Raw genomic sequence first — 46,728 nt, 5'->3', positions numbered from 1 at the left:
TAATCGCGTCGCCAAACTCTGAACATTTCAGCAGCTTAGCGCCTTCCATCAGACGTTCGAAATCGTAAGTTACGGTTTTCGCGTTGATCGCGCCTTCCATACCTTTAACGATCAGGTCTGCGGCTTCGAACCATTCCATATGACGCAGCATCATCTCTGCGGACAGGATGATAGAGCCTGGGTTCACTTTGTCCTGACCTGCGTATTTTGGTGCAGTACCGTGGGTCGCTTCGAACAGGGCGCACTCGTCACCGATGTTCGCGCCAGGGGCGATACCGATACCGCCAACCTGTGCTGCCAGAGCGTCAGAGATGTAGTCACCGTTTAGGTTCATACAGGCAATCACGTCGTATTCTGCAGGACGCAGCAGGATCTGCTGCAGGAACGCATCGGCGATCACATCTTTAATGATGATCTCTTTGCCGGTGTTCGGGTTTTTGATCTTCTGCCATGGGCCACCGTCGATCAGCTCACCGCCGAACTCTTCTTTCGCCAACTGGTAACCCCAGTCTTTGAACGCGCCTTCGGTGAACTTCATGATGTTGCCTTTGTGAACCAGGGTCACAGAGTCACGGTCGTTGGTGATTGCATATTCGATGGCTGCACGCACCAGACGCTTGGTCCCTTCTTCGGAGCACGGCTTAATGCCGATACCGCAATGCTCAGGGAAGCGAATTTTCTTCACGCCCATCTCTTCGCGCAGGAATTTAATCACTTTTTCTGCGTCAGCAGAGTCGGCTTTCCATTCGATACCCGCGTAGATGTCTTCTGAGTTTTCGCGGAAGATAACCATATCGGTCAGTTCAGGGTGCTTAACCGGGCTAGGGGTGCCCTGATAGTAACGAACCGGACGCAGACATACGTACAGGTCCAGCTCCTGACGCAGTGCCACGTTCAGGGAACGGATACCGCCGCCAACTGGCGTCGTCAGTGGGCCTTTAATAGCAACGCGGTAGTCGCGGATCAGGTCCAGCGTTTCTGCTGGCAGCCAGACGTCCTGGCCATAAACTTGAGTAGATTTCTCACCGGTGTAAATTTCCATCCAGGAAATTTTACGCTCGCCTTTGTAGGCTTTCTCAACAGCGGCATCAACCACTTTCAGCATTGCCGGGGTAACGTCTACACCGATACCGTCACCTTCGATGAACGGGATAATCGGATTGTGAGGAACGTTAATCTTGCCGTTTTGCAGGGTGATCTTTTTACCTTCCGCCGGAACAACTACTTTGCTTTCCATTAACCTCTCCTTCGAGCGCTTCTGGTTGTTACTGATCTTATGTTAATAAATTGTAATGAGCCCTTCGATAGTACCTGATTGTCCTGCGCCATGAAAGGTCTTCGTTATTAGGCTATAATGCGGCAATTGATAACGCCTGAAAATACCATGAAGAAAACTTCTTTTACAAAACACCGGGTTGAGCGATTCAGCTCGCGACAAGCCGCCAGAAGACCGCAGGAAACCCAGCCGAAGCGGGTTATTTTGTTCAATAAACCCTACGATGTTTTGCCGCAGTTTACCGATGAAGCCGGGCGCAGCACGCTGAAGGACTATATACCTGTTCAGGGCGTCTACGCCGCGGGCCGTCTGGACCGCGACAGCGAAGGCCTGCTGGTCTTAACCAACGACGGCGCCTTGCAGGCGAAGCTCACGCAGCCCGGGAAACGCACCGGTAAAATTTACTTCGTCCAGGTCGAAGGCGAGCCGGACGAAGAAACGCTGGAAAAATTACGCAGCGGCGTGACGCTGAACGACGGCCCCACCCTGCCCGCAGGTATTGAACGCGTGAATGAACCGGAGTGGCTGTGGCCGCGCAACCCGCCGATTCGCGAACGCAAATCCATTCCTACAAGCTGGCTCAAAATTACCCTTTATGAAGGCCGCAACCGCCAGGTTCGCCGCATGACCGCGCACGTCGGCTTCCCTACCCTGCGTCTGATTCGCTACGCCATGGGCAGCTACACGCTGGAAACGCTGGCAAACGGCGAATGGCGAGACGTCACCCCTTAAGGAGTCACTATGTTTAAACCTCATGTCACGGTTGCCTGCGTGGTCCACGCTAAGGGTAAATTCCTTGTTGTCGAAGAGAGCATTAACGGCAAAGCGCTGTGGAACCAGCCTGCCGGGCATCTTGAAGCCAATGAGACCCTGCTGCAGGCCGCGAAACGCGAGCTGTGGGAAGAGACCGGCATTCACGCTGAACCCCAGCACTTCATCCGTATGCACCAGTGGATCGCGCCCGATCACACTCCGTTCCTGCGCTTTTTATTTGCCGTTGAGCTTAGCGAAACGTGCGCCACAGAGCCGCAGGATGACGATATCGACCGCTGTCTGTGGGTCACTGCCGACGAGATCCTGAACGCGCCAAACCTGCGCTCGCCGCTGGTTGCGGAAAGCATTCGCTGCTGGCAGTCTGCTGGCCGCTTACCGCTGGATGTCATCGGCGCATTTAACTGGCCGTTTACAGAGGGTGCCAATGGTGGGGGGGCGTGATAGAATACGCCGCCTTGAAGTTCAATGTCGTGAGTATTCCATGTCAGATAATAGCCAGAAAAAAGTGATCGTCGGCATGTCCGGCGGTGTCGATTCCTCCGTTTCCGCCTACCTGTTACAGCAACAGGGCTATAAGGTGGAGGGCCTGTTCATGAAGAACTGGGAGGAAGATGATGGCGAGGAATACTGCACTGCCGCTGCGGATCTCGCCGACGCGCAGGCCGTATGCGATAAGCTCGGCATTGAACTGCACACCGTTAACTTTGCCGCAGAATACTGGGACAACGTTTTTGAACTGTTCCTCGAAGAGTACAAAGCGGGCCGCACGCCGAACCCGGATATTCTGTGCAACAAAGAGATCAAATTTAAGGCCTTCCTCGAATTCGCTGCAGAAGATCTGGGCGCAGACTACATCGCGACCGGTCACTACGTGCGTCGTGCAGACATGAATGGCAAAAGCCAGCTGCTGCGCGGTCTGGACGGCAATAAAGATCAAAGCTATTTCCTCTATACGCTGAGCCACGAGCAAATCGCCCAGAGCCTGTTCCCGGTCGGCGAGCTGGAAAAGCCGCAGGTGCGTAAAATCGCCGAAGAGCTGGACCTGATCACCGCGAAGAAAAAAGACTCTACCGGCATCTGCTTCATCGGCGAGCGCAAATTCCGCGATTTCCTGGGACGTTACCTGCCCGCACAGCCGGGTAAAATTGTCACCGTCGACGGTGAAGAGATTGGCCAGCATCAGGGGCTGATGTACCACACGCTCGGCCAGCGTAAAGGCCTGGGTATCGGCGGGACCAAAGAAGGTAGCGAAGATCCGTGGTATGTTGTCGACAAAGACGTCGAAAACAATATTCTGGTTGTTGCCCAGGGTCACGATCATCCGCGTCTGATGTCCGTTGGCCTTATCGCCCAGCAGCTGCACTGGGTCGATCGTGAGCCGCTGAAAGGCACGCTGCGCTGCACGGTGAAAACCCGCTACCGCCAGACCGATATTCCTTGCACCATTACCGCGCTTGATGACGATCGCATTGACGTGCGCTTCGACGAGCCGGTCGCCGCCGTCACCCCGGGTCAGTCTGCTGTCTTCTACAGCGGTGAGATCTGCCTGGGCGGCGGGATCATTGAACAGCGCCTGCCGCTGCCTGCTGTTTAATACGATTGCACACATAAAGGAGACCGTGTGGCGAAGAACTACTATGACATCACCCTGGCACTGGCGGGAATTTGCCAGTCAGCCCGTCTGGTGCAACAGCTGGCGCATCAGGGTCATTGCGATGCTGACGCCCTGCACGTTTCACTCAACAGCGTTATCGATCTCAACCCCGGCTCGACCCTGGGTGTGTTCGGCGGCAGTGAAACCAATCTTCGTCTCGGTCTTGAAACCCTGCTTGGCGTGCTTAACGCCAGCAGCCGTCAGGGATTAAACGCGGAGCTGACCCGCTACACGTTGAGCCTGATGGTGCTGGAGCGTAAGCTGAGCGCAGCAAAAGGCGCGCTCAATACCCTGGGCGATCGTATTGCCGGGTTACAGCGTCAGCTCGACCATTTTGATCTGCAGTCCGACACGCTGCTCAGCGCCATGGCCGGCATTTATGTTGACGTCATCAGCCCGCTGGGCCCGCGTATTCAGGTCACCGGATCCCCTGCCGTGCTGCAAAGTCCGCAGGTACAGGCAAAAGTGCGTGCGTCCCTGCTGGCTGGGATCCGCGCCGCTGTGCTGTGGCACCAGGTTGGCGGTGGCCGCCTGCAGTTAATGTTTTCTCGTAATCGCCTGACCACTCAGGCAAAACAAATTCTTGCTCATTGTTAACCTCCCGGAGTTGCGAATTATGGAATTATCCTCACTGACCGCCGTATCCCCTGTCGATGGACGCTACGGCGATAAAGTCAGCGCGCTGCGCGGGATCTTCAGCGAATATGGTTTGCTGAAGTTCCGTGTTCAGGTTGAAGTACGCTGGCTGCAAAAGCTGGCCGCCCAGGCAGCAATCAAGGAAGTTCCTGCTTTTGACGAAAAGGCAAACGATTACCTTGATAAAATCGTTGCTGAGTTTAGCGAACAAGACGCCGCGCGCATTAAAACCATTGAACGCACCACCAACCACGACGTGAAAGCGGTTGAGTACTTCCTGAAAGAGAAAGTGGAAAGCGTCCCTGCGCTGCACGCCGTGTCTGAGTTCATTCACTTCGCCTGTACCTCTGAAGACATCAACAACCTGTCTCATGCGCTGATGCTCTCCACCGCGCGCAAAGAGGTGGTGCTGCCTTACTGGCGTAAAATCATCGACGCGGTAAAAGCGCTGTCCGTGGAATACCGCGACATTCCGCTGCTCTCCCGTACTCACGGCCAGCCAGCCACGCCATCCACGATGGGTAAAGAGATGGCGAACGTCGCGTACCGTATGGAACGCCAGTACCGTCAGCTGGAGCAGGTTGAGATCCTCGGCAAAATCAACGGCGCGGTCGGTAACTATAACGCCCACATTGCCGCTTACCCGGAAGTGGACTGGCACCAGTTCAGCGAAGAGTTCGTGACCTCTCTGGGCATTCAGTGGAACCCGTACACTACCCAGATTGAGCCGCACGACTATATCGCCGAGCTGTTTGACTGCATTGCGCGCTTCAACACCATCCTGATCGACTTCGATCGTGACGTGTGGGGCTACATCGCCCTGAACCACTTCAAGCAGAAAACTATCGCGGGTGAAATCGGCTCTTCCACCATGCCGCACAAAGTGAACCCAATCGACTTCGAAAACTCCGAAGGCAACCTGGGCCTGGCGAATGCCGTGCTGCAGCATATGGCGAGCAAACTGCCGGTATCCCGCTGGCAGCGCGACCTGACCGACTCCACCGTACTGCGTAACCTGGGCGTGGGCATTGGCTACGCGCTGATCGCGTATCAATCCACCCTGAAAGGCGTAAGCAAACTGGAAGTAAACCGTGACCGTCTGCTGGACGAGCTGGATCACAACTGGGAAGTGCTGGCGGAGCCAATCCAGACCGTGATGCGTCGTTATGGCATCGAAAAACCGTACGAGAAGCTGAAAGAGCTGACCCGCGGCAAACGCGTTGACGCCGAAGGCATGAAGCAGTTTATCGACGGTCTGGCGCTGCCGGAAGAAGAGAAAACGCGCCTGAAGGCGATGACTCCGGCGAACTACATTGGCCGCGCCATCACCATGGTCGACGAGCTGAAGTAACGCCCCTCTCCCCCTTTTCGCCCGAAAAGGGGGATGCTTTTCCCCGGTTTACTCAATGTTTATCCCCACAACAACATAATCAGCGTTAAACTATTCATACCAATTATTTAGGGAGAAGAGATGATGCGCGTACTGGTTGTTGAGGATAACGCATTGCTACGTCATCACCTGAAGGTTCAGCTTCAGGAGATGGGACATCAGGTGGACGATGCTGAAGATGCAAAAGAAGCCGATTATTATCTCAATGAACACCTGCCGGATATCGCCATTGTCGATTTAGGGTTGCCTGACGAAGACGGTCTGTCGTTAATTCGCCGCTGGCGCAGCCACGATGTCTCCCTGCCGGTTCTGGTTCTGACCGCCCGTGAAGGCTGGCAGGATAAGGTCGAAGTGCTCAGCGCGGGGGCAGATGATTACGTCACCAAGCCGTTCCATATTGAAGAGGTGGCGGCGCGCATGCAGGCGCTGTTACGCCGCAATAGCGGGCTGGCTTCACAGGTTATTTCCATCCCGCCTTTCCAGGTCGATCTCTCCCGCCGGGAATTATCCATCAATGATGAAGTGATCAAGCTCACCGCCTTCGAATACACCATCATGGAGACGCTGATCCGTAACAACGGCAAGGTAGTGAGCAAAGACTCCTTAATGCTCCAGCTCTATCCTGATGCTGAACTGCGCGAGAGCCATACCATTGACGTGTTGATGGGACGTTTACGTAAGAAAATTCAGGCGCAATATCCGCAGGATGTGATTACTACCGTCCGTGGCCAGGGCTACCTGTTCGAATTACGCTAAATGAGACGGATCTTGCGCCATATTTTGCCCCTCTCGCTGCGGGTGCGCTTTTTACTGGCAACGGCAGCCGTCGTGCTGGTGCTGTCGCTCTCCTACGGCATGGTGGCCCTGGTGGGCTACAGCGTCAGCTTTGATAAAACCACCTTTCGCCTGCTGCGTGGCGAAAGCAACCTGTTTTATACCCTGGCGAAGTGGGAAAACAATAAAATCACCGTCGAAATGCCGGAAAACCTCAATCAGCAGAGTCCCACGCTGGCCCTGATTTATAACGAAAAGGGGAAGCTACTGTGGGCGCAGCGTGATATCCCGTGGCTGGTCAAAAGCATTCGTCCGGACTGGCTCAAAACCAACGGTTTTCATGAAATTGAAGCCGATCTCAACACCACCAGCTCGCTGATCCGTGAAGATCGCTCCCTGCAGCAAAAGCTGAACGAGATCCGCGCCGACAACGCCGAAACGGAGATGACGCACTCCGTCGCGATTAACCTCTACCCGGCGACGCTGAACATGCCGCAGCTGACCATCGTGGTGATCGACACCATTCCGGTCGAGCTGAAGCGTTCTTATATGGTCTGGAGCTGGTTCATCTACGTTCTGGCGGCGAATCTGCTGCTGGTGATCCCGCTGCTGTGGGTGGCGGCGTGGTGGAGCTTGCGCCCCATTGAATCACTGGCGAAAGAAGTTCGTGAACTGGAAGAACATCATCGCGAGAAGCTGAACCCGGAAACAACCCGTGAGCTCACCAGCCTGGTGCGTAACCTCAATCGCCTGCTGAAAAGTGAACGCGAACGCTACGATAAATACCGTACCACCCTTACCGACCTGACCCACAGCCTGAAAACCCCGCTGGCCGTGATGCAAAGTACCCTGCGTTCAATGCGCAGTTCGAAGCTGAGCGTCGACGATGCCGAGCCGGTGATGCTAGAACAGATCAGCCGTATTTCACAGCAAATTGGCTATTACCTGCATCGCGCCAGCATGCGTTCCGGCAGCGCGCTTCTGAGCCGCGAGCTGCATCCGGTAGCGCCGCTTCTGGATAACCTCACGTCCGCCCTCAACAAGGTGTATCAGCGTAAAGGGGTGAACATCAGCCTCGATATCTCGCCAGAGATAAGCTTTGTGGGTGAAAAAAATGACTTCATGGAAGTCATGGGTAACCTACTGGATAACGCCTGCAAATACTGTCTGGAGTTCGTGGAAGTGTCTGCACGTCAGACGGAAACCGAGCTGCATATCATCGTTGAGGATGATGGCCCGGGGATCCCGCGCAATAAACGTGACGTGGTGTTCGATCGCGGTCAGCGCGCCGATACGCTACGTCCAGGCCAGGGCGTAGGATTAGCCGTCGCGCGCGAGATTGTCGATCAGTACGACGGAAAAATCGAAACCAGCGAAAGCCTGCTGGGCGGCGCCAGAATGGAGGTCATTTTTGGTCGCCAGCAGCCCACATCGAACGATAGTTAACCCGTTATGTGAAAAATGCGAGGATCTCGCAGCCGGGGGGCTGAGCTTCCGTTATAATCCGAGTCAGTAAGAGCCTGCGGAATAAAAAAATTATGGATTATCACTTAACACTTAACTGGCCCGAGTTTATTGAACGTTACTGGCAGAAACGCCCGGTGGTTCTGAAGCGCGGGTTCAGCAATTTTGTCGACCCTATATCGCCTGACGAACTGGCCGGCCTGGCCATGGAAAACGAAGTCGACAGCCGTCTGGTCAGCCACCAGGACGGGAAATGGCAGGTTAGCCACGGTCCTTTCGAAAGCTACGATCACCTCGGTGAAAACAACTGGTCTCTGCTGGTGCAGGCGGTCAACCACTGGCACGAACCGACGGCCGCCTTAATGCGTCCGTTCCGCGCCCTGCCCGACTGGCGCATGGACGATCTGATGATCTCCTTCTCCGTTCCTGGCGGTGGCGTCGGTCCGCATCTGGACCAGTACGACGTGTTTATTATTCAGGGTACGGGCCGCCGCCGCTGGCGCGTGGGCGAAAAAGTGCCAATGAAGCAGCACTGCCCGCATCCGGACCTGCTTCAGGTTGACCCGTTTGAAGGGATTATCGACGAAGAGCTGGAGCCGGGTGACATTCTCTACATTCCGCCGGGATTCCCTCACGAGGGCTACTCGCTGGAAAACTCACTCAACTACTCCGTAGGATTCCGCGCGCCAAGCGGCCGCGAGATGATCAGCGGATTTGCCGACTACGTTCTGCAACGCGAGCTGGGCAGCTATCGTTACAGCGACCCTGATGTACCTGCGCGCGAGCATCCGGCCGATATCCTGCCCGTAGAGCTGGATAAGCTGCGCGGCATGATGCTGGATCTGATTAACGAGCCGGAGCACTTCAAACAGTGGTTTGGCGAGTTTATCAGCCAGTCTCGTCACGAGCTGGACGTTGCGCCGCCGGAGCCGCCGTATCAGGCTGACGAGATTTATGATGCGCTCCAGCAGGGCGATAAGCTGGTACGTCTGGGCGGATTACGCGTGCTGCGCATTGGTGAGGACGTGTTCGTCAACGGCGAGAAGCTGGACTCACCGCACCGTCCGGCGCTGGAAGCCATTGCCAGCCATCTGGTGCTGACTGCCGACACCTTTGGTGATGCGCTGGAAGACCCATCCTTCCTCGCGATGCTTGCCGCGCTGGTCAACAGCGGGTACTGGTTCTTTGAGGACTGAGTCGCTGTAATGCCCGGTGGCGCTTCGCCACCGGGCTTTTTCTTACCGCTTCGCGGTCAACTCCGCTATCCGCACAATCACCTTCACCGCCTTTTCCATCCCTTCGAGCGTCACAAACTCATGCTTGCCGTGGTAGTTATAGCCACCGGTAAACAGGTTCGGGCACGGCAGCCCCATAAACGACAGCTGAGAACCGTCGGTGCCGCCGCGAATCGGCTTCAGCTGCGGTTCAATATCGCAGTCGCGCATCGCCTGCTGGGCGATATCGAGAATATGCGGATGCGCCATCACCTTCTCGCGCATGTTGTAATAGCTGTCTTCGATGATGAGTTCAATGTAGCAATCAGGGTGTAATCCTTTACCCACCTTCTTGGCGATCTCCATCATCTTACGCTTGCGCGCCTCAAAGGCTTTGCGTTCGAAATCGCGAATGATGTAGTGCATCTGCGCGCTGTCCACGGTGCCTTTGATGCTGGTCAGGTGATAGAAACCTTCATACCCTTCGGTCTGTTCAGGGCTCTCTTCCGCCGGGACTTCCGCATGAATTCTGGATGCCAGCGACAGCGCGTTCACCATGACGCCTTTCGCCGAACCGGGGTGAACGTTATTGCCGACAATTTTGATCGTAACGGACGCGGCATTGAAGTTTTCATACTCCAGTTCACCGACGCCGCCGCCGTCAACGGTATAGGCCCACTGCGCGTTAAAGGCCTCCACGTCGAAGTGCTTCGCCCCCTTGCCGACCTCTTCGTCCGGCGTAAAGGCCACGCGGATATCCCCGTGCGGAATGTTTTTATCCTTCAGCACCGCCAGCGCGGTCATGATTTCGGCAATGCCCGCTTTATCATCCGCCCCCAGCAGCGTTTTGCCGTCGGTGGTGATCAGCGTCTGGCCCAGCAGCTGGTGCAGCACCGGGAACATGACGGGCGAGAGCACTTCGTCGCCAATGCCCAGCGCAATGTCGCCGCCGCGGTAGTTTTCCACAATCTGCGGGTTCACATGTTTACCGCTAAAATCCGGAGAGGTGTCGACATGGGAGATAAAGCCAATCGCCGGAATGTCACCCGGGACATTCGCCGGCAGCGTTCCCATCACAGTGCCTTTCTCGCTTAACGTGACGTTGACCAGCCCCATGGCGTCAAGCTGCTCTTTGAGCAGATTTAATAACTTCCACTGGCCTTCGGTGCTCGGCACCTGGCGAACACCCGGCTTAGATTGGGTATCCAGCGAAACGTACTGTAAAAAACGCTCAAGTAATTTATCCATGCAGTCACCCTCACTTTTTGTGACAACATTATCAATAAGCATCAAAACGCAAATATTGCGTCAGGTCACTTTTATCCCGCAAACGAGAATATTTTCCGTTTATATCGTTATGCGTTAGTAAATGTAGCTTATGAATCAGTGACAAGGATTGGCGATTGCAGGGGATTGCCGTAGAATGTCCGCCCTCATTACGAGTCACCAAGGTGGTTACACACAAACCCCGCTTCAGTCTGCTGCCTGAGGCGTCTATATGGGACAGCGCAAAAATTGAATACACAAACCCGTTCACCGCTGGTGAAACTGGAACGAATTCGTAAAAGTTTTGATGGCAAGGACGTCATTTCCGACCTCACTCTCACCATCAATGACGGTGAGTTTCTGACGCTGCTTGGCCCCTCCGGCTGCGGCAAAACAACCGTACTGCGCCTTATCGCCGGGCTGGAAAGCGTCGATAACGGCCATATCCATCTTGAGAACCAGGACATCACCCGGGTTCCTGCCGAAGATCGCCACGTCAATACTGTCTTTCAGAGCTATGCCCTCTTCCCGCACATGACCGTGTTTGAAAACGTGGCGTTCGGCCTGCGGATGCAAAAAACCCCGGCGAGCGAGATCGAACCGCGCGTTACCGACGCCCTGCGAATGGTGCAGCTTGAGACGTTTGCTCAGCGTAAACCCCATCAGCTTTCCGGCGGCCAGCAGCAGCGCGTGGCCATCGCCCGCGCCGTGGTCAACAAGCCGCGTCTGCTCCTGCTGGATGAATCCCTCTCGGCGCTGGATTACAAGCTGCGCAAGCAGATGCAGAACGAGCTCAAGGCCCTGCAGCGCAAGCTCGGCATTACCTTTGTCTTCGTCACCCACGATCAGGAAGAGGCCCTGACCATGTCCGACCGCATCGTGGTGATGCGTGACGGTAAAATCGAGCAGGACGGCACGCCGCGTGAAATCTACGAAGAGCCGAAGAATCTGTTTGTCGCCAGCTTCATTGGCGAGATCAATATCTTCGACGCCACGGTGATTGAGCGTCTGGACGACCAGCGCGTGCGCGCCAGCGTCGAAGGACGCGAGTGCAATATCACGGTAAATTTCCCCGTCGAAAAGGGACAAAAGCTCAACGTTCTGCTGCGCCCGGAAGATCTGCGCGTCGATGAAATTCACGGCAATACCGAGGCCGAAGGGTTAATCGGCTATATCCGCGAGCGCAACTACAAAGGGATGACGCTGGAGTCTGTCGTCGAGCTGGAGAACGGCAAAATGGTGATGGTCAGCGAATTCTTTAACGAAGACGACCCTGACTTCGACCACTCTCTCGACCAGAAAATGGTTATCAACTGGGTAGAAAGCTGGGAGGTTGTGCTGGCTGATGAAGAACACAAGTAAATTCCAGAATGTGGTGATTGCCACGATCGTCGGTTGGCTTGTGTTGTTTGTCTTTCTCCCCAACCTGATGATTATCGCCACCAGCTTCCTGACCCGCGACGATACCCATTTCGTTTCGCTGGTCTTTACGCTGGACAACTACGCGCGCCTGCTCGATCCGCTCTATTTTGACGTGCTGCTGCACTCGCTCAATATGGCGCTGATTGCCACGATTGCCTGCCTGGTACTGGGATATCCCTTCGCGTGGTTCCTCGCGGGCCTGCCGCAAAAGGTGCGCCCCCTGCTGCTGTTTTTACTGATTGTTCCCTTCTGGACGAACTCGCTCATCCGTATTTATGGTCTGAAGATTTTCCTCAGCACAAAGGGTTACCTGAATGAGTTTCTGCTGTGTCTGGGGGTGATTGATACGCCGATACGCATCATGTTTACCCCGAGCGCGGTGATTGTCGGCCTGGTCTATATCCTGCTGCCGTTTATGGTGATGCCGCTCTACTCCAGCATTGAGAAGCTGGATAAACCGCTGCTGGAAGCCGCAAAAGATCTGGGTGCCAGTAAGCTGCAGACCTTTATCCGTATCATTATTCCGCTGACGATGCCCGGTATTATTGCGGGCTGTCTGCTGGTGATGCTCCCGGCGATGGGCTTGTTCTACGTTTCTGACCTGATGGGCGGGGCGAAAAACCTGCTGATTGGGAATGTGATCAAGAGCCAGTTCCTCAACATCCGCGACTGGCCGTTCGGGTCCGCCACCAGCATCACGCTGACGGTGGTGATGGGTCTGATGCTGCTGGTCTACTGGCGCGCATCACGGCTGCTGAATAAGAAGGTGGAACTCGAATGATCGGTCGACTGCTTCGCGGCGGTTTTATGACCGCCATTTACGCTTACCTGTATATCCCGATCATTATTTTGATCGTGAACTCGTTTAACAGCTCGCGCTTTGGGATTAACTGGCAGGGCTTTACCACCGACTGGTACAGCCTGCTGATGAACAATGACAGCCTGCTGCAGGCCGCTCAGCACTCGCTGACGATGGCGATCTTCTCCGCCACCTTCGCCACGCTGATTGGCTCCCTGACCGCCGTGGCGCTCTATCGCTATCGCTTTCGCGGTAAGCCGTTCGTCAGCGGCATGCTGTTTGTGGTGATGATGTCGCCGGACATCGTGATGGCGATTTCGCTGCTGGTGCTGTTTATGCTGCTGGGCGTACAGCTTGGCTTCTGGTCGCTGCTGTTTTCCCATATCACCTTCTGCCTGCCGTTTGTGGTGGTGACCGTCTTTGCGCGCCTGAAAGGGTTCGACGTGCGCATGCTGGAGGCGGCGAAAGATCTTGGCGCCAGCGAGATGATCATCCTGCGTAAAATCATCCTGCCGCTGGCGATGCCCGCCGTGGCGGCCGGATGGCTGCTGAGCTTCACCCTGTCGATGGATGACGTGGTCGTGTCCTCCTTCGTGACCGGGCCGAGCTATGAAATTCTGCCGTTGAAGATCTATTCGATGGTGAAAGTCGGCGTCTCACCGGAGGTGAACGCGCTGGCGACCATTCTGCTGGTGTTTTCGCTGGTTCTGGTGATCGCCAGCCAGGTTATTGCTCGTGATAAAACAAAATCTCAGGGGACAATGAAATGAAAAAAATGCTCGCCGCTGCGGCGCTGGTGCTTGGCATGGGTGCCGCGCACGCTGATGACAGCAAAACGCTCTACTTCTACAACTGGACCGAGTATGTGCCGCCGGGCCTACTGGAACAGTTCACCAAAGAGACGGGCATCAAGGTGATCTACTCGACCTACGAGTCGAATGAAACCATGTATGCCAAGCTCAAAACCTACAAAGACGGCGCGTACGATCTGGTGGTTCCTTCCACCTACTTTGTCGACAAAATGCGCAAAGAGGGCATGATCCAGAAGATCGATAAAACAAAGCTAACTCATTTTTCAAACCTCGATCCGGAGATGCTCAACAAGCCGTTCGACCCGAATAACGACTACTCCATTCCGTATATCTGGGGGGCAACCGCGATTGGCGTTAACAGCGAGGCCGTCGATCCGAAAACGGTGACGAGCTGGGCCGACCTGTGGAAACCGGAGTACAAAGGCAGCCTGTTGTTAACCGACGACGCGCGTGAAGTGTTCCAGGTGGCGCTGCGCAAGCTGGGCTACTCGGGCAACACGACGGATCCAAAAGAGATTGAAGCGGCGTATACCGAGCTGAAAAAGCTGATGCCTAATGTGGCGGCGTTCAACTCTGATAACCCGGCTAACCCGTATATGGAAGGCGAAGTGAATCTGGGGATGGTGTGGAACGGCTCCGCGTATGTGGCCCGCCAGGCCGGTACGCCGCTTGAGGTGGTCTGGCCGAAAGAAGGCGGGATCTTCTGGATGGATAGTCTGTCGATTCCGGCCAACGCGAAAAACGTTGAAGGGGCGCTGAAGCTGATTAACTTCCTGCTGCGCCCGGACGTAGCGAAACAGGTTGCCGAGACAATTGGCTACCCGACACCAAACCTCGCGGCACGCAAGCTGCTGAAGCCTGAAGTGGCTAACGATAAATCGCTCTACCCGGATGCCGAAACCATCAGCAAAGGTGAATGGCAGAACGATGTCGGTGACGCCAGCCGCCTCTACGAAGAGTATTACCAGAAATTAAAAGCGGGCCGCTAACCGGTATCGCGTTCTTCCTCACGCCGCCTGCGCGGCGTGAGGGGGAATTAACTGACCGCATTCTCTCCTGCCCAGATCGTCGCCTTTCTCATCGCCTCCACCACCTCCTCATCCGACAGACCCAGCGCCTGACGAACCCGGGCCGCCTCGTCCCACTGCTGCTGTTCATAGTAACGGCAAAGGCTCACCATATCGGCTAGCCGTCCCTCCTGGTCGCACAGCGCGTTGCTCACGCTCTGCGGCACCGCAATTTGCTTCATTAACTCCGCCATCGGCAGCTCAAGGAGGGTATCGAGCAGAGAAAACAGGCCGCACATGAACGCATTTTCAGCCAGCGCCGGTTCTTTCATCGTCTCAGCTATCAGTTCACAGAACTTACCGCGCATCATACTCAACGGGTAAAGCTCGCTGACGGTATCATTGCCGGCACTGGCGAGGACCACGACGGCAACAAATCGCCTCAACTGGTTTTCCCCGAGGTATCTGAGCACCTCACTCAGGGTTAACTTGCTGAAATTACAGGCACCCACATGCTTAAACGCCGTATGCTTCATGTAGCGCATGATTTTATAAGAGAGCGTGAGATCGGTTTTTATCAACGACTCGACGATCCGAAAATCAGGCTTATTGCGTCCGACCTCCATTTGCAGCCTAAAAATCGCCAGCTGATTTTGCGACAGCCGTTTATATTTGATGACCTCCGGACGGCAGAAAAAATAGCCCTGAAACAGCGAGAATCCCTCCTCCTTGTATTGGTTGAATTCCTCTTTAGTCTCAATTTTTTCAGCAAGATATTTAATATGTCCAGTCAGGTGTTTACGCGCTTTCAGATACGCTTTAATTTGCGCTAAGGTGTAATTTCTGACGTCGAATTTCAGGATTGAAATATAGGGTAAAAATGCATCCCATTCTGGTGCAAGGGTAAAATCATCAAGCGCAAACTGATAGCCATGCGCATTCATCTCCCTGACGGCCTGCAGCAGCTCGGCCCCTGGCACAGCATCTTCAAGGATCTCAATGACCACGCTCTCTTTATCCAGCGCTTCACCACTGCGGTCAATGACCATTCGCGACGGGAAATTAATAAACGACGTATGCGCCCCGGCGATGCGCTGGGACGGCACGCATAAAAACTGATCGGATATCATTCTGGACGTGGCATATTCCGCCGACACATCCGGAAAACGATTTGTCATCCCGTCTCTGAAGAGCAGCTCATAGGCCACCGTATTCATTTCAGGGTTAAAAATGGGTTGTCGCGCGATAAATCCGTACATATCCCATCCTCCTCTACCACTTTATATTTATTAGCATCCTCTTTCTACACGACGATAACGAGCATTATCGAGCACTATTTTGATTGAATGCACAAAATAAAAGCATCCACACTAATTAACGGGATTTACTATTCTGGAATTTAAATTAAATATACCCGGCCCTCTACAGAAAGAAGGAAATATATCCGATAAGGAATATGTGCCTGCCCGACACGCACAACATTACGGGAGATGAGAATGAAAGACGCCATGGTCCGAAGATCTAAAATAAGAGTCAAGACGTTGATGCTATTGTCCATTTTCCTCACCGTGACGGTGGGCTTTACGGCAACGATCGGGTTTATGATGTGGCAGTGGATGGCGCAGCAGGAGGTGCTGGCCAAAAAACATATCCGCCAGATTGCCGAGGTGCAAGCTTTACAGGTCAGCAAACAGCTGGATTCTGCCCTGACTGCCGCCCGGGACATGGGCAACAGCGCGCTGGCGCTGCGCGAGGCGGGGGTATTCGATCGCCAGAGCCTGAACCAGCTGCTCATCCACTATCTGTCGGCTCATCCCCAGTTTCTCTCTATGTCGATGGCCTTTGAGCCCAACGCGTTTGACGATAAAGATGCCGCCTTTGCCGGTCAGAGTGGTGAAGATCCTACAGGACGCTACGCCCGCTACGTCGACCGCGACGCTACCGGCAAACCGGCCTTACACCTGCTGACGGACATCGAAACGCCCGGCAGCGGTGATTATTATCTGCTGCCGAAACAGCGGCATAAAGATGTGATCATCGAACCCTATATTTACCCCTACAACGGCGTGGACGTGATGCTCACCTCGATTGCCGCACCCATCATGCGTGACGGTCAGTTTCTGGGCTCGGTCACCTCTGACTTCTCGCTCGCCACGCTGCAATCGACGATCGGCGCGATTAAACCGTGGAACGGCACAGGCTACGCCCTGCTCCTCTCCGCGGGTAATAACGTGGTGTCCAGCCCGGACAAGCGCGCAGCAGGCAAGCCTTACGCCGGTCAGATTGCCGGTCATGACGTCACCCGGATAAACGATCCGCTGCTGAAGGAAGATGTGTTTATCACCTGGCAGGACATCGCCGTCGGTAATAGCCAGACGCCGTGGAGGCTGGCCATTATCACCCCGGTCAGCGAAGTGATGGCCGAAGCGCGCGCATTTTTGCTGAAAGCCATCATCCTGATGGTGTTAAGCATCGTGGCGGTTAGCCTGGTGATGGCGCAGATCTTTACCCGCAAGGTTGACCGTCCGGTGGGGGGTGAACCTTCGGAAGCCGCCGGGATCGCCCTGGCCGTCGCCCGGGGGGAGCTGAACAACACCATCCCGGTTCGCTCCGGGGATACCCACAGCATTTTTTATGCCCTGCACACCATGCAGATGCAGCTTAAGCGCATCGTCGACAACATCAGCGAAGCCAGCCATTCGGTGCACGGCGGGACCAGCGAAATTTCGGCGGGCAACCTTGATCTCGCCTCGCGAACCGAAGAACAGGCGGCGGCGATTGTTGAAACGGCAGCCAGCATGGAAGAGATTTCGGTCACGGTGAAGAATAACGCCGACAACGCCCATAAGGCGACGAAGCTGACCGATCGCGCCGCGAGCCTCGCCGGGCATGGCGAAACGCTGGTGAACGACGTAGTCGTGGTGATTGGCGAGATTGACGAGAGCGCGCGTAAGATCGGTGAGATTAACAGCATCGTCGATGGCATCGCCTTCCAGACCAATATCCTGGCGCTAAATGCGGCCGTTGAAGCGGCGCGTGCAGGCGAACAGGGGCGCGGTTTCGCGGTGGTCGCAGGTGAAGTGCGCAATCTTGCCCAGCGAAGCGCTAACGCGGCCAAAGAAATTTCCCAGCTGATTGCCGAGTCCTCAGGCCGCGTCAGCAAAGGCGTTGAACTGGTCAATGAGACCGGCGTAATGATGAAACAGGTGATTGAGGCGGTGTCGCACGTGCATCTGGTCATCAACGATATTGTTCAGGCGCTGGACGAGCAGAACTGCGGGATTAGCCAGGTCAGCACTGCCGTTAACCAGATGGACAGCACCACCCAGCAGAACGCCTCTCTGGTTCAGCAGATCTCAGCGGCGGCGCTCTCGCTGGACGAGCAGGCTAAATCGCTCGAGAAGACGCTGGCGTTCTTTCATTCTTAAATAAAAAGGCACCCGTCCAGCGGGTGCCTTTTCACGCTATTCGCGTTACAGACCTTTCAGCAGCTTGTCGACAAACTCCGGGACAACCGTGCTTGCCAGACCGTAGTGTTTCTCTTCAAACTCGCTGCCCACCTGGCTTGGCTCAAGGTTGAGTTCAACCGTATGCGCACCGTGCAGTCGCGCTTCGTGGACAAACCCCGCCGCCGGATAAACGTGGCCGGATGTGCCGATGGCGATAAACACGTCGGCCATCGCCAGCGCGCTGTAGATCTCATCCATTCCCAGCGGCATTTCGCCGAACCAGACCACGTGCGGTCGCAGGCGCGACGGGAACTGGCAGCAGTGGCACTTATCCTCCGGCAGCACGTCTTCTTTCCAGTCAAGCACCTGACCGCTCCAGGCGCAGCGAACCTTGAGCAGCTCGCCGTGCATATGGATGATGTTCTTGTTGCCGGCCCGCTCGTGCAGGTTGTCGATATTCTGCGTTACCAGCAGAAAACGATCGCCCAGCGCCTCTTCCAGCTTCGCCAGCGCCAGATGCGCCGCATTAGGCGCAACGTCAGGCTGCTGAAGCTGACGACGGCGGGCGTTGTAAAACGCCTGCACGAGATCCGGGTCGCGGGCAAAACCTTCCGGCGTGGCGACATCCTCCACGCGGTGCTCTTCCCACAGCCCGTCCGCCGCGCGGAAGGTTCGAATTCCTGACTCGGCGGAGATCCCCGCCCCGGTCAGCACCACCACTCTGGGTTTATCCATCGCTTCTGGCATTATTCTGTCTCTGAAAAAGATCCGCTGGCGCAAGCGCTCACGTAAGCGGCGTTTGTTTTTGCGAAAACGGCTGAGTCGACCCTGGCGACGCGACAGCATAGAAACCTCGTAAACTAATCGGTGAGATGAAGGAATGCGGCTCCGCGCATCCCTCCTGCGTCCCCGTGTCGCGCGCGTTCAATACGCGGCACGCGGGCAACCGGCAATAAGTGTCGGGGCAAACGCCCGGACAACCGTTCCGTAATCGCGGTAAAGTTTGAGAGCCCTCCCCCGATCACCAGCAGATCCGGGTCGACGATGGTGAGAATATTTCCCAGACACACCGCCAGCAGATCCAGATAGCGCTCGACGTGCTCACGCACCTGCGCATCCCCTTGCTCCCACAGGGTAATGATTTGAGGGGCCTCAAGTTTCTGATGATAGAAGTGTTCGTAAAGCCATGCAAACCCGCGGCCGGAAAGGTAGTTCTCAATACAGCCGTGCTGGCCACAGCCGCAGCGGGTCAGCGGGAAATCACGCCCCACCACCTCGAGAGCATCCACCGGCAGGCGGATATGGCCAAACTCGCCGGTGATGTAGCTGCGGCCGGTGATGGGCTTACCGTTGACGACGATTCCCCCGCCTACGCCGGTACCGAGGATCAGCCCCATCACCAGCGGGTAGCGACGGAATTCATCATCCCAGGCTTCAGAGAGCGCGAAGCAGTTGGCATCATTGTCTAAACGCACGTCGCGTTCAAGGAGGGCAGAGAGATCGGCGCGCAGCGGTTTACCGCTGGCGGCAGGCACGTTGGCCGCGTAAAGCGTACCGTCGTCGGTTTCGGGCATGCCCGGAATACCGATGCCGACGCTGCCTTTCACGCCGAAACGTTCATCCGCCTGCGCCACCAGCGCGGCAATGGCGGTTAAAAATTCGTCGTAGCTTTCGCGCGGCGTGGGAACGCGGGTTTCCCACTGCAGTTTGAGGTCTTTATCAAACACGCCGAGCGCAATCTTGGTGCCGCCAATATCAAATCCATAATACATAACGCATTCCTCTTTCGATCTGGCGACCCGAAAGCCGCTAGATCATGACGTAATTACTGGCCACTTAATACCCTCGCCGGATCAATTCGGCTTGCGCGACGCGCCGGATACCAGCTTGCCAGCAGACTCAGTAAAAGTGCCGTAAGCAGCACATAAAAAACATCCAGCCAGTGCAGTTCAGACGGCAGGAAGTCAATAAAATAGATATCACCCGACAGGAACTGGTGACCAATAAGTTTTTCAATGCCGTTGATAATCGGCGTCAGCTGCAGGGAAACCACCACGCCAATCACCACGCCGCACAGGCTGCCGAACAGCCCCGCCAGCAAACCGTACCAGACGAAGATGGCGCGAATAAGACCGTCTTTCGCCCCCAGCGTACGCAGCACGGCGATGTCGCCGCTCTTGTCCTTGACCGCCATCACCAGCGTCGAGACGATATTAAAGCACGCCACACCAATCACCAGGACCATCGCCAGATACATAATGGCGCGGATCATCTGGATATCACGGTACATATACCCGTAAGTGCCGATCCAGCTTTTGATGTAGACATAGTTATTGGTCACGCTGCCCGCGTCGCGCACCAGCTTGTTGGCGTTAAAGACGTCGTTCACCTTAATCGCAATGCCCGTCACGCTGTCGCCCATGTCGAGATACTGGCGCGCATCCTCCATCGGCACCATCGCAAAGCTGTGGTCAAGCTGGCCGCTCAGCTGAAGAATACCGGTAACGTGCAGGCGCACGCGCTTAGGCTGCTGCAGTTTGTGATCGGCGCTGGCGTTGGGGATCATGATTGACACCCAGTCGCCCTGCTTCACCTTCAGGGCATCGGCCACGCCTTTACCCATGATGATCTGCTGCTCGCCCGCCCTGAAGTTGGCCCACGCGCCGTTTTGCACATAGTTCGGCAGCGCGCTGAGGCGCGCTTCCTGGACGGGGTTGACCCCTTTAACCTGAATGGCGCGCAGGTTTACCCCACTCTCCACCAGCCCGGTAAAGTTAATATAGGGCGCGGCCGCGGCGATGCCCGGCACTTTTTCAACTTTGGCGAGCGCATCGCTCCAGTTCGTCCATGGCTGGTTAACCGGTTCGATCTCCCCGTGCGGCACGACCGCCAGAATGCGGTTATTCAGCTCGCGCTCGAAACCGTTCATCGCGCTTAAGCCGACAACCAGCACCGCCACACCCAGCGCAATACCGATGGTCGAGATGACGGAGATCAGCGACACCATGCCGCCGCGACGGCGGCCGCGGCTAAAACGTAAACCGATGAGTAACGATAACGGTGACGCCATTACTCTGCTCCCATCAGGGTCAGTTCCGCGTTCAGATGGCCGTCGCGCATCTCAAGCTGACGCCCCATGCGTTTTGCCAGCTGCAGATCGTGGGTCACCACCAGAAACGCGGTGCCCTGCGAGGCGTTCAGCTCGCCCAGAAGCTGGAAAATACTGTCCGCATTGCGGGCATCCAGGTTACCGGTAGGCTCATCCGCCAGCACCAGACGCGGGTTGTTGACCAGCGCACGGGCAATCGCCACGCGCTGGCGCTCGCCGCCGGAAAGCTCAGAGGGACGATGGTTGCCGCGATGGCCCAGCCCTACCGCTTTCAGCATGTCGCTGGCGCGGGCGTTAATTTCTGCCGGTTTCTTTTTGCCAATCAGCAGCGGCATCGCCACGTTTTCCAGCGCCGTGAAATCCGGCAGCAGGTGGTGGAACTGGTAGATAAAGCCCAGCTCGCGGTTGCGCAGCTCGGCCTTCGCCGCTGAGGACATTTTGCTCATCGGCTGGCCGGAGAAAATCACGTCGCCTTCGGTTGGCGTATCCAGCCCGCCCAGCAGATGCAGCAGCGTACTTTTGCCCGAGCCGGAGCTGCCGACAATCGCCATCATCTCGCCTTCACCCACGCTAAAGCTCACATTGTGCAGCACGTCGGTTTGCACAGTGCCTTCCTGATAGCGTTTGGACAGGTTGTCGCATTGCAACAGGATCTTATTCATAACGTAAAGCCTCAGCGGGTTGAGTGGCGGCGGCGCGCCAGGAAGGATAAAGCGTAGAAAGCAGCGCAATGGCCATCGCGGCCAGCGCAATACCGACCACCTGCAGCGGCTCGATAGCCACCGGCAGCGCCGCGCCGTCAAGCAGCGCGCCGATGATCGGCATTAAGTTATTGAGCTGGCTGGCAAGCAATGCCCCCAGCACGGCGCCGAGCAGCGCACCGATGATACCGGCGCTGGCCCCCTGCACCATAAACACCGCCATGATCTGGCGCGGCGTGAGCCCCTGGGTTTGCAGGATGGCGACTTCGCCCTGCTTCTCCATCACCATCAGGCCCAGCGAGGTAATGATGTTAAATGCGGCCACGGCCACGATCAGGCTCAGCAGCAGCCCCATCATGTTTTTTTCCATCCGCACGGCCTGGAACAATTCGCCTTTGCGCTCGCGCCAATCCTGCCATTTGGTGCCGTCCGGCAGTTTTTGCTGGCTGAGGGTATCGACCTTCAGCGGCGCGTCGAGCCACAGGCGCCAGCCGGTGATATTCCCCGCCGGGTAGCGCATCAGGCGTGAAGCATCCTGAATGTTCACCAGCATCTGGTAGCCATCGACTTCGCTGTTAGCGGCAAAGGTACCAATCACGTTGAACAGGCGCTGGCTTGGCAGGCGCCCCATCGGCGTAAACTGGCTGGCAGAAGGTACCATCACCCGCAGCTGGTCGCCACGGTTGACGCCAAGCTGGCCGGCAAGCTGTTCACCCAGAATCACGTTGTATTTTCCGGCTTCCAGATCGGTCTGCTTCACGTTAACCAGATACGGCGTCAGCGGATCGTTTTGCGCCGGGTCGATACCCAGCATCACGCCGACCGCCACGCTTCGGGCGCTTTGCAGCACCACGTCACCGGTGGTCAACGGCGCAACGCGCGTGACGCCCTGTAACTTCGCCGCGCTTTCCGGCAGTTGCTGTGGGTTAACCGAACCGTTAGTCGATGAGAGAACGGCCTGCGGCATCAGCCCCAGGATGTTGTTTTGCAGCTCGCGCTCAAAGCCATTCATGACGGAAAGCACCGTCACCAGTGCCATCACGCCAAGCGTAATGCCAATAGTCGAAAGCCAGGAGACAAAGCGACCGAAGCGGTCCGCGGCGCGCCCACGCATGTAGCGTAAGCCTATGAAGAGTGCGACAGGTTGATACATGAAATCCGTCTGTTTGCTGATAGCAGACCCACGAGTATATAAGCGAATCCGTTAAGCGTAAATGACTGAAACAGTAAGCTTTGGTAATCATTTTTCCGAAAAATTCAGATAAATCAGGGTGCTATTGTCTGAATACTCACCTCGCGACCTCCACCTTTTCCGAAAAACCTCCTGATACAGACTGTTACCCATTACATCCTGGTGTTGTTTTACAACAATTGCTCGTTCGTTTATGGCAATAAGGTAGTGGCGAACAATGAAGCAAAAAGCATTATGGATTAACCAGATAAAAGGGCTGTGTATCTGCCTGGTGGTTATCTATCATTCGGTTATCACGTTTTATCCGCATCTGATCGGGCTGCAACACCCGCTCTCCGGCCTTCTCGCCAAATGCTGGGTCTATTTTAACCTTTATCTCGCACCGTTTCGTATGCCGGTCTTCTTCTTTATCTCCGGCTACCTGATCCGTCGTTATATTGACGAGGTGGACTGGCGAACCAGTCTCGACAAGCGGATCTGGAGCATTGTCTGGGTGCTGGCGCTGTGGGGCGTCCTGCAATGGCAGGCGCTGACCCACCTGAACGCCTGGCTGGCGCCCGAGCGTGAGCTTGCCACCTCGTCGAACGCGGCCTACGCCGACTCGCTCTCAGGATTTGTGCAAGGCATGCTCACCGCCAGCACCAGCCTGTGGTATCTGTATGCTCTGGTAGTCTACTTCACGCTGTGTAAACTGCTGAGCCGCTGGAAGCTGCCGGTACTGGGGCTGCTGGCGCTGGCAAGCATCGCGATCAACTTCCTGCCGCTGCCGTGGTGGGGAATGAACAGCGTGGTACGCAACATGATCTACTACAGCCTCGGGGCGTGGTATGGCGCAGCGCTGATGGCGTGGATGAAAAGCGTCAACCTGCGCCGCATCTGGCTGGCAACCGGCGCTTTCGCCGCCGTCTCCGTGGTGCTGTGGTTTGCTAACGTTCCGCTGCTGCTCTCATTGCTGTCGATTGTGTTGATCATGAAGCTATTCTATAGCCTTGAGCAGCGCTATGCCGTTCACCCGAACAATCTGCTGAACGTGATTGGCTCAAACACCATTGCGATTTATACCACCCACCGCATCCTGATTGAGACCTTTAGCCTGTTCCTGATCGGCGAGATGAATGCCGCTTACTGGCCGGTCTGGGCCGAGCTATCCCTAATTCTTGTCTATCCGTTTGCCAGCCTGCTGATCTGTACCCTGGCCGGACTCGGGGTGCGTAAGATCTCCACCGCGCTGTTTGGCGACGTTTTCTTCTCTCCTCCCGCTACGCTGACCCTGTCACCTTCAACGCGTTAATGCCCTCTCCGCCCCCGTTTCGGGGGCGTTTAGCCCTGCCGTGCGGTTACGATTTGCTTATGTAAAACGATCGAGGATAATAAAGACATTGCGTATCAGTGATATGCCCCAATACTGTTGGTATATCCATAAGAGACTCTGACATAGCCATGCCTGAACACTATCGTTATTCCTTACCTGTCAAAGCGGGCGACCAGCGCCAGCTGGGTGAACTCACGGGCGCGGCGTGCGCCACGCTGGTGGCGGAAATCGCCGAGCGTCATCCAGGCCCGGTGATTCTCGTTGCCCCGGATATGCAAAACGCCCTGCGCCTGCACGACGAAATTCGCCAGTTCACCGATAATCTGGTGTTCAGCCTGGCCGACTGGGAAACGCTGCCGTATGACAGCTTCTCTCCGCATCAGGAGATTATCTCCTCGCGCCTGTCGACGCTCTATCAACTCCCGACCATGCAGCGCGGCGTGCTGATTGTGCCGGTGAACACCCTGATGCAGCGCGTCTGTCCGCACAGCTATCTTCACGGTCACGCGCTGGTGATGAAAAAAGGCCAGCGACTGTCCCGTGATGCCCTGCGCGCGCAGCTTGACGGGGCCGGCTATCGCCACGTCGACCAGGTGATGGAGCACGGGGAATACGCGACCCGCGGCGCGCTGCTCGACCTTTACCCGATGGGCAGCGACCAGCCGTATCGTCTGGACTTTTTCGATGATGAAATCGACAGCCTGCGCGTCTTCGACGCCGACACGCAGCGCACGCTGGAAGAAGTGGAGTCCATCAATTTACTGCCCGCGCATGAGTTCCCCACGGACAAAACCGCTATCGAACTGTTCCGCAGCCAGTGGCGCGATAAGTTCGAGGTGAAGCGCGACGCGGAACATATTTATCAGCAGGTCAGCAAAGGCACGCTGCCTGCCGGGATCGAATACTGGCAGCCGCTGTTCTTCAACGAGCCGCTCCCTGCCCTGTTCAGCTACTTCCCGGCGAATACGCTGATTGTTAATACCGGCGATATCGACGCCAGCGCCAGCCGCTTTGAAAGCGAAACCCGCGCGCGCTTCGAAAACCGGGGCGTTGACCCGATGCGCCCGCTGCTGCCGCCGGAAGCGCTGTGGCTGCGTACCGACGAGCTCAACGCCGAGCTGAAGCGCTGGCCGCGCATGCAGCTGAAAACCGATTCGCTTGCCGACAAGGCCGCCAACACCAACCTCGCCTTCCGAACGCTGCCGGACCTGGCCGTTCAGGCGCAGCAGAAATCCCCGCTGGATAATCTGCGCAAATTTCTGGAGTCCTTTACCGGCCCGGTGGTGTTCTCCGTTGAGAGTGAAGGCCGCCGCGAAGCGTTAGGTGAGCTGCTGGGACGCATTAAGGTGGCGCCGAAGCGCATCCTGCGCCTGAGCGAAGCGACCGGAAACGGTCGTTACCTGATGATTGGCGCCGCCGAGCACGGTTTTATCGACACGCTCAACAACCTGGCGCTGATTTGCGAAAGCGACCTGCTGGGCGAGCGCGTCGCACGCCGCCGTCAGGACAGCCGTCGGACCATCAACCCGGACACGCTGATCCGTAACCTGGCCGAGCTGCACCCGGGCCAGCCGATCGTTCACCTGGAGCATGGCGTTGGACGCTATCAGGGGATGACCACGCTGGAAGCGGGCGGCATCAAAGGTGAATACCTGATGCTCACCTACGCCAACGACGCCAAACTGTATGTTCCGGTGTCGTCCCTGCATCTGATCAGCCGCTACGCCGGCGGTGCCGAAGAGAACGCGCCGCTGCACAAGCTGGGCGGCGATGCCTGGGCGCGCGCGCGCCAGAAGGCCGCGGAAAAAGTGCGCGACGTGGCCGCCGAGCTGCTGGATATTTACGCCCAGCGCGCGGCCAAAGAGGGCTTCGCCTTTAAGCATGATAAAGAACAGTACCAGCTGTTCTGTGACAGCTTCCCGTTTGAAACCACGCCGGATCAGGCTCAGGCCATCAACGCCGTGCTGAGCGACATGTGCCAGCCGCTGGCAATGGACCGCTTAGTCTGCGGCGACGTTGGCTTCGGCAAAACCGAAGTGGCGATGCGGGCCGCTTTCCTTGCGGTGGAAAACAACAAGCAGGTGGCGGTGCTGGTGCCGACCACCCTGCTCGCTCAGCAGCACTTCGACAACTTCCGCGACCGCTTCGCCAACTGGCCGGTTCGCATCGAGATGCTGTCGCGTTTTCGCAGCACCAAAGAACAGACCCAAATTCTGGAACAGGCCAGCGAAGGCAAGATCGATATTCTGATCGGCACCCACAAGCTGCTGCAAAGCGACGTGAAGTGGAAAGATCTGGGGCTGCTGATCGTCGACGAAGAGCACCGCTTCGGGGTGCGTCATAAAGAACGCATCAAAGCGATGCGCGCCGACGTCGACATCCTGACCCTGACCGCAACGCCAATCCCGCGAACCCTGAACATGGCGATGAGCGGCATGCGCGATCTGTCGATTATCGCCACGCCGCCGGCGCGCCGTCTGGCGGTAAAAACCTTCGTCCGCGAGTACGATAATCTGGTGGTGCGTGAGGCCATTCTGCGTGAAGTGCTTCGTGGGGGGCAGGTCTATTACCTCTACAACGACGTGGAAAATATCCAGAAAGCGGCGGACAGGCTGGCGGAACTGGTACCGGAAGCGCGTATCGCTATCGGTCACGGGCAGATGCGCGAGCGCGAGCTGGAACGGGTGATGAACGACTTCCACCACCAGCGCTTTAACGTGCTGGTGTGCACCACCATCATCGAAACCGGGATCGACATTCCGACGGCAAACACCATCATCATTGAACGCGCGGATCATTTTGGTCTGGCGCAGCTTCACCAGCTGCGCGGTCGCGTCGGACGTTCGCACCATCAGGCCTACGCCTGGCTGCTGACGCCGCATCCGAAAGCGATGACCACCGACGCGCAAAAGCGTCTGGAAGCCATCGCCTCGCTGGAAGACCTCGGCGCAGGCTTTGCGCTGGCCACGCACGATCTCGAGATCCGCGGTGCCGGCGAACTGCTGGGTGAAGACCAGAGCGGCTCGATGGAAACCATCGGCTTCTCGCTCTATATGGAGCTGCTGGAGAACGCGGTTGATGCCCTGAAGGCCGGACGCGAGCCGTCGCTGGAAGACCTCACCAGCCAGCAGACCGAGGTCGAGCTGCGTATGCCTTCCCTGCTGCCGGATGATTTCATTCCGGACGTGAATACCCGACTCTCATTCTACAAACGCATCGCCAGCGCGAAGAAGGAGAACGAGCTGGAAGAGATCAAGGTTGAGCTGATCGACCGCTTTGGTCTGCTGCCCGATGCGGCGAGAAATTTGCTGGATATCGCGAGACTGCGCCAGCAGGCGCAGAAGCTGGGGATTCGCAAGCTCGAAGGCAATGAAAAAGGCGGCGTGATTGAATTCGCCGAGAAGAACCACGTCAACCCGATGTGGCTCATCGGTCTGCTGCAAAAACAGCCGCAGCATTTCCGTCTGGATGGCCCAACCCGTCTGAAATTTACCCAAGAGCTGACGGAGCGCAAAACCCGTATGGACTGGGTGCGTAACTTTATGCGTCAGCTGGAAGAGAACGCGATCGCATAACCTCCTTTCCCCTCTTAACTGAGGAATTTCATGTAGTTTATTAACCGGAAGCGATGAAAGTTGCTTCCGGAAAATGAATAGCTTACAGCGACACCCTGGTCCGGCTGTAAATCGCTGAGGCGTTTGCCTTCCGGCCGGGGCGAGGCGCATGGATGCGCCGAGAGGGCGGGCTTTACAGGGATGTTACCTCCGCCCGTCCCCGAAAAGCCGGAAGGAATAAGCGGAAGGTACCGCGTAGCGGCGATTTACCGCCGGGAGCCCGGGTCGCCAGGGTGGTGGCGACTGAGCCACCCTGGCACGTTCACAGGTCATGTCGTTACAGAGTACTAAGGAACATAAAGTGAACGGAATGACCACCAGAGTCGTATGTTCCCCCTCACCCCAGCCCTCTCCCTCAAGGGAGAGGGGGTCGTCCGTGCAGGCATTATTTTATGGGGATCCCTTCCCCTGTTAGCCCAGCGCTAAGGGGGGACAATTTACAAACTCTTTGCACTTCACCCGATCTTCCCGACATACCCATTCGCCATAATTATGTTTAACGCCTTATAAAACAATAACCTTATCATTTGCATGGATTATGGTGATGATGACCTCTTCGCGTTTTACTCGCTGGATGACCCTGTTTGCGCTGGCAGCCACCGTCGCGGTTGCGCTTCCTGCTCGCGCAAACACCTGGCCCCTTCCCCCTCCCGGCAGCAAGGTGGTGGGTGAAAACCGCTTTCATGTGGTTGAAAATAATGGTGGTTCGCTGGAAGCGATTGCCAAAAAATATAACGTCGGTTTTCTGGCCCTGCTGCAGGCGAATCCCGGCGTCGACCCTTACGTCCCACGCGCGGGCAGCGTGTTGACTATCCCGCTACAGACGATCCTGCCGGACGCTCCGCGCGAGGGGATGGTGATAAACCTGGCCGAGCTGCGTCTGTACTATTACCCGCCGGGTAAAAACGAAGTGACGGTCTACCCGATTGGTATTGGTCAGCTGGGCGGTGACACGCTGACGCCGACGATGGTCACCACCGTCTCGGATAAACGCGCGAATCCAACCTGGACCCCGACGGCCAATATTCGTGCCCGCTATAAAGCTCAGGGCATTGATCTTCCAGCCGTGGTGCCGGCAGGCCCGGATAACCCAATGGGACACCACGCGATCCGCCTGGCAGCCTACGGTGGTGTTTACCTGCTGCACGGCACGAATGCGGACTTTGGCATCGGCATGCGCGTCAGCTCCGGCTGTATTCGACTGCGCGATGACGATATCAAAACGCTGTTTAACGTCGTTACGCCGGGTACCAAAGTGAATATTATCAATACGCCGATTAAGGTTTCTGAGGAACCGGGCGGCGTGCGGCTGGTCGAAATTCACCAGCCGCTATCGAAAAACATTGGCGACGATCCGCAGACGCTGCCCATTAACCTGAACGCCGCGATGGTAAGCTTCAAAACGAATGCGAATACCAGCAGCGTGGTGATGGAGCGCGCGATGGAGGCTCGGTCAGGCATGCCGACCGATGTCACCCGGCATCATGATGTCGCCCAGCAGTCGATGTAATTCAGAAAGAAAAACGCCCTGCACATGTGCAGTAATGCCGTTCACTTAAGGCTCGCGTGACTTAAAGCTGAACGGATATTCAGGAGGCACATAAAGCACTGAACGATCGTATCGTCGGTGCTTTCTTTTTTCTGGCAGGATAAAGGCTTTAACATTTTTCCTAATTCCTTTCAAATGCTTAGGGATGTTTCCCGTCGCACCTTTGCCACAGCCCCGTACCTGGGACACCAGGATATCCCGGGTTCACAGTAGGTGGCAACGAGCTGCTGCTTAAACTCAGGAGAATAATCAGGGCAGCCTTTACGCCTGCCGCGAATCACATTTTTCTGCATATCTGACATTTTGATTCCCACCACTTATTTGGTGCACACCACGTTGTCGGATGCATCAGATTATGACCAGAAGCGAGATCCCAAACAGGCAGAAGCCGCACTAACGCTGATTCAAAAAATATCAAAGAACTGAAAGTTATTCACTCTACTATTTCAGACATGTAAAGACAGCGGGCATAAAGCCCGCTACATCTATCAATGATATATAGCATAAGACATGGTTAAGACTGTACTCCCCAGATACATAGCCAATATCATTAAAAATGTCTTAAAGTCTGTAAAAAATTTCAGCGGCACACTAACAAAGTAATTCCGTCGAGAAGGGTTACGTATCGACATATATAACTGGTAGATTTCCGGAGAATCTTTCAATGACTGTAATTTATTGTGCGTACACCAGTGCTTTTTGTTTCTGTAATCAAAAGACAAATCAATATACACTGCCATTAACGCAAGCATCACACCTAAAGCCAAGCCATCATAATAAAATACAGCTTTGTGAGGTAAAATCAGAGCAATTAGTTCATTCATCATTACATTCCCATATGCTCACGAGCTTTATCACCATAAAACCAGGTAAAAAATGCCCCCACCACCAAAAACATAACTATACATAGAACAGCCATTATAATTAAAAACCAGCCGGATATAGATTTACCACCATCACCAAAACTGCCAATGGTTATCATAATTCCAAAAAAGAACATCAACCCGGCGATCCCACAAACTTCCCACGGTGTCGTGTATCTTTTCTCCTGGGGATAATCAGGTTGGCGAGTTAACCGGGACGACAAAGCCGTCATTGAAAACCTGTTCTTTTCGGAAGCAGCCACCAGCTGATCGCCCTGCGCATACGTTACCGCATCGGCCGCCAGAGCCAGCATCAGCCAAGGATACCCGGCAGAATGCTCACCGAGCGACATTTCAAGCTCCAGCCGGTCCGGCACAGCTTTTTTCTCATCCAGCATTTCCAGCAGCGGGTACTTTTCTGTACGTGAAAGCCCGGTATACCAGATCTGTTTGGGTTTACTGACCGCTTCCGCACGCAGATAAACAGGTACTGTTCTTTCAACGTCCGTGACACCCGTCATCGGCTGATAAAGGTAAACCGGTTTTTCTCCTTCCGTTTTAACGTAGTAATTCGTGAGGAAAAGCGCGGTGACATTTTCCATCTGCTTCGACTCTTCTTCGTCAGAATGCAGATCGACACAGATAAGCAGGCGTTCAACGACGTATCCGTTCGTCTGCTTTATCCACTCCGTGATTTTCGTATAGTCCGGGCATTCAGACAGAAATGTTATTTTCTTGGTAGCGATCGCTAAACGTTCAAGCACGCGCCTGAGCTCATCGCTACAGGATTCGTCCCCGTCTCGTACCCACACCAGCGCTTCAATCTGCCGGTACTGAGAAAGTTTTCCGACCATCGGCTCCAGGACGCGGATAATAGCCTGCCCGGCTCTCGTGAAATCGAAGGATTCTTCCAGTTCGATTTTCAACGGCATTTTAGCGGCCAGCGGAAACTCCCCCTCAAGTTTCAGCATACTCAGCGCCAGTTCCTTCGTTGCCTTTGGAGGCGTCAGTACAGACCAGCCAGCAAGGGTAATATTTCCCCTGGCGTAGCTGACAACCTTGTATTCCTGCTGGGCCGCAATCAGCAATCGCGTTTCCATGTAGTGCCTGAGCCCGTGATACACGGTAGAGAACACTTGTACGAACCCCGTCAGAAAAACAACCGGAATAACCACAGACTGGGCAAGAAAATCGAGATCGACATGCTTATTACCCGGCCATGTGACAGCCCGGACGCTCAGGCAGATAACCACGACGACCACATATAAGAGACATATCCACAGATAGGGGAAACGCTCTTCAAATTCATCCTGTTTGGAGAATAACCACCAGTTCATTAAACACCCCCCGCAGTGGGAAGCGTGGTGCGAATGGTACAGCCGCACGCCGCTTTACAACCATCCACGACCACACCCCGGCCGTTCATCGTCCAGGTTGGGTGACAATCGTTAATAGGGAACGTTCCTTTATGCTCAGGGCACGTCACCAGATCGTCTTTCAGGGCTACAGGCTTTCCCATAAAGTCTGCGCCGGACGCTTTAATCACTTTTCCGCCGCTCACCAGCGGGTCATTCAGTCGAATTACGCCATTCATCAGTTTCCCTTCCTTCCTGCGTCCATATCGCAGCGCATGTGATCCCAGCCGGTGTATCCCTTCACTTCCGGAACCTTATCGGGTTGATTCTGCCAATTGGTTTTAAGTTGCTCAGTAGAGCCTTCTAAACCTTGTTTGGTCATATACACCATTCCCCAAGGCCAGCCAGGTGAACGAGGTTCCACTTTCCCGCTTACCTTTTGCCCAGTTCCGTCGTCAACGGTATATTCAATCCCACGACCACCAGCGGCAAGGCGCGGGTCGTCAAACGGTTTGGACGACATATACAGTCGATGTTTGGTCTGCAAAAAACCCTGATCGTTGACGACAGTGAAAGAAAGAACGTCCTCATAAGGCGCGTAATCATCGCCGTTAGGTTCATTTTCCCCTGGTGCAAATTGTGCAAGTTTCCATGTTCGACCATAATCCTTCGAAACCCTAAATCCATCAGCCCCCCAAATAGGGATAGACATATATTTTTCTGAAGGATGAATAAATTTACGGGTGAAGATCCTATAAAACTGTAAATAAACTTGAGAATGGATAGCCCTTTGCGTATCGGTGTACCAAAGCTCTCCTTCGCAGTCCCAGCCTTTCAGTTCCAGATAGCGGTGATCATCAAAACGATAAACTACTTGCGTAGGCGGTTCTGAAGCCTTACACGCTGCCGCAAATAAAACGGAAATAGTAATAACTCCTACACATAGTCCTTTCATGTCTTATCCTTTAGCCAACTGGCTGTCGCTTTTAGGTTTCGGCATTTCCCATTGCAGCAGCTTTATTTCCTGGAAATATCCAGGCCTGACAGTTCCCGTCTCAATATCCATCAGGTTACGCGAGCGAGGCCGAACACCGGCATAATCATTTTCCACACCAAAATCGCCCTTCGGCAGCACATCCTCCGGTTTATTCATAAAATCCTTTGTTGGTGCTATTGGTAACTGGCCTGATTGGTAATATTTTTTTGCGGCCGGGAAGCCATTCTGCGGATCACGCCAGTCAGCACGATGTAACAAGCTTTCCCAGAATTTACCGGCTTTGTAGTCAAACGACTTACACTGACCAATTGCAAGGTCGAATGCCATCGCGTGCGATGGCGCGAACTCACTCATGACAATTGACGAATGCTGGCTGTAGCTTACCGGGTCAGTTTTTTTCCATTCTTTTTCAAGTTCTTCACGGGTTTTCAGCCAGGTAATGGACAACACAGGATATTCTTTAGAACCAGTAACTTCCCCGTGAATAACGGTATGCCCCCGGTCATGGCTTTCTACATTCAGTTCATCTGGTGTTAAAACATGCCCAGGCTTCCAGCTAATACGCTGATAACTGTTAAGCATATACATCGCAGAATCCGTGCGCTTGATGGCACTGGCTTTAGCCGAATAGGATATGTAGGCATCCGGGCTATCCGGATCGATATAATACGTATACGGCTTGTCACTCGTTTTAGGGTCATTATCCGGATGGTTATCCTGACCCTGTAGTTTGAAAATAAAGGGTTCCGGCAATTCTTCACCGTTCACCACTACGTCATGGGTGCGGTAACTGGCATTCGGGAGAAATGAATATTTTGCATCCCTCTCTTTTCGTTGTGGCAACTCAAAGGGTTTAGTGTCAGGTGCTTTTCCTACTTCGCCGTGCTGATAAAAAACTCGCTGGAACAGGTTAGGAATGCCATCTGCAATTTTCTGAGGGATCCCACGCCAGCCAAATCCCTGTACATTTTCCAGCGATACAACGCCATCATTTGGACAGAAGTAGTTATACACTTTACCGTTATTGTTACGTCCATAGCGATCATCAGCCCGCAACGGATTATCAGAGGGTTTGCGCAGCGTACAGGAGGCTTCAAGGGCCAGTAATTCAGCCTCGCCTAATATCCCTCCCCCTTTCCACTGCGTATGCATCAGGCTACAGAAATTTTTGAATGTCTTCTGCCTGGCAGAATCAGTCTGTTGGTATCCTGGCTGAATATTTTCAGCCATGCGGGACTCCAGTGAATAAGGGGAATGATTCAGAATAACGCAGTTAACTGGATCATACCCCGCCTGCTTTACCAGCATATTTGCCAGCATGGTGATGATGGTTCCCTGGCTATGTGCCACCACGTTAATCACATCATTTCGCGTCACCAGCGGTTCACGTATCTGAAGGATCAAATCCGCCAACCGCTGGGCGGCAAAAAACTGATAGATGCGGTGCGGATTCTGGAATATCGGGTGCGTGTAATCGCCACCGTTCATGTGCAGCGAGGCAAAACCAGCGGCGGCCAGCGCAGCGCCACCAGCCCCCGGACCCAGCATATCGGGAATGTTGGTTGTCGCATTGGCAAACGTCCCTCCACCTTTGGCAAAATTTGTATCGAGGGCGTTTTTAAAGTTGTCGTTCTGATACTTAAACGAGCCTTTGCCGTCGTTACCCAGTGCCGCTTTTTTCTTCTCGTCATTCTCCTGATAAGCATCAAACGGTATATTCGCCTGGCTACCCAACTTCGCCACTTCATCCCGGTATCGCTTCTGGTCTGCCTGGTAGTCTTCATGCGTAACAGGCTTGTACCCCCAGTAAAACGGGATAACAGGCGAACGGCCAGGATGGGTAATTCTGTTCTCCCCCCACTCATGCGCGTAAAAATCCTGACGATTAAGACGCTTACTCAGGCCCGCAAGAATGCCTTTCTCCTGATTCTGGTACGCCTCACCCACGTCGTTTACGCCGTGGACCAGAATCACAATTCCCGGCATCGGACGCGGCACGCCAACGCGACGGGTCTGGGCCACCTCACCCAAATCTTTGTGTACAGGAATATCCCCTTCTGATATGACCTTTGGAGCATACGGGCTTTGTCTGGCTTCCGTCATTCCATTAACTCCATTTTGTAGGTGTCCAGGTCATCAGCATCGAGTAACGATGAATGACCGTTGCTGTCCGTTATGCCTTCCACCACTTTTCCGGCCGAGCTGGTCAGCCGGAATTTTTTGTTTGCGAGAATTTGCTCCGGATCGTCTCCGGCATGCAGCTGGTAGCGGAGTTTAAATGCGCCCTGATTAAACGGCGGGACCGTGACCTGTGCGCTTTCCGGGCCGTCATACTTCAGATTGGGTCCTTTCAGTTCGATTCCCGTCGGCGAGAAGATGGTGACCAGTCCGTTCGGACTGACGCGTATCCCGCCTCCCCCACAGACCAGCTGTATGCCCTGTCTGGCGCTGCCGTTCAGCTGCCCGTCGGTACTCGCCATCGTGAAATCATTCTGCGAGAGCATATGCATGGCACCGCGCTGGGCCTGCGTCGTGATATCCCCGGCCCCAGCAATCATCTGAATGCCAAGCTTGCGGACAAACAGAGAAAGTTTTTCCCCCACGGCCAGCGAGAATTTTTTCACCACGTTTACGCTGGTATCCTGGCCCGCCGTAACAATCACATCTTCCCCGGCAGACAGTTGCAGACTGTCCGGCGTGACGTGCGCCTGACCTTTGTCGGCATAGGTCAGCAGGCCCGCGCCGATAAGGTTAGTTAGTGTCTGGCGCAGTTGACTTTGCTGATCGGTTTCCACATTACTGGCCCCGGCTGTCAGTGCGCTTTGTTGCAGCGTCATTGCCAGCGACAACGCTTTATCCAGCTGCGCAATGGCGGCTGTCATATCCAGTTGCTTACCCGCAGCACGCGGTTGCGCCTCCGTGGTGATCATCACCCCTTTCGCAGCACGGAGCGCCATGTGATTGTCAGTGCGCGCTTCCACACCTTCGCCGCGCTGCTTTCCCTCTGCGTCAACGAGGTGGCCAGCGCTGACCTGACTCTTGCCGTATTCCGTGGAAATCTTGATGTGTTCCTGACCGCGGCGGTCCTCCAGGCGGATTTTGTTCGAAGCAGCAGTGCGGATCACGTTGCGGGTGTCGTTGCGATTTGTAACCAGATCAGGGTGCTTGCCGTCATGCATGACATGCGCAATAAAGGGCCGGTCCGGATCGCCGCCTTCAAAGGCTACAGCCACTTCTGTACCGTCCAGCAGCGGGAAATGAAAACCAAACACATCCCCGCCGTACGGTCTGCCCAGACGCATCAGCGCACTTTCAAAACCGTCACGTTTCTCGTCGAGGTCAAAATCAAACTTCACGCGGTATCGGCCCCGGGCATCGACTCCGGCATAAGTGTGATCCCGATTGATGGCCGCCACGCGACCGGGTACCGTACCGGCAATCACCGGTCGCGGCAGATATTCCGGACGATAGCTGTAGCCGTTCAGATAAGGGATCCCCTTCAGGATGGCGCGGTAGTGCTGTGCGCGACTGCCGGATAGCGTCATTGTGGTGACAAGAAAACCGTGTTTAAACCCTTCAGGAATATCCCCTGTTGGGTGGAACATCACACCCGGCAACAGTGCCGGGTCACTGGTTGTCCCTCCCAGCACACTCTGTTTGTTCAGCAGGCGCTCATAGCGCAGGCGTGCGCAGAACGTGGCTGTTTCCGCCTCTTCACCGTAAAAATCGCCGTCCTCCAGATAATGATCGGCATAGTGATACTGTTTTCCGCTGGTTATCCCGTCGGGAATATCATTATCGAAAATGGTTTTATCCGCCTGTGGCGAAAATGGATTGCGGTAGTTATACGTACGCACCAGTACGCTTTCGGGAATGAGTTCGTATTGTTCTTCAAGCTCGGTAATGTATTCTTTATGGCTGGTCATGCCGGAATGGCGAACGTACGGCAGCTTCTTATCGCTGAAGACATAGCGGCGGCCACCGTCACCAAAGACAACCACCGTATCGCCCTGTACCTTGTCATGGTTTTCAAAGCGGAACCAGATCCCCACCTCGGCCAGCAGACGGCGGATAAACTGGAGATCGGTTTCCTTCCACTGAATAATCATTTCACGGCTGGGGTAGCTGTGGCTCAACTGATCAAAATCGATGTTGTAACCCTGAAAATGCCTGCTCTCCTTCATCAGCCTCGTGACGAGCTCCGGCACTGTCACATTCATGTATACGGCCGAACGGTAATTCCGGTCCAGCAGCGCCAGATCATGCTCCAGCACACACTCGTAAAGGGCTTCATCGGCAGATGACTTCAGACGGGCAAACGACGTGATCACCCCGTTAATCTGGCGCACCGGCAGCCAGGGCTCCTGATTGTGCCAGCCAGCTTTCGGATTCGGGGCACGAAGAATAAATTCCGCCCTCTGATTGAGGACATCGTTGACGGCAATGTTTGATGCCGGGCTGGTAAAGCGGATGGTGTAGCGATAGGGCTTACTGAGTTCTTCTTCCCCGGTAAAAGAGTGAACATCCGGTAAAACAGATTTGCCTCGTGGAATATACAGTAAATAACGGTTTAACGTATCCTGTTGCTGAACAATGCCTGACGGTCCTTTCATCGCAAAATATCCATAATAAAGAATGACTGTTTATTAAAAAACAATACCCTCACAGACCATTGAATAAAATGTCATTCCGTAACACATCACAGAATGTTACAAAATACATATCATTCAGCTTAAAGATAAATAAAACAAAAATATTCACACCATAAATAAAAGCCTAGGAATGATACCCGGCCCGTATATAACAATTCAGTCGATAAAACCAATATGAACGACGTGTTTTTCCTGTGAACGCATCATCAGACATTCAGAAACCGCCGCAGAAAGGTTACTCAGCCCTTTTTTCTGATATAAATCGTTCTTCCTTGGCGAACAGCAATAAATATTAAACCGGTTCGCCGCCTGATAAGAATTTACAGCAGTTTCCGTAAGCGGGGTTTTATCTGCCACCAGTATATGAGGATAAACTCCGTTCCGGTATCCCGGGTTCGCAGGAGGCGGCAAAGAGCCGCTGCTTAAACTCAGGAGAATAATCAGGACAGCCTTTTCGCCTGCCGCGAGTCACATTTTTCCTCATATCTGACACTTTGATACCCACCACTTATTTGGAGGACACTACGTTGTCGGAAGCATCAGATTATGACCTGACGGCTCTCGCCGGACGCATCCAGAGAACGGGAAAAAGTATTCAGTTCGAATGGGAAAACATCCGCAACGAAGTCCATATCGTGTCAGACGTAAAAAAATCCGGGTTCAGTGGGGCTGAACCCGGATTGTCTCTTACTGGCAGGATCGTTCAACTGTTCTTAAACGATCGGCATTACTTCACATGTGCAGGGCGTTTTTTATTGCAGTGGCATAAATGAGGGTTTATGCCCGGCTTATTTGTAGATGACAGCCGTGCCGTGCAGGGTGTTAGGACCGGTCACAGAGGTGATGCGGTAAGATTTTGCACCCATCTCTTGCGCTTTTTGCGCCAGCTGATCTTCCAGGGACCCCAGGTTAGTACCGGCAGACGCAGAGATCGTCCCGACTTTATGCTGATCGACCGGAGTGGACTGTACCTGTACAGCAGCAAAGCTTGCGAAAGAGAGTGAACTCAGGACAGCAGCAGCGATGAGGGTTTTTACGTTTTTCATGATGTTTACCTTTAGCAGATGAATTTGGAGGTCGTTATCTATTTAGTTAACGATCGATAGGTAAATCATAAATGTGATCCAGCTCACGCGTCAACATAATTTTATAACGACCATTAACTTAATTTTAAAGTCGTTATTTTTCATATAGATATGATTAATATATTTTTAAGCATTCAGCACTGGTGGTGGGTTGCGTTTATTTTTATAATGGTTATTCACCAAACCAACAGAGGACCAACGGCACATGACAACCGACGTCACGAGTTGTGCGAAGAAAAGCCGTGGCCGACCAAAAGTGTTTGACAGGGATGCAGCGCTTGATAAGGCCATGACTCTCTTCTGGCAACATGGGTATGAAGCAACCTCGCTTTCCGATCTAGTAGAAGCTACCGGAGCCAAAGCGCCGACGCTGTATGCCGAATTTACCAATAAAGAGGGGCTGTTCAGGGCGGTGCTGGACAGATACATTTCGCGCTTTGCGGCGAAACATGAAGCCCAGCTATTTTGTGAAGAGAAAAGCGTCGAACAGGCGCTTCGCGACTATTTCACCGCCGTCGCGACCTGCTTCACCAGTAAAGAGACGCCTGCAGGCTGCTTTATGATTAACACCTCTGCCACCCTCGCGGCGTCCTCGAAAGAGATTGCCAATACGGTGAAATCGCGGCATGCCATGCAGGAGGAGACGCTCAGCGCCTTTCTGGCTCAGCGCCAGCAGCGCGGTGAAATCCCTGCGCAATGCAACCCTCAGCTGCTGGCGCAATACCTGAGCTGTATTTTGCAGGGGATGTCGATCAGCGCCCGTGAAGGGGCTACGCTGGAAAAACTGCAGAATATTAGCGAAACCACGCTGCGACTGTGGCCTGAGCTACTGAAAATCTGAAGCAAAAAAAAGCTCCTCAGCCTGAGCGCATGAGGAGCTAAATTCAGAGAACATCTTTTTTACACTTTGTTATTCAGAACCAGCTGACCATTTCCATCCAGTGGAATTTGCGTGCCAGGGTCTTTGTCCATGCGGATTTTGCCCTGCTGATCGCCAATTTTGTACGTCACGTCATAGCCCAGCATTTTTTCCGACTTGTCATAGACGGTTTTGCAGCGTTGCTGAGTCGTGGTGTAGGTATCGTTATCCTGCATCGCGCCCTGTACCTGGTTACCGGCATAGCCGCCACCCAGCGCGCCGACCACGGTCGCCACATCTTTACCCCGGCCGCCGCCGAACTGGTGACCAATCACGCCACCCGCTACCGCGCCCAGAACAGAACCGGCAATGCGGTTTTCATCCTGCACCGGACGACGGTGCGTCACGGAGACGTTACGGCACTCCTGACGAGGCGTTTTTACCGTTTCTTTAATCGGTGTAGCAGAAACCACCTGCGCATACTGCGGGCCGCGATCTAATACGTTGAGACTGGCAACGGCAGCCACACCTAACGCAGCCGCGACGCCAATCCCTATACCCGCCAACATTGATTTATTCACGGGACTTCCTCCTTTGTTGCTATTGGTAACAATTTTGCAATGGAGGCACGGCTTCGCCAATAAGATAAAGGATCAAAAAAGGGGCGTTGAGAGGAGATATATTGTATTTAGGAGAACTCTTAAGCACTCAAACTGTGATCTACAGCATGAAATGCTAAAAACTCCCTCCGGAGGACCCGGAGGGAGTGAAAGATTAGTGCAGCTTCAGACGCGGACGGATCACGCGGTTGATTCTGCCCACCAGCATCATCAGCCCGGTTTTGAAGTAGCCGTGCAGCGCAATCTGGTGCATGCGGTACAGGGAGATATACACGAAGCGGGCAATGCGCCCTTCTACCATCATTGAGCCGCGCATCAGGTTGCCCATCAGGCTGCCGACGGTAGAGAAGTTTGACAGAGACACCAGAGAACCATGGTCTTTGTAGACATAGGCCTTCATTGGCTTGCCTTTGTACTGCGCCAGAATGTTGTGCAGCACCAGGCTTGCCATCTGGTGAGCGGCCTGCGCGCGCGGCGGCACGAATCCACCTTCAGGACGCGCGCAGGAGGCACAGTCACCGATAGCAAAGATTTCAGGGTCACGCGTGGTTTGCAGCGTTGGCTCGGTGACCAGCTGGTTAATGCGGTTCGTTTCCAGACCGCCGATCTCTTTCATAAAGTCAGGCGCTTTGATACCTGCCGCCCAGACCATCAGATCCGCTTTGATATACTCGCCGTCTTTGGTGTGCAGGCCGCCTTCGTCGGCGCTGGTCACCATGGTCTGCGTCAGCACCCGCACGCCCAGTTTGGTGAGCTCATTGTGCGCCGCACCGGAAATACGCGGAGGCAGCGCAGGCAGAATGCGTTCACCCGCTTCGACCAGCGTGACGTTCAGCGCTTCGTTAGTTAACCCTTTGTAACCGTAGCTGTGCAGCTGTTTCACTGCATTGTGCAGCTCCGCAGACAGCTCAACGCCCGTCGCACCGCCGCCAACAATGGCGATATTCACCTTACCGTTCGCACCCATATTGCTGGTGTACTTCAGGAACAGGTTCAGCATTTCCTGATGGAAACGACGCGCCTGGTGCGGGTTATCGAGGAAGATACAGTGCTCTTTCACGCCCGGCGTGTTGAAGTCGTTGGAGGTACTGCCCAGCGCCATGACCAGCGTGTCGTACGGCAGCTTGCGCTCAGGAACCAGCAGCTCCCCTTTTTCATCACGCAGTTCTGCCAGAGTGATGGTTTTGCTTTCACGGTTGATGTCCACCACCGAGCCCAGCTGGAACTGGAAATGGTGGTTGCGCGCGTGCGCCAGGTAGCTGAGCGCGTCCACACCCTCATCCAGAGAACCGGTCGCCACTTCGTGCAGCAGCGGTTTCCACAGGTGGCTGTGGTTACGATCCACCAGCGTAATTTTGGCTTTTTTACCGCGACCCAGCTTCTTGCCCAGCTGTGTAGCCAGCTCCAGCCCGCCAGCACCACCGCCTACAATCACTATCTTTTTCAATGGCGTAGTCAACGTGACCCCCTCAAATTATTAACCAATTGTTAATTAAAAGTTATAAAAATAACCCTTAATTAACAACAGGTTACAGCACTGAAACCATTCAGGTGCATTGAGAATACCACGTCAGGCGCATTGGTCATACCAAAATTGATATGCATCAAGTTTTGATGGCTTAAAAGTAGACAATTCTGGTCAAAAAGAAAGCCCGGTACGCTTTCGCGGCCGGGCTTTGACGCCTGCGGATAAGGGATTAACCCAGCGTTTTAAACGCTTTGATACGCTGCAGATGCGGGGAGATGTTCTTGAACTTGTGGGTCTGTTCTTCGTCCCAGACGATCTCATAGTAATGATGCAGCAGTTCTGCTGCCCGATGGCTGTTGAGCGCTTCATCATTACGTGAAAGGATCACCAGGCAGCGGTCGCGGTTTTTCTCACGAAAATTGCTGACGCACTTGGTCGCAATATCGACATACTCTTCCGGGCGGTCAATTTTGCCTTCCATGTTCTCGTTCGGGAACAGGTTAGGATTGAACACCACCTGGCGAATGTCGCACAGGAAGCCAATCCGCTCCGCCCAGTAGCCACCCAGCCCCACGCCGCAAATCAGCGGGCGATCGTCGACGTTGAGCTGCAACATCTTGTCCACCTCTTTGAGCAGATGCTGCATATCATGCTTCGGATGGCGCGTGCTGTAGCTGATCAACCGTACATCCGGATCGATAAACTGCAGCTGCAGCACCTTCTCATGATTACCAGGACTGTTTGAGTCAAAACCGTGTAAATAGATGATCATCGTCTTCTCACCACGCTACGCCTTCCGGGAGGGTTTACAGGCTGGCTTTATGTGCCTGCCAGCGCTCATTCAGGTCTTCAAGCCGGGCGTTGACCGTCTTCCAGCGCGCCGAATCCATCAGCTCCTGACGGCTAAATGAACCTTTATGATACAATTGTGTAACACGCTCTGCATTGATCGGCGACAGGTTATCCAGCACGCTAACGGCACCTTTACGATTATTGCAGACCAGGATCATATCGCAACCCGCATCCAGAGATGCCTGACCGCGTTCAGCGTAGCTGCCCATGATCGCGGCCCCTTCCATCGACAAATCGTCAGAGAAAATCACGCCGTTGAAGCCCAGCTCCTGACGCAGAACGGTTTTCAGCCAGTGCGGAGAACCGCTGGCAGGACGCGGGTCGACGTCGCTGTAAATCACGTGCGCGGGCATAATGGCATCCAGCTTGTTGTCGGTGATCAGCGACCTGAACACCGACATATCTTTGGCGCGAATCTCCGCTTCCGGGCGCGGATCGCGCGGGGTCTCTTTGTGTGAGTCCGCCGTCACCGCGCCGTGGCCCGGGAAGTGTTTCCCGGTGGTTTTCATTCCGGCATCGTGCATACCGTCGATAAACCGGGTCGCCATGGCCAGCGCAATACGCGGATCTTCATGGTATGAACGCTCGCCAATGGCGGCGCTGATATGCCCCACGTCCAGAACCGGGGCAAAACTGATGTCGATATCCATGGCGATCATTTCGCTGGCCATCAGCCAGCCGGCTTCCTGCGCCAGTTTCCCCCCCTCTTCCGTGCCTAACAGCGCGGCAAAAGACTGGGCAGCCGGCAGGCGGGTAAACCCTTCGCGAAAACGCTGCACGCGGCCGCCTTCCTGATCGACGGCGACCACCAGATGATTGCGCGACGCGGCGCGGATCTGACGCACCAGCTCACGCAGCTGCGCCGGATCGTGATAGTTGCGGGTAAACAGGATCAGGCCACCCACCAGCGGATGCGCCAGAATTTCACGCTCCTCCGCATCCAGCTCAAACCCTTCTACATCCAACATGACTGGACCCACATCCACCTCTCTTATCCTTTCGTTTGTAACTGACGCCAGGCATCGTCTGCCAGCGCAATAAAGTGTTTGTCTCTGGACTGCCGATAGCGCATTTCAAACCAGCCAGCCATTAACATGACGACCCAGGGTCGCCAGCATCTGACCTGACGCCTCAGCGCCTCGGGGTCAATATGAGCCACCTGGGCGTAGTCCCTGATGAGCATTTGCCGCGCGGCGTCACTCTCCGTCCAGACTGCCGCCAGTTCCAGCGCCACATCGCCATCTCCGGCATACTCCCAGTCGATAAGCCTGATGCCCGCTGGCGTATGAACAATATTCCCGGCATGAACATCCATGTGCAGCGGCGCGAGCCGAATCGGCTGCGGCTCGCCCGTTTTACGCAGCTGCTTGAGATGTGCCAGCCACATTGGGGTGCGTCTGTCAGGCGCGGCCTGCTGCCAGTAGCGTTCCAGCAGCGGGTATAACGTGATTCGCCATCCCAGACGTGGCTGCCGATGCAGATGATACAGCATCGCCGCGAGCGCCGGCGTGTCCGGCAGCGCGCTTTTAACGTCACCGTCCAGATAGTCGACGGCCATCCAGCCCTGTCTGAAAAAACGAGGAGCAGGCACGAGATCTGACGGAAGACGTCTCAGGGCACGAAACTGACGACGAAAATGGGAGGCAGGCGCGTAGGGATCGTGATTCTGCCGCAAGACCAGACGGTGTTCGCCCTGCGCTAGAATGCAACTCGCGCCGCCAAGCCCGGAGTGGGCCTGCGGCGCGACAATGCGGTACTGAGGAAAATAGCGCGTCAGAATCTCTTCACGCGTGCTGTCATTGTTGCGTAACCGCACCTTTACCTGACCAGATAATTTCGCCTGTCTGAACCAGCATCAGCTGCATCTGCAGGGCTGGGGTATTCACATTACCGGTGGCGTTAGAGTAAAGCACATACTGTGCGCCAACGTTACGGGCAATGCCGATCGCCTTGCTGCGTGTGCCGAGACTATCCTGCGGCGACAGGCCCAGCTGCTGTTTAGCTACCGCGAGCTGCTGAGCCGAGACCAGCGTAAACTTGCCGTTGTTAGCCAGAGCATTGCGCAGGGTTTCTGTCGCTTCGCCCGCGTTCAGTGAACCGTTGGTACGGTTGTTGACGCTGTCGACCAGCAATACGCTGCCCGCCGTCACGCCCTGCGCCTGCAGCATTTTACCGACCATCGGCTGCATTGCCCCGTTCCAGTCGTAGTGGCGCACGCGCGGTGCAGGCTGCGACGTCTGGTCCGGATGCTCAATCGGGCCAGGCTGCGCCGGTATAGACGGTACGGACGGCACGGTTGGCTGCGGCTGCGTTGGCTGCGTCGGCTGTTCTGTGCCCGGTTTCGCCTCTTCCACAGGCGCAGGCTGTTCAGTTCGGGTCACACACCCTGCCAGGAACAGCGCGAAAGCTGTCACGAGCGCATAGCGGCTCAAGTTTTTAATCAAGGTTCACTCCTCAGAGATAAAGATAAAGTCTCACCTTATGCGCACCCAGATAGTTGGCGCTGCCATAGAGCGTTACCGACGACCTGGCCGGAATGGTGACGCTGCGCGGCGCCTCCAGCGGATGCATTTCGAGACCTCTTACGTCATACCAGAAAAAACGGTAGTGGACCGTCACGGGTTCGTGTCTTTCATTAAAGAGCGTAGAGGAGGCAGATGAGTTGATTTCACTGATGGTCAGCGCGGGCTGTTGCGCCGTGATGCCCGCGGCAAGCACGGAGGATTCCATGACCAGCGTCTGTTCATCGTTCACGGGGATCGCCGGGCGCGTGCTGCACCCCACAATCATCATCGTCACTACCAGCGCTGCAATACGCCCCTTACGCATGTCAAAGACCTTTATGTGCCAGCATCGGCCCCAGAGGACGTCCACCCAGCAGATGCATGTGAATATGATACACTTCCTGGCCACCATGACGGTTGCAGTTCATGATCAGACGGTAACCGTCTTCTGCAATCCCTTCCTGTTCAGCGATTTTCGCGGCCACCGTCAGCATACGACCTAACGCCACTTCATGCTCGGTTTTTACGTCGTTTACAGTCGGAATCAGAATATTGGGAATGATAAGGATGTGCGTCGGGGCCTGAGGGGAAATGTCCCGGAAAGCCGTCACCAGTTCATCCTGATAGACGATATCCGACGGAATTTCGCGGCGGATAATTTTACTGAAAATCGTTTCTTCAGCCATGACCTTTTCCTTTTTTGTTTAATCTGGCGCAATGCGTCCGCTGTAAACACACTCCCGGGATCGGTGTGTGACACAATTCAAGAGTATGAGCGAGTTTCTCCTGTCCTTTCAACCTCCTCCCTCGATTTCTTTCCTGAATGTTCATCAGCTGAGTGAAGAGTGACCGCTTGCGCGTCTCAGTGGCGTTTTTTACGACACAAATAAAAAAGGCAGCCATTCGGCTGCCTTAGTCTCCCCAGGTCACAACTTAGTTGCTGCGGATGTACTCATCCATTTCGGTTTTCAGGTTATCGGATTTGGTACCGAAGATTGCCTGTACACCAGAACCTGCAACAACTACGCCCGCTGCGCCCAGTTTTTTCAGACCCGGCTGGTCTACTTTCGCGACGTCGGCAACGCTCACACGCAGACGAGTGATGCACGCGTCCAGGTTAGTGATGTTCTCTTTACCACCGAACGCGGCAACCAGTGCAGGAGCCATTTCGCTGGTCGCGCCAGCTTTGCTGTCTTCTGTCGCATCTTCACGGCCTGGGGTTTTCAGGTCCAGTGCTTTAATCAGCACGCGGAAGATGGTGTAGTACACAACCGCATAGCACGCACCGACGATTGGGAACAGCCACAGTTTGCTGCTGTTACCGGACAGAACGATGAAGTCGATCAGGCCGTGAGAGAAGGACGTACCGTCACGCATACCCAGCAGAATACAGATTGGGAACGCCAGGCCCGCCAGAATCGCGTGGATAACGTACAGGATCGGCGCAACGAACATGAAGGAGAACTCGATCGGCTCGGTGATACCGGTCAGGAACGAGGTCAGCGCTGCGGAGATCATGATACCGCCCACTTTTGCACGGTTCTCTGGCTTCGCAGAGTGCCAGATAGCAATCGCCGCTGCAGGCAGACCGTACATTTTGAACAGGAAGCCACCAGACAGTTTACCTGCAGTTGGGTCACCCGCCATGTAACGTGGGATATCGCCGTGGAATACCTGGCCTGCTGCGTTGGTGAATTCACCAATCTGCATCTGGAATGGAACGTTCCAGATGTGGTGCAGACCGAATGGCACCAGGCAACGCTCGATGAAGCCGTAGATACCAAACGCCACAACCGGGTTCTGGTAAGCAGCCCACTGAGAGAAGGTCTGGATAGCGGAGCCGATTGGTGGCCAGATGAAGGACAGGATCACGCCAGTGAAAATCGCTGCCAGACCAGAGATGATCGGAACGAAACGCTTGCCCGCGAAGAAGCCCAGATACTCAGGCAGCTTGATGCGATAGAAGCGGTTGAACATATACGCTGCAATCGCACCGGAGATGATACCGCCCAGAACACCGGTGTCCGCCAGGTGTTTCGCGGCAATCTCTTCTGCCGGT

42 protein-coding genes (1 of these 42 running past the window's edge) are annotated in these 46,728 nt (G+C 54.9%); 18 read left to right on the top strand and 24 right to left on the bottom strand.

The window, feature by feature from the left end:
• Positions 1-1,237 (bottom strand): NADP-dependent isocitrate dehydrogenase (icd, locus tag AC0TNG_RS23860; RefSeq protein WP_473713182.1); only part of this gene is annotated, 1,237 nt, incomplete at its 3' end.
• A gap of 117 nt (positions 1,238-1,354) precedes the next feature.
• On the opposite strand from icd, the gene rluE reads away from it, so the two are divergent.
• The 8 genes from rluE (at position 1,355) to AC0TNG_RS23820 (ending at position 9,164) form a co-directional block, all read left to right on the top strand.
• Positions 1,355-2,008 carry a 23S rRNA pseudouridine(2457) synthase RluE gene (gene rluE, locus AC0TNG_RS23855; RefSeq protein WP_032650888.1) on the top strand — a complete coding sequence of 218 codons (654 nt, stop codon included), beginning with the start codon at positions 1,355-1,357 and terminating at the stop codon, positions 2,006-2,008.
• A gap of 9 nt (positions 2,009-2,017) precedes the next feature.
• Positions 2,018-2,491: an NUDIX hydrolase gene (locus AC0TNG_RS23850; RefSeq protein ID WP_023292763.1), complete on the top strand. Its 474-nt coding sequence runs from the start codon at positions 2,018-2,020 to the stop codon at positions 2,489-2,491.
• A gap of 40 nt (positions 2,492-2,531) precedes the next feature.
• Positions 2,532-3,644, top strand: coding sequence for a tRNA 2-thiouridine(34) synthase MnmA (gene mnmA, locus AC0TNG_RS23845; protein ID WP_417927225.1), 1,113 nt, complete (start codon positions 2,532-2,534; stop codon positions 3,642-3,644).
• Between the two features lie 27 nt (positions 3,645-3,671).
• The gene (hflD, locus tag AC0TNG_RS23840) at positions 3,672-4,301 is read left to right on the top strand and encodes a high frequency lysogenization protein HflD (protein WP_008500756.1); all 630 of its coding nucleotides are present in this window, start codon (positions 3,672-3,674) and stop codon (positions 4,299-4,301) included.
• Positions 4,302-4,320: 19 nt separating this feature from the next.
• Complete coding sequence (gene purB, locus AC0TNG_RS23835) at positions 4,321-5,691, top strand: adenylosuccinate lyase (protein ID WP_008500757.1); 1,371 nt, start codon at positions 4,321-4,323, stop codon at positions 5,689-5,691.
• A gap of 123 nt (positions 5,692-5,814) precedes the next feature.
• Positions 5,815-6,486 (top strand): two-component system response regulator PhoP, encoded by a 672-nt coding sequence (gene phoP / locus AC0TNG_RS23830; protein WP_024908594.1) that lies wholly within the window; start codon positions 5,815-5,817, stop codon positions 6,484-6,486.
• The gene (phoQ, locus tag AC0TNG_RS23825; RefSeq protein ID WP_024908595.1) at positions 6,487-7,950 is read left to right on the top strand and encodes a two-component system sensor histidine kinase PhoQ; all 1,464 of its coding nucleotides are present in this window, start codon (positions 6,487-6,489) and stop codon (positions 7,948-7,950) included.
• 92 nt (positions 7,951-8,042) lie between these two features.
• Complete coding sequence (locus AC0TNG_RS23820) at positions 8,043-9,164, top strand: ribosomal protein uL16 3-hydroxylase (RefSeq protein ID WP_267216700.1); 1,122 nt, start codon at positions 8,043-8,045, stop codon at positions 9,162-9,164.
• Between the two features lie 42 nt (positions 9,165-9,206).
• Here AC0TNG_RS23820 and pepT read toward each other — a convergent pair whose 3' ends face one another.
• A complete protein-coding gene (gene pepT, locus AC0TNG_RS23815) occupies positions 9,207-10,430 on the bottom strand; it encodes a peptidase T (RefSeq protein ID WP_463726854.1) in 1,224 nt (407 codons plus the stop codon).
• 237 nt (positions 10,431-10,667) lie between these two features.
• Here pepT and potA point away from each other — a divergent pair, with 237 nt between their 5' ends.
• From potA to potD, 4 genes are read left to right on the top strand one after another with little or no spacing between them, the layout of a single operon-like run.
• Positions 10,668-11,810, top strand: a complete 1,143-nt coding sequence (gene potA / locus AC0TNG_RS23810) for a spermidine/putrescine ABC transporter ATP-binding protein PotA (RefSeq protein ID WP_175557795.1) — start codon at positions 10,668-10,670, stop codon at positions 11,808-11,810.
• A complete protein-coding gene (potB, locus tag AC0TNG_RS23805) occupies positions 11,794-12,651 on the top strand; it encodes a spermidine/putrescine ABC transporter permease PotB (RefSeq protein WP_267216701.1) in 858 nt (285 codons plus the stop codon). Before potA ends, potB begins: the two co-directional genes overlap by 17 nt.
• The gene (gene potC, locus AC0TNG_RS23800) at positions 12,648-13,439 is read left to right on the top strand and encodes a spermidine/putrescine ABC transporter permease PotC (RefSeq protein WP_090417336.1); all 792 of its coding nucleotides are present in this window, start codon (positions 12,648-12,650) and stop codon (positions 13,437-13,439) included. Before potB ends, potC begins: the two co-directional genes overlap by 4 nt.
• A complete protein-coding gene (potD, locus tag AC0TNG_RS23795) occupies positions 13,436-14,470 on the top strand; it encodes a spermidine/putrescine ABC transporter substrate-binding protein PotD (RefSeq protein ID WP_024908601.1) in 1,035 nt (344 codons plus the stop codon). The genes potC and potD overlap by 4 nt, the downstream gene beginning before the upstream one ends.
• A gap of 47 nt (positions 14,471-14,517) precedes the next feature.
• Here the strand turns inward: potD and AC0TNG_RS23790 are convergent, their stop codons facing one another.
• Positions 14,518-15,747, bottom strand: a complete 1,230-nt coding sequence (locus AC0TNG_RS23790; protein WP_048989594.1) for an EAL and HDOD domain-containing protein — start codon at positions 15,745-15,747, stop codon at positions 14,518-14,520.
• A 237-nt stretch (positions 15,748-15,984) separates the two neighbouring features.
• Here AC0TNG_RS23790 and AC0TNG_RS23785 point away from each other — a divergent pair, with 237 nt between their 5' ends.
• Complete coding sequence (locus AC0TNG_RS23785; protein ID WP_473713181.1) at positions 15,985-17,916, top strand: methyl-accepting chemotaxis protein; 1,932 nt, start codon at positions 15,985-15,987, stop codon at positions 17,914-17,916.
• Positions 17,917-17,961: 45 nt separating this feature from the next.
• Here the strand turns inward: AC0TNG_RS23785 and cobB are convergent, their stop codons facing one another.
• The 5 genes from cobB to lolC are packed head-to-tail and all read right to left on the bottom strand — an operon-like array spanning position 17,962 to position 22,900.
• The gene (gene cobB / locus AC0TNG_RS23780; protein WP_032650873.1) at positions 17,962-18,783 is read right to left on the bottom strand and encodes a Sir2 family NAD+-dependent deacetylase; all 822 of its coding nucleotides are present in this window, start codon (positions 18,781-18,783) and stop codon (positions 17,962-17,964) included.
• Positions 18,784-18,797: 14 nt separating this feature from the next.
• Positions 18,798-19,709, bottom strand: a complete 912-nt coding sequence (gene nagK / locus AC0TNG_RS23775) for an N-acetylglucosamine kinase (protein ID WP_473713180.1) — start codon at positions 19,707-19,709, stop codon at positions 18,798-18,800.
• Between the two features lie 53 nt (positions 19,710-19,762).
• The gene (gene lolE / locus AC0TNG_RS23770; RefSeq protein ID WP_024908606.1) at positions 19,763-21,007 is read right to left on the bottom strand and encodes a lipoprotein-releasing ABC transporter permease subunit LolE; all 1,245 of its coding nucleotides are present in this window, start codon (positions 21,005-21,007) and stop codon (positions 19,763-19,765) included.
• Positions 21,007-21,708 (bottom strand): lipoprotein-releasing ABC transporter ATP-binding protein LolD, encoded by a 702-nt coding sequence (lolD, locus tag AC0TNG_RS23765; protein ID WP_010429765.1) that lies wholly within the window; start codon positions 21,706-21,708, stop codon positions 21,007-21,009. The genes lolE and lolD overlap by 1 nt, the downstream gene beginning before the upstream one ends.
• Entirely contained in the window at positions 21,701-22,900 is a 1,200-nt protein-coding gene (gene lolC, locus AC0TNG_RS23760) for a lipoprotein-releasing ABC transporter permease subunit LolC (RefSeq protein WP_024908607.1), read from the bottom strand. Before lolC ends, lolD begins: the two co-directional genes overlap by 8 nt.
• Positions 22,901-23,156: 256 nt before the next feature.
• Here lolC and AC0TNG_RS23755 point away from each other — a divergent pair, with 256 nt between their 5' ends.
• The 3 genes from AC0TNG_RS23755 to ldtC all read left to right on the top strand — a co-directional run bounded on the left by AC0TNG_RS23755 (position 23,157) and on the right by ldtC (position 29,375).
• The gene (locus AC0TNG_RS23755; RefSeq protein ID WP_024908608.1) at positions 23,157-24,230 is read left to right on the top strand and encodes an acyltransferase family protein; all 1,074 of its coding nucleotides are present in this window, start codon (positions 23,157-23,159) and stop codon (positions 24,228-24,230) included.
• Between the two features lie 149 nt (positions 24,231-24,379).
• Positions 24,380-27,826: a transcription-repair coupling factor gene (mfd, locus tag AC0TNG_RS23750; protein ID WP_024908609.1), complete on the top strand. Its 3,447-nt coding sequence runs from the start codon at positions 24,380-24,382 to the stop codon at positions 27,824-27,826.
• A 583-nt stretch (positions 27,827-28,409) separates the two neighbouring features.
• Positions 28,410-29,375 (top strand): L,D-transpeptidase LdtC, encoded by a 966-nt coding sequence (ldtC, locus tag AC0TNG_RS23745; RefSeq protein WP_024909047.1) that lies wholly within the window; start codon positions 28,410-28,412, stop codon positions 29,373-29,375.
• 527 nt (positions 29,376-29,902) lie between these two features.
• Here the strand turns inward: ldtC and AC0TNG_RS23740 are convergent.
• The 6 genes from AC0TNG_RS23740 to AC0TNG_RS23715 are packed head-to-tail and all read right to left on the bottom strand — an operon-like array spanning position 29,903 to position 37,242.
• Entirely contained in the window at positions 29,903-30,241 is a 339-nt protein-coding gene (locus AC0TNG_RS23740) for a hypothetical protein (protein ID WP_024909046.1), read from the bottom strand.
• Complete coding sequence (locus tag AC0TNG_RS23735; RefSeq protein WP_024909045.1) at positions 30,241-31,614, bottom strand: hypothetical protein; 1,374 nt, start codon at positions 31,612-31,614, stop codon at positions 30,241-30,243. The genes AC0TNG_RS23740 and AC0TNG_RS23735 overlap by 1 nt, the downstream gene beginning before the upstream one ends.
• A complete protein-coding gene (locus AC0TNG_RS23730) occupies positions 31,614-31,871 on the bottom strand; it encodes a PAAR domain-containing protein (RefSeq protein WP_024909044.1) in 258 nt (85 codons plus the stop codon). The genes AC0TNG_RS23735 and AC0TNG_RS23730 overlap by 1 nt, the downstream gene beginning before the upstream one ends.
• A complete protein-coding gene (locus tag AC0TNG_RS23725; RefSeq protein ID WP_024909043.1) occupies positions 31,871-32,587 on the bottom strand; it encodes a T6SS immunity protein Tli3 family protein in 717 nt (238 codons plus the stop codon). The genes AC0TNG_RS23730 and AC0TNG_RS23725 overlap by 1 nt, the downstream gene beginning before the upstream one ends.
• 3 nt (positions 32,588-32,590) lie before the next feature.
• Positions 32,591-34,732, bottom strand: coding sequence for a T6SS effector phospholipase Tle3 domain-containing protein (locus AC0TNG_RS23720; RefSeq protein ID WP_024909042.1), 2,142 nt, complete (start codon positions 34,730-34,732; stop codon positions 32,591-32,593).
• Positions 34,729-37,242: a type VI secretion system Vgr family protein gene (locus AC0TNG_RS23715; RefSeq protein WP_473713179.1), complete on the bottom strand. Its 2,514-nt coding sequence runs from the start codon at positions 37,240-37,242 to the stop codon at positions 34,729-34,731. The genes AC0TNG_RS23720 and AC0TNG_RS23715 overlap by 4 nt, the downstream gene beginning before the upstream one ends.
• A 566-nt stretch (positions 37,243-37,808) precedes the next feature.
• On the opposite strand from AC0TNG_RS23715, the gene AC0TNG_RS23710 reads away from it, so the two are divergent.
• Positions 37,809-38,054, top strand: a complete 246-nt coding sequence (locus AC0TNG_RS23710) for a hypothetical protein (RefSeq protein ID WP_155267945.1) — start codon at positions 37,809-37,811, stop codon at positions 38,052-38,054.
• Between the two features lie 15 nt (positions 38,055-38,069).
• Here AC0TNG_RS23710 and bhsA read toward each other — a convergent pair whose 3' ends face one another.
• Positions 38,070-38,327: a multiple stress resistance protein BhsA gene (gene bhsA, locus AC0TNG_RS23705; RefSeq protein WP_008500777.1), complete on the bottom strand. Its 258-nt coding sequence runs from the start codon at positions 38,325-38,327 to the stop codon at positions 38,070-38,072.
• 244 nt (positions 38,328-38,571) lie between these two features.
• Between bhsA and AC0TNG_RS23700 the strand changes: the two genes are divergently transcribed.
• Positions 38,572-39,207 (top strand): TetR/AcrR family transcriptional regulator, encoded by a 636-nt coding sequence (locus AC0TNG_RS23700; protein ID WP_024909039.1) that lies wholly within the window; start codon positions 38,572-38,574, stop codon positions 39,205-39,207.
• Positions 39,208-39,266: 59 nt separating this feature from the next.
• Here the strand turns inward: AC0TNG_RS23700 and AC0TNG_RS23695 are convergent, their stop codons facing one another.
• The 9 genes from AC0TNG_RS23695 to ptsG all read right to left on the bottom strand — a co-directional run.
• Complete coding sequence (locus AC0TNG_RS23695; RefSeq protein ID WP_008500779.1) at positions 39,267-39,806, bottom strand: glycine zipper 2TM domain-containing protein; 540 nt, start codon at positions 39,804-39,806, stop codon at positions 39,267-39,269.
• 193 nt (positions 39,807-39,999) lie between these two features.
• Entirely contained in the window at positions 40,000-41,304 is a 1,305-nt protein-coding gene (locus AC0TNG_RS23690; protein WP_024909038.1) for an NAD(P)/FAD-dependent oxidoreductase, read from the bottom strand.
• A 238-nt stretch (positions 41,305-41,542) separates the two neighbouring features.
• A complete protein-coding gene (gene ycfP / locus AC0TNG_RS23685) occupies positions 41,543-42,085 on the bottom strand; it encodes an alpha/beta hydrolase YcfP (protein ID WP_008500781.1) in 543 nt (180 codons plus the stop codon).
• A gap of 34 nt (positions 42,086-42,119) precedes the next feature.
• Positions 42,120-43,145: a beta-N-acetylhexosaminidase gene (gene nagZ, locus AC0TNG_RS23680; RefSeq protein WP_024909037.1), complete on the bottom strand. Its 1,026-nt coding sequence runs from the start codon at positions 43,143-43,145 to the stop codon at positions 42,120-42,122.
• Between the two features lie 11 nt (positions 43,146-43,156).
• Positions 43,157-43,981: a thiamine kinase gene (thiK, locus tag AC0TNG_RS23675; RefSeq protein ID WP_473713178.1), complete on the bottom strand. Its 825-nt coding sequence runs from the start codon at positions 43,979-43,981 to the stop codon at positions 43,157-43,159.
• Positions 43,962-44,609 carry a penicillin-binding protein activator LpoB gene (gene lpoB / locus AC0TNG_RS23670; RefSeq protein ID WP_024909035.1) on the bottom strand — a complete coding sequence of 216 codons (648 nt, stop codon included), beginning with the start codon at positions 44,607-44,609 and terminating at the stop codon, positions 43,962-43,964. The genes thiK and lpoB overlap by 20 nt, the downstream gene beginning before the upstream one ends.
• 10 nt (positions 44,610-44,619) lie before the next feature.
• Complete coding sequence (locus AC0TNG_RS23665; protein ID WP_024909034.1) at positions 44,620-44,994, bottom strand: YcfL family putative periplasmic lipoprotein; 375 nt, start codon at positions 44,992-44,994, stop codon at positions 44,620-44,622.
• Position 44,995: 1 nt separating this feature from the next.
• Positions 44,996-45,355: a purine nucleoside phosphoramidase gene (hinT, locus tag AC0TNG_RS23660; RefSeq protein WP_006809243.1), complete on the bottom strand. Its 360-nt coding sequence runs from the start codon at positions 45,353-45,355 to the stop codon at positions 44,996-44,998.
• Between the two features lie 247 nt (positions 45,356-45,602).
• Positions 45,603-46,728, bottom strand: the 3' portion of a protein-coding gene (ptsG, locus tag AC0TNG_RS23655) for a PTS glucose transporter subunit IIBC (RefSeq protein ID WP_023311158.1). Its footprint extends 308 nt past the window's final position; only the last 1,126 of its 1,434 coding nucleotides appear in the window; its start codon lies off the right edge, out of view; the stop codon is at positions 45,603-45,605.

The sequence above is a fragment of the Enterobacter sp. PL_is514 genome (assembly GCF_055816715.1).
The sequence above is the reverse complement of the archived record's forward strand: the minus strand, read 5'-3'. Positions and strand labels throughout refer to the sequence as shown.

Coding starts and splice junctions, on each gene's coding strand:
- rluE (WP_032650888.1), top strand. CDS start 1,355: ATGCGGCAATTGATAACGCCTGAAAATACCATGAAGAAAACTTCTTTT.
- AC0TNG_RS23850 (WP_023292763.1), top strand. CDS start 2,018: ATGTTTAAACCTCATGTCACGGTTGCCTGCGTGGTCCACGCTAAGGGT.
- mnmA (WP_417927225.1), top strand. CDS start 2,532: ATGTCAGATAATAGCCAGAAAAAAGTGATCGTCGGCATGTCCGGCGGT.
- purB (WP_008500757.1), top strand. CDS start 4,321: ATGGAATTATCCTCACTGACCGCCGTATCCCCTGTCGATGGACGCTAC.
- phoP (WP_024908594.1), top strand. CDS start 5,815: ATGCGCGTACTGGTTGTTGAGGATAACGCATTGCTACGTCATCACCTG.
- phoQ (WP_024908595.1), top strand. CDS start 6,487: ATGAGACGGATCTTGCGCCATATTTTGCCCCTCTCGCTGCGGGTGCGC.
- AC0TNG_RS23820 (WP_267216700.1), top strand. CDS start 8,043: ATGGATTATCACTTAACACTTAACTGGCCCGAGTTTATTGAACGTTAC.
- pepT (WP_463726854.1), bottom strand. CDS start 10,430: ATGGATAAATTACTTGAGCGTTTTTTACAGTACGTTTCGCTGGATACC.
- potB (WP_267216701.1), top strand. CDS start 11,794: ATGAAGAACACAAGTAAATTCCAGAATGTGGTGATTGCCACGATCGTC.
- potC (WP_090417336.1), top strand. CDS start 12,648: ATGATCGGTCGACTGCTTCGCGGCGGTTTTATGACCGCCATTTACGCT.
- potD (WP_024908601.1), top strand. CDS start 13,436: ATGAAAAAAATGCTCGCCGCTGCGGCGCTGGTGCTTGGCATGGGTGCC.
- AC0TNG_RS23790 (WP_048989594.1), bottom strand. CDS start 15,747: ATGTACGGATTTATCGCGCGACAACCCATTTTTAACCCTGAAATGAAT.
- AC0TNG_RS23785 (WP_473713181.1), top strand. CDS start 15,985: ATGAAAGACGCCATGGTCCGAAGATCTAAAATAAGAGTCAAGACGTTG.
- cobB (WP_032650873.1), bottom strand. CDS start 18,783: ATGCTGTCGCGTCGCCAGGGTCGACTCAGCCGTTTTCGCAAAAACAAA.
- nagK (WP_473713180.1), bottom strand. CDS start 19,709: ATGTATTATGGATTTGATATTGGCGGCACCAAGATTGCGCTCGGCGTG.
- lolE (WP_024908606.1), bottom strand. CDS start 21,007: ATGGCGTCACCGTTATCGTTACTCATCGGTTTACGTTTTAGCCGCGGC.
- lolD (WP_010429765.1), bottom strand. CDS start 21,708: ATGAATAAGATCCTGTTGCAATGCGACAACCTGTCCAAACGCTATCAG.
- lolC (WP_024908607.1), bottom strand. CDS start 22,900: ATGTATCAACCTGTCGCACTCTTCATAGGCTTACGCTACATGCGTGGG.
- AC0TNG_RS23755 (WP_024908608.1), top strand. CDS start 23,157: ATGAAGCAAAAAGCATTATGGATTAACCAGATAAAAGGGCTGTGTATC.
- mfd (WP_024908609.1), top strand. CDS start 24,380: ATGCCTGAACACTATCGTTATTCCTTACCTGTCAAAGCGGGCGACCAG.
- ldtC (WP_024909047.1), top strand. CDS start 28,410: ATGATGACCTCTTCGCGTTTTACTCGCTGGATGACCCTGTTTGCGCTG.
- AC0TNG_RS23740 (WP_024909046.1), bottom strand. CDS start 30,241: ATGATGAATGAACTAATTGCTCTGATTTTACCTCACAAAGCTGTATTT.
- AC0TNG_RS23735 (WP_024909045.1), bottom strand. CDS start 31,614: ATGAACTGGTGGTTATTCTCCAAACAGGATGAATTTGAAGAGCGTTTC.
- AC0TNG_RS23730 (WP_024909044.1), bottom strand. CDS start 31,871: ATGAATGGCGTAATTCGACTGAATGACCCGCTGGTGAGCGGCGGAAAA.
- AC0TNG_RS23725 (WP_024909043.1), bottom strand. CDS start 32,587: ATGAAAGGACTATGTGTAGGAGTTATTACTATTTCCGTTTTATTTGCG.
- AC0TNG_RS23720 (WP_024909042.1), bottom strand. CDS start 34,732: ATGACGGAAGCCAGACAAAGCCCGTATGCTCCAAAGGTCATATCAGAA.
- AC0TNG_RS23715 (WP_473713179.1), bottom strand. CDS start 37,242: ATGAAAGGACCGTCAGGCATTGTTCAGCAACAGGATACGTTAAACCGT.
- bhsA (WP_008500777.1), bottom strand. CDS start 38,327: ATGAAAAACGTAAAAACCCTCATCGCTGCTGCTGTCCTGAGTTCACTC.
- AC0TNG_RS23700 (WP_024909039.1), top strand. CDS start 38,572: ATGACAACCGACGTCACGAGTTGTGCGAAGAAAAGCCGTGGCCGACCA.
- ycfP (WP_008500781.1), bottom strand. CDS start 42,085: ATGATCATCTATTTACACGGTTTTGACTCAAACAGTCCTGGTAATCAT.
- AC0TNG_RS23665 (WP_024909034.1), bottom strand. CDS start 44,994: ATGCGTAAGGGGCGTATTGCAGCGCTGGTAGTGACGATGATGATTGTG.
- hinT (WP_006809243.1), bottom strand. CDS start 45,355: ATGGCTGAAGAAACGATTTTCAGTAAAATTATCCGCCGCGAAATTCCG.